Origin of the sequence: Citrobacter sp. CK206 (assembly GCF_030333125.1) — a bacterium.
Lineage (GTDB): Bacteria > Pseudomonadota > Gammaproteobacteria > Enterobacterales > Enterobacteriaceae > Citrobacter_B > Citrobacter_B koseri.
The window spans coordinates 53418-111088 of sequence record NZ_JAOWGM010000026.1 but is presented as its reverse complement, the minus strand read 5'-3'; the positions used below and the strand labels follow the sequence as shown (position 1 = coordinate 111088).

Below are 57671 nucleotides of genomic sequence, written 5' to 3'. Positions count from 1 at the left end.
GATGTCGCACGGGGTGGAATACCTGCTGATGCTGGGCTTCTTCATCGCGTTTGCGGTGAAAATGCCGGTGGTTCCGCTGCACGGCTGGCTGCCGGACGCGCACTCCCAGGCGCCGACCGCAGGTTCCGTTGACCTCGCCGGTATTTTGCTGAAAACGGCGGCTTACGGTCTGCTGCGCTTCTCGCTGCCGCTGTTCCCGAACGCCTCTGCCGAGTTTGCGCCGATTGCGATGTGGCTGGGTGTGATTGGCATCTTCTACGGCGCGTGGATGGCTTTCACCCAGTACGACATTAAACGTCTGATTGCGTACACTTCCGTTTCGCACATGGGCTTCGTACTGATTGCTATCTACACCGGCAGCCAGCTGGCGTACCAGGGCGCTGTAATCCAGATGATTGCGCACGGTCTGTCGGCAGCGGGTCTGTTCATCCTGTGTGGTCAGCTGTACGAACGTCTGCATACGCGTGATATGCGTATGATGGGCGGTCTGTGGAGCAAAATTAAATGGTTGCCTGCGCTGTCGATGTTCTTCGCGGTGGCGACGCTCGGTATGCCGGGCACCGGTAACTTCGTTGGCGAATTTATGATTCTGTTCGGTAGCTACCAGGTGGTTCCGGTCATTACCGTGATCTCAACCTTTGGTCTGGTGTTTGCTTCCGTTTACTCGCTGGCGATGCTGCATCGCGCTTACTTCGGTAAAGCGAAGAGCCAGATTGCCAGCCAGGACATGCCAGGGATGTCGCTGCGAGAGCTGTTTATCATCCTGTTGCTGGTCGTGCTTCTGGTACTGCTTGGCTTCTATCCGCAGCCGATTCTGGATACCTCGCATTCTGCGATGAGCAACATCCAGCAGTGGTTTGTTAATTCCGTTACTACTACAAGGCCGTAAATCGCCATGACAATAACTCCACAACACCTGATTGCGCTGCTACCGCTGCTGATCGTCGGCTTGACGGTGGTGGTTGTGATGCTCTCCATTGCGTGGCGACGCAATCACTTCCTCAATGCCACGCTGTCGGTCATTGGGCTTAACGCTGCGCTGGTTTCGCTCTGGTTTGTTGGCCAGGCGGGCGCGATGGACGTCACTCCGCTGATGCGCGTTGACGGTTTCGCCATGCTTTACACCGGGCTGGTTCTGCTGGCGAGTCTTGCCACCTGTACCTTTGCCTATCCGTGGCTTGAAGGCTATAACGACAACCAGGAAGAGTTCTACCTGCTGGTGCTGATTGCCGCATTGGGCGGTATTCTGCTGGCGAACGCCAACCACCTGGCGGCGCTGTTCCTCGGTATTGAGCTGATCTCTCTGCCGCTGTTTGGCCTGATTGGTTACGCCTTCCGTCAGAAACGCTCGCTGGAAGCCAGTATCAAATACACCATTCTGTCTGCCGCAGCGTCTTCCTTCCTGCTGTTCGGTATGGCGCTGGTGTACGCGCAGTCTGGCAACCTGTCGTTTGTCGCGCTCGGTAAGAGCCTCGGCGACGGCATGCTGCACGAACCGCTGCTGCTGGCGGGCTTCGGTCTGATGATTGTTGGTCTCGGCTTTAAACTCTCGCTGGTGCCGTTCCACCTGTGGACGCCAGACGTATACCAGGGCGCGCCTGCGCCGGTTTCCACTTTCCTGGCGACGGCGAGCAAAATCGCTATCTTCGGCGTGGTGATGCGTCTGTTCCTGTACGCGCCGGTAGGTGACAGTGAAGCGGTACGTATCGTGCTGGGCGTGATTGCCTTTGCCTCCATCATCTTCGGTAACCTGATGGCGCTGAGCCAGACCAACATTAAGCGTCTGCTCGGTTACTCCTCTATTTCTCACCTCGGCTATCTGCTGGTGGCGTTGATCGCCCTGCAAAGCGGCGAGATGTCGATGGAAGCCGTTGGCGTTTATCTGGCCGGTTATCTGTTCAGCAGCCTCGGCGCGTTCGGCGTGGTCAGCCTGATGTCCAGCCCGTTCCGTGGCCCGGATGCCGATTCACTGTTCTCCTACCGTGGTCTGTTCTGGCATCGCCCGATCCTCGCGGCGGTGATGACCGTGATGATGCTCTCTCTGGCGGGTATCCCGATGACGCTGGGCTTTATCGGCAAGTTCTACGTACTGGCGGTCGGTGTACAGGCCAGCCTGTGGTGGCTGGTTGCCGCGGTGGTGGTCGGTTCCGCGATTGGTCTCTACTACTACCTGCGTGTTGCGGTAAGCCTCTATCTGAGCGCGCCGCAGCAGCTTAACCGCGATGCGCCGTCTAACTGGCAGTACAGCGCGGGCGGTATTGTGGTTCTGATCTCCGCGCTGCTGGTTCTGGTGCTGGGTATCTACCCGCAACCACTGATTAGCATCGTGCAGTTAGCTACGCCGCTGATGTAAGCGAAAGCAGAAACGAAAAAACCCGCCGCGGCGGGTTTTTTTATGCTCTGAACGTCAGGACGTTAACTCAGCAACTGACGGCTGACCAGCGGCCCGCTGACGTTTTGCGCGGCGCGTTCCATTACTTCCTGAATCACCGACGACAGTTCGTTGACTTCAAACTTCGCGACATAACCATCCGCTTTAACTTTACGCACATGATCTTCGTTGGCGCTGCCGGAAAGGGAAGAGTGGATCACCACCGGAATCTTCTTCAGGCGCTCGTCGGTTTTGATCTTACGCGTCAGGGTGAAACCGTCCATCTCCGGCATTTCGAGGTCGGTTAGCACCAGGGCGATTTTCTCGCTAATTGGTTTGCCTTCCGCCTCCGCTTCTTTCGCCAGTTGCTGGATTTTCTCCCAGGCATCCTGACCGGTAACGTGCATCTGATGCGGGATCTCCATCGCATTCAGCCCTTTCTCCAGCATGGCGCGGGCAACTTTAGAATCTTCTGCCACAATCGCCACCGCACCCGGCGTGATGTTGAACTTGCTGGTTTTCAAATTGGTGGCGCGCAAGTCGTGATTTGACGGCACGATATCATAGAGAATTTGCTCTACGTCGAGCACCAGCGCCAGGTTGTTGGTCTCTTTGTCTTCATCCAGACAGGCAATGCTGGTGATATAGCGGCCGTTAACCGCTTTCTCGGCGGTATGCACCTGCTGCCAGTCCAGACGCATAATATTCTCGACGGACTCCACCGCAAATGCCTGTACGCTGCGCGCATATTCGGTGATCAGCAGGATGTTAAGCCCGTTCTCCGGTTTACACCCGGCCACGGCGGGCAGGTCGATGACCGGGATCACCTGATCGCGGATGTTGACCATACCTAAAAGTGGGGCTTTCATTCCGGCAGGGCGCGTAAATGTGGGCATTGGCACAATTTCGCGCAGTTTGAATACGTTGATGCCAAATAGCTCCGACTTCTGCTCATGCAGCGATGTGCCGAGACGGAATAACAGCAGTTCAAAGCGGTTAGACAGGGTTAAGTTAGCCCTGTCATCAATATCTTTCTGGAAATTATCCATCGCATCCTCAATATGAAAGCCAGCCTTTTCTCTGTTATCGGCACTGAGGAAGAAAAATGGAGCGTTAAACCGTGAAAACGGCGAAATCGTGAGCCAGCGCAGTTGCGGGGAAGATCGCCTGGCATTCTGCCAGCAGGCGTTGGCTGCCTCTGTCATCGTAACGCGAGCTGACGTGAGTAATGATGAGCTGGCCCACGTCAGCATCGTGCGCCAGCTGCGCGGCCTGCCTGGTGGAGCTGTGCCCACGGCTGTTGGCTTTTTCTTCCATTGAGGTATCCAGCGTTGCTTCGTGTACCATTACGTCCACGCCTTTTGCCAGTGTGATGGCCGACGCGCATGGCGCGGTGTCGCCAAATATCGCCACCGATTTCCCGGGCGTGGCTGGTGCGAGAAAATCGGCGCCGTTAATAACGCGACCATCGTTCAGGGTGACGGTTTTACCCGCTTTCAGATCCTGAAACAGCGGGCCGGGCTTCACGCCTGCCGCTTTTAGCGCACTGGCATCCAGCGCGCCGGGCTTGTCATGCTCTTCAATCCGATAGCCATAGCATTCAAGCGGATGCTCAAGCGCAAAGGCGGTCACTTTGCGCAGACCGTCGTCCAGAATTTCGCCGGCGGTAATTTCAACGATCTCCAGCGGATAATCAGTCCAGGAGCCGCTAAGGCGCAATGCGGTTTCGGTGAACTCGCGAGTGCCTTTGGGGCCGTAAATCGTCAGCGGCTGTGCGTTTCCCGCCATCGAACGGCTGCACAGCAGACCGGGCAAACCGAAAAGGTGATCGCCATGCAGATGGCTGATGAAAATGCGATCGAGCTTACCTGGGTTAAACGCGGTGTTGAGCATCTGGTGCTGGGTGCCTTCACCGCAGTCGAATAACCATAGCCCCGCCTGCGTCGGGTGCTGTAAATTCAGTAATATGGCCGTGACATTACGCGTGCGGGTAGGAACGCCGGCAGAAGTACCTAAAAAAATTAATTCCATTATTTCATTACACGTTTAAAAAATATTCTGGCTAGTATAAAGCGAATACGTAAAAGGAGCGCACCATGATTCACTGGCAAGACCTGCATCATTCTGAATTATCCGTCCCGCAACTCTATGCGTTACTGAAATTGCGCTGCGCGGTATTTGTGGTTGAACAACAGTGTCCGTATCTGGATGTGGACGGCGATGACCTGGTGGGGGAGAACCGTCATATCCTGGGCTGGCATAACGATGAGCTGGTAGCGTATGCGAGGATTCTGAAAAGCGACGACGAACTGGAGCCGGTGGTGATTGGGCGCGTGATCGTCAGCGAAGCGCTGCGCGGCGAAAAACTGGGGCAACAGCTTATGGCGCAGACCCTGGCATCCTGCGAGCAACACTGGCCGGAGAAGGCGCTTTATCTCGGCGCACAGGCGCATCTGCAATCCTTCTATGCGCGATTCGGCTTTGTTCCGGTGACGGACGTTTATGACGAAGACGGTATCCCGCACATGGGTATGGCGCGTGAGGTTAGCCAGGTGTGATGTTCCGGTTTTGTCTATAGTTAGTGGGAACGTTAATCGAAAGGGAGAATATAATGTCTTTTCATTCTTATGGTTCACGTATTGATGACGACCTGGAACTTCTGAGCGAAACGCTGGAAGAGGTGCTGCGTTCCTCCGGCGATCCTGCCGATCAAAAATATGTTGAGTTAAAAGCACGCGCAGAACGGGCGCTTGAAGAGGTAAAAAATCGCGTCAGCCATGCGTCTGACAGCTACTATTACCGCGCAAAACAGGCGGTTTATAAAGCGGATGATTACGTGCATGAAAAACCCTGGCAAGGGATTGGCGCAGGCGCGGCGGTCGGCCTGGTGCTGGGATTACTGCTGGCGCGGCGGTAATGTAACCGGGATCGCATTTCCTCCCTAAACGGGGGTACTGCTTTTTCTCCGCTGTACCCCGTATAATGTGAGGTTTTTAACAGGGAGAGGTCCGCGTGCATTCAATCACTACTGCGCTGGAAAATCTGCGGCGCCAGTTATCGCAGGAGATACCGGCGGCGCCAGGAATGCGTATTGTTGATGTGCCTTTCCCTCTGAATGATGCGTTTGACGCATTAAGCTGGCTGGCCAGTCAGGCCATCTGGCCGCAATTTTACTGGCAACAGCGTAACGGCGATGAAGAAGCCGCGGTGCTTGGCGCCGTTGAAACGTTCCCTTCTCTCGAACAGGCGCAACACTTTCTCCGCCAGCATGAATCACAATCCGATTTGCGTATCTGGGGACTGAATGCGTTTGAACCGCAGCAGGGGCATTTGCTGCTGCCGCGTCTTGAATGGCGACGCGCTGGCGCAGTGGCAACGCTGCGGCTGTATCTCTACAGCCCGGTTTCACTGCGTGAAGACGCCGGGCGGGCGATCGCGTTTCTCTCTTCATTAAGGGGCGTAAAGCCGATCCCGGCGCTGCGCCTGCACCTGACGGGCGAGCAGCACTGGCCGGATAAAGCGGGCTGGACCAGCCTGATTCAGCTTGCCACGCAGACTATCGCTGAAGACGATCTCGACAAAGTGGTGCTGGCGCGGGCGACGGATTTGCAGTTTTCCCATCCGGTGAATGCCGCCGCCGTGATGGCGTCCAGTCGCCGTTTAAACCTTAACTGCTACCATTTTTTTATGGCGTTCTCCGCCGGAAGCGCCTTTCTTGGCTCGTCGCCGGAACGCCTTTGGCGGCGACGTGAAACAGCATTGCGCACCGAGGCGCTGGCCGGCACGGTGGCGAATCATCCCGACGATCATCAGGCCTGGCAACTGGGCGAATGGTTGATGAAGGATGATAAAAACCAGCGTGAAAACATGCTGGTGGTGGAAGATATTTGTCAACGCCTGCAAAGCTGCACCCACTCGCTCGATGTTTTGCCGCCGCAGGTGCTCAGATTACGCAAAGTACAGCATCTGCGCCGCTGTATCTGGACGGCGCTCAATCAGGCTGACGACACGCTCTGTTTGCTACAGCTACAGCCCACGGCAGCCGTCGCGGGGATCCCGCGTGAACGGGCGCGCGCGTTTATTCAGCAACATGAACCGTTTGAACGTGAGTGGTATGCCGGGTCGGCGGGTTATCTGTCTTTACAGCAAAGCGAATTCTGCGTGACGCTGCGCTCGGCGAAAGTCGCGGCGAACGTTGTTCGTCTGTATGCCGGGGCAGGCATTGTGCGCGGGTCTGACCCGGAACAGGAATGGCAAGAGATCGACAACAAAGCAGCCGGGCTACGCACGTTATTACAGATGGAAAGCTAATGAGTCGCACATACACCTCATCCTTCAGGCGGTCTGCTGAATGATTTTGTGTATATTCCCGACTCATATCAATAATCCATTTTTTCTGATCCTTATACTGAGTCGCAATATTGATACCGGACAATCTCATGTCAGTAAGCGCATTTAACCGACGCTGGGCGGCGGTCATTCTGGAAGCACTCACTCGCCACGGCGTCAGGCATGTTTGCATTGCCCCTGGCTCCCGCTCCACGCCTTTAACCCTGGCGGCAGCGGAAAATTCAGCCTTTATTCATCACACGCACTTTGATGAGCGTGGTCTTGGTCATCTGGCGTTAGGGCTGGCGAAAGTCAGTAAGCAGCCCGTTGCCGTTATCGTTACTTCCGGTACGGCGGTGGCAAATCTCTATCCGGCGCTGATTGAAGCGGGGCTTACCGGTGAAAAACTGATTTTATTGACTGCGGACCGTCCGCCGGAACTGATTGACTGCGGCGCGAATCAGGCGATTCGTCAGGCCGGGATGTTCGCTTCTCATCCTTCTCAAACGCTCTCTTTGCCGCGCCCGACGCAGGATATTTCCGCGCGCTGGCTGGTCTCCACCCTTGATAACGTCCTGGCGACGTTGCATGCCGGCGCGGTACACATCAACTGCCCGTTTGCGGAACCGCTGTATGGTGATATGGACGACACGGGGCTTGCCTGGCAGCAGAGCCTTGGCGACTGGTGGCAGGATGACAAACCCTGGCTGCGCGAAGCGCGTCGGCTGGAAAGCGACAAACAGCGCGACTGGTTCTTCTGGCGGCAAAAACGCGGCGTAGTGGTGGCCGGGCGCATGAGCGCGGAAGAGGGCAAGAAAGTCGCGCTTTGGGCGCAGACGCTGGGCTGGCCGCTGATTGGCGACGTGCTGTCGCAAACCGGGCAGCCGCTGCCGTGCGCCGATCTCTGGCTGGGCAATGCGAAAGCCGTCACTGAGCTTCAGCAGGCGCAAATTGTGGTGCAACTCGGCAGCAGCCTGACCGGAAAGCGCCTGCTGCAATGGCAGGCCGCCTGCGAGCCGGAAGAGTACTGGATTATTGATAATATCGAAGGTCGCCTGGACCCGGCGCATCATCGCGGACGCAGGCTGGTGGCGAAAATCGCCGACTGGCTGGAGCTGCATCCGGCGGAGAAACGCCATCCCTGGTGCGTCGATATCCCGCGCCTGGCAGAGCAGGTGTGGCAGGCGGTTGTCGCGCGTCGCGATATGTTCGGCGAAGCGCAACTGGCGCACCGCATTCGCGACTATCTGCCGGAACAAGGGCAACTGTTTGTCGGCAACAGCCTGGTGGTACGCCTGATTGACGCGCTGTCGCAGCTACCGGCGGGCTATCCGGTGTACAGCAACCGGGGAGCCAGCGGTATTGATGGTTTGATCTCGACGGCGGCGGGCGTTCAGCGCGCCAGCGCGAAATCGACGCTGGCTATCGTCGGCGATCTGTCTGCGCTCTACGACCTCAACGCGCTGGCGCTATTGCGCCAGGTGTCCGCGCCGTTTGTGCTGATTGTGGTGAATAACAACGGCGGGCAAATTTTCTCTCTGCTGCCGACGCCGCAGAGCGAGCGCGAGCGGTTTTACCTGATGCCGCAAAACGTCCATTTTGAACACGCGGCGGCCATGTTTAACCTCAAATATCACCGCCCGCAAAGCTGGGATGAGCTGGATGCGGCGCTGGCTGGCGCCTGGCGAACGCCGACAACCACGGTGATTGAGCTGGTCGTGAACGATACGGACGGGGCGCAAACCCTGCAACAGCTGCTGGCACAGGTGAGCCATCTATGATCCTGCGCGCGCAGGCGAACGGTGGTCAGCCGGGGTCTCCCTGGCTGGTTTTCTTGCATGGATTTTCCGGTGATTGCCGGGAATGGCAGCAGATCGGTGAGCAGTTTCCCGACTTTTCGCGCCTGTATATCGACTTGCCTGGTCACGGCGATTCTGCCGATATTCGTGTCAGCGGCTTTGCTGATGTGTGCGACTTATTGCGTAACACATTATTTAGTTACAACATACTTAAATACTGGCTGGTCGGCTACTCGCTCGGCGGCAGAGTGGCGATGATGGCGGCGTGCCAGACTCTGCCGGGTCTTTGCGGGCTGGTGGTTGAAGGCGGCCACCCGGGACTGCAACGCGAGGCCGAGCGTGACGCGCGCCGACTGTCTGACGGTCGTTGGGCGGCGCGCTTTCGCCGTGAACCGCTGCGCGACGTGTTTACTGACTGGTATCAGCAGCCGGTTTTCGCTTCGCTGGATGCTTCGCAAAGAGAGGCGTTAGTCGCGCTGCGCAGCCAGAACAATGGCGAAACGCTGGCGGCGATGCTGGAGGCAACCTCGCTTGCCGTACAGCCTGATTTACGCGCGCGGCTAAATGCGCGCACATTTCCGTTTTATTATTTATGTGGTGAACGCGACAGCAAATTCCGCGCGCTGGCGGCGGAGTTGTCTGTACCTTGCCATATGATTCGTAACGCCGGACACAACGCGCATCGGGAAAATCCCGCAGGCGTGGTGGACAGTCTGGCTCAGATTCTGCGTCTCTGACTAAAGGACACACTATGATCTATCCTGATGAAACAATGCTTTACGCACCGGTTGAATGGCACGACTGCTCCGAAGGTTACACGGACATTCGTTATGAAAAATCCACCGATGGTATTGCAAAAATCACCATTAACCGTCCACAGGTGCGCAACGCATTCCGTCCTTTGACCGTCAAAGAGATGATCCAGGCGCTGGCGGATGCCCGGTATGACGACAACGTGGGCGTCATTATTCTGACCGGCGAAGGCGAGAAAGCTTTCTGTGCGGGCGGCGACCAGAAAGTGCGCGGCGACTACGGCGGATACCAGGATGATTCCGGCGTGCATCACCTGAACGTACTGGATTTCCAGCGCCAAATCCGTACCTGCCCGAAACCGGTTGTGGCGATGGTCGCAGGGTACTCTATCGGCGGCGGTCACGTACTGCACATGATGTGTGACCTGACCATCGCGGCGGAAAACGCCATCTTCGGCCAGACGGGCCCGAAAGTCGGCTCCTTCGACGGCGGCTGGGGCGCTTCCTATATGGCGCGTATCGTAGGGCAGAAAAAAGCGCGTGAAATCTGGTTCCTGTGCCGTCAGTACGACGCTAAACAGGCGCTGGATATGGGGCTGGTCAACACCGTCGTACCGCTGGGCTCCCTCGAAAAAGAGACCGTGCGCTGGTGCCGCGAAATGTTGCAGAACAGCCCGATGGCGCTGCGCTGCCTGAAAGCGGCGCTGAACGCCGACTGCGACGGTCAGGCGGGTCTACAGGAGCTGGCGGGCAACGCCACGATGCTGTTCTACATGACGGAAGAAGGTCAGGAGGGCCGCAACGCTTTCAACCAGAAACGTCAGCCTGATTTCAGCAAATTCAAACGGAATCCGTAATGCGTAGCGCGCAGGTGTACCGCTGGCAGATCCCCATGGACGCGGGGGTGGTTCTGCGCGACAGGCGGTTAAAAACTCGCGACGGGCTGTATGTCCGTCTGTGCGACGGCGAGCGCGAAGGGTGGGGGGAGATCTCCCCGCTTCCGGGTTTCAGCCAGGAAACCCTGGAGGAGGCGCAGGCCGCGCTACTGGACTGGGTTAACGGCTGGCTGCAAGGCCAGTCAACGTTGCCTGAAGTGCCCTCCGTGACGTTTGGCGTTAGCTGCGCGCTGGCGGAGGCGGCGGGGACGTTGCCAGAGGCGGCGGATTACCGCGCCGCGCCGCTGTGTACGGGCGATCCAGACGATCTGGTGCTGCAACTGGCTGATATGCCTGGTGAGAAAGTCGCCAAGATCAAAGTCGGTCTGTACGAAGCGGTACGCGACGGAATGGTGGTCAACCTGCTGCTGGAGGCGGTTCCCGATCTGCATCTGCGTCTGGATGCCAATCGCGCCTGGACGCCGCTGAAAGCGCAGCAGTTCGCGAAATACGTCAACCCGGACTACCGTGCCCGCATCGCCTTCCTCGAAGAACCGTGTAAAACCCGCGACGACTCCCGCGCTTTTGCGCGTGAAACCGGGATTGCTATTGCCTGGGATGAAAGTCTGCGTGAAGACGATTTTGTCTTTGCGGCGGAAGCGGGCGTCAGCGCGGTGGTCATCAAACCGACGCTCACCGGAAGCCTGGAAAAGGTTCGCGAGCAGGTACAGGCCGCGCATACGCTGGGACTGACGGCGGTGATCAGCTCTTCCATCGAGTCGAGCCTCGGCTTAACGCAGCTGGCGCGTATTGCTGCGTGGCTGACGCCGCAGACAATTCCGGGCCTGGATACGCTAAGCCTGATGCAAACCCAGCAGGTGCGCCGCTGGCCGGGCAGCGCTTTGCCGTGTGTTAGCGACGATGCGCTGGAACGGCTGCTATGAGCCTCCGGGAAATGCCCGATAGCGCAAGCGTATCGGGCCTCCAGCCGTCATCTCTTAATGACTGGCCGTGGCGTCACTGGCGGCAGGTGCGGGGAGATGCGCCCGCCTTACGCCTTAATGATGAAGTGCTAAGCTGGCGCACACTCTGTACCCGTATTGACGCGCTGGCGAGCGGTTTTGCCGCTCAGGGTGTCTCTGAAGGCTGCGGTGTGATGCTGCGCGCCTGGAATCATCCGCAAACGCTGCTGGCCTGGCTGGCTTTACTGCAATGCGGGGCAAGAGTCCTGCCGGTTAACCCGCAGCTTCCGCAACCGCTGCTCGACGCGCTGCTGCCGGACTTAACGCTCCGGTTTGTTTTGCTGCTGGAGGGGGAGAATACCTTCCCGGCGTTGCAACCGCTGCAAATGCAGCAAGAGTCAGGCGAACATGCCGCAGGCTGGCAGCCAACGCGGCTGAGTTCAATGACGCTGACCTCTGGCTCAACCGGATTACCCAAAGCCGCAGTGCATACCTGCCAGGCGCATCTGGCCAGCGCGGAAGGGGTGCTGTCCCTGATGCCGTTTGCCAATGGGGATGACTGGCTGTTATCGCTGCCGCTGTTTCATGTTTCCGGCCAGGGCATTATGTGGCGCTGGTTGTTTGCGGGCGCCCGAATGACCGTGCGTGAGAAGCAGCCGCTGGAAGCGATGCTGCAAGGGTGTACGCATGCGTCTCTGGTTCCCACTCAGCTGTGGCGGCTGCTGGAGAATCCGGCATCGGTAACGTTGAAAGCGGTACTGCTGGGCGGCGCGGCTATCCCGGTTGAACTGACGGAGCAGGCTCGCGCACAGGGTATTCGCTGCTGGTGCGGTTATGGCCTGACGGAATTTGCCTCGACGGTGTGCGCGAAAGAGGCCGACGGCCTGGGCGATGTCGGCGCGGCGTTACCGGGGCGGGAAGTCCGAATCGTGAATGGCGAAGTCTGGCTGCGCGCTGCCAGCATGGCGGAAGGCTACTGGCGCGACGGTAAGCTGATCCCGCTGGTGAACGGCGAAGGCTGGTTTGCTACCCGCGATCGCGGCGAACTGAACGACGGTAAGCTGACGATTGCCGGTCGGCTGGATAATCTGTTCTTCAGCGGCGGAGAAGGCATTCAGCCGGAAGAGGTGGAACGCGTTATCTCGGCGCATCCACATGTTCTACAGGCGTTCGTGGTGCCGGTAGAGGACAGGGAGTTCGGCCATCGTCCGGTGGCGGTGGTGGAATATGATGCGCAGGCCGGGAACGTCGATCTCGCGGAATGGGTGAAAGACAAGCTGGCGCGTTTTCAGCAGCCGGTACGCTGGTTGACGTTGCCATCAGCGCTGAAAAACGGCGGGATCAAAGTTTCGCGCCGGGCATTGCAGGAGTGGGTGCGCGCTAACCGTCCGTAATGTAAGCAACACGGGAGCCGCAGCTCCCGTGGAAACGGTTATTTCGCTTCTTTTAACGCCCGCAGGGCAGCGGCGACGCCCACGCCATAGTCAGGATGAACTTCGCTAAACAAGCCAATCTGACGCTGCTGAATAAATTCCGGCACATCTTTCATGTCGCCGGCGATGCGCGCGAACATACGCTGATGTTCTTCATCACTCAGCAACTCATACAGCTTACGCGGCTGGCTGAAGTAGTCCGTATCTTCCCGATGATCCCAGTGCGCGGCAGCGCCTTCGACAGAGAGCGGCGGTTCGCTGAAATCAGGCTGTTCCTGGAAGACGCCAAAGCTGTTTGGCTCATAGGTTGGGCCGTTGCCGCTGTTGCCGTCCACCCGCATCGCGCCGTCACGATGGTAGTTATGGAACGGGCAGCGGGGGGCGTTGACCGGGATCTGCTGATGGTTAACGCCCAGACGATAGCGGTGCGCATCGCCATAGGAGAAGAGACGCCCCTGCAACATACGGTCAGGGGAGAAGCTAATCCCCGGCACGACGTTCGCCGGGTTCATCGCCACCTGTTCCACTTCGGAGAAATAGTTTTCCGGGTTGCGGTTCAGTTCCAGCACGCCGACTTCAATCAGCGGGTAATCGCCGTGCGGCCATACTTTGGTCAGATCAAACGGGTTGTACGGCACCTGCGAGGCTTCGGCTTCCGGCATGATCTGCACGTAGAATTTCCAGCGGGGGAAGTTGCCCTGTTCAATGGCGTTGTACAGGTCGCGCTGAGAGCTTTCGCGATCGTCCGCCACCAGGCGTTTCGCTTCGTCATCCATCAGGTTGGCGATGCCCTGCTGCGATTTCAGGTGGAATTTCACCCAGAAACGTTCGTTGTCGCTGTTGATAAAGCTGAATGTGTGGCTACCGAAACCGTGCATCGTACGGTAAGAGAAAGGCAAACCCCGGTCGCTAAAGTCGATAGTTAACTGGTGCAGCGATTCCGGCAGATGGGAGAAAAAGTCCCATTTGTAGGTCGGATTGCGCAGGTTGGTGCGTGGGTCGCGCTTCACGACATGGTTCAGATCCGGGAATTTCAGCGGATCGCGCAGATAGAAAACGGGCGTGTTGTTACCCACCAGATCCCAGTTGCCCTCTTCAGTGTAAAACTTGATCGCAAACCCGCGAATATCGCGCTCGGCATCCGCCGCGCCGCGCTCTCCCGCCACGGTGGAAAAACGCAGGAACAGATCCGTTTTTTTACCGGGCTCCGAAAAGATTTTTGCGCGAGTGTAACGTGAAATATCGTGCGTGACGGTGAAGGTGCCGTACGCGCCTGAGCCTTTGGCATGCATACGGCGCTCAGGGATCACTTCACGATCGAAGTGGGCCAGTTTTTCCAGGAACCAGATGTCCTGTAGCAGCATGGGGCCGCGTGGGCCAGCGGTTGCAACGTTGTTATTATGGGCGACAGGCACGCCTGCTGCGGTGGTGAGTCCTTTTTTGCTCATCTTTATCTCCCGACGATCGTTAGAAAAAATGTTTAATTTCCGTTTAATTTCGGAAACTAATGTAGAAAATATTTGTGAATGAAATATTGATCTCGGGCAATGACTGCTGCGCTAAACGCCTCTTCTTGTAACGTTTAATAAACCTGAAAGGTAGTGTTTAGTTACAATATGTTATTAGATCGCTTTTTTAGCTCATTGATTCTGTTGCGCCTGGCAGTACAATCCTGCGGTTTTGGGGGTCTTTTGTTTATTTCTTTGCTGGAAAGGGTAAAAATGAAAAAAAGCATTTTATTAGGCGTTGCCGGACTGTTGTTCGCTTCTGCATCGGCGAATGCGATGAGCATTAGCGGCCAGGCGGGTAAAGATTACACCAACGTTGGCGTAGGTTTCGGTACTGAATCCACCGGGCTGGCGTTGAGCGGCAACTGGATGCATAACGACGACGACGGCGACGCTGCCGGCGTGGGGCTCGGCCTGAATATTCCGCTTGGGCCGCTGCTGGCAACGGTTGGTGGGAAAGGCGTTTATACCAATCCGAACGACGGCGATGAAGGCTATGCGGCGGCGGTAGGCGGCGGGTTACAGTGGAAAATCGGCGACAGCTTCCGTCTGTTTGGCGAGTATTACTACTCTCCAGATTCACTGTCCAGCGGCATCGACAGCTATGAAGAAGCCAATGCCGGAGCGCGCTTTACCATTATGCGTCCGCTGAGCATTGAGGCGGGCTATCGCTATCTGAACCTGGCGGGTAAAGACGGCAACCGTGACAACGCGATTGCCGATGGCCCGTACGTCGGCGTTAACGCCAGCTTCTGATTTTCGGGCGCGGCATCCGTCGCGCCGTTTCCTGTATGCTATAGCCTTCTTTCCCGGTTTGTTTCCTCTGAGTTTCTTACTCCGCCCCAGCGGGCTTTGCGTTATAGTGTTTTCATCATAGAAGCAGGAGAACACGATGTTAAACGTGGAGATGTTATCCACCGGGGATGAAGTGTTGCACGGGCAAATCGTCGACACGAATGCCGCCTGGCTGGCCGATTTTTTCTTTAATCAGGGGTTGCCGTTATCACGCCGAAATACGGTGGGAGATAATCTGGATGCGCTGGTCGCCATTTTACGCGAACGTAGCGAACATGCTGACGTGCTGATTGTGAATGGCGGCCTGGGGCCGACCAGCGATGATTTAAGCGCGCTGGCCGCCGCCACGGCGAAAGGTGAAGGTCTGGTGCTTCATGACGCGTGGCTGGCTGAGATGGAGCGTTTTTTCCATGAGCGCGGGCGGGTTATGGCACCGAGTAACCGCAAGCAGGCAGAACTGCCCGCCAGCGCCGAGTTTATTAATAACCCGGTTGGCACCGCCTGTGGGTTTGCGGTGAAGCTAAATCGCTGCCTGATGTTCTTTACCCCTGGCGTCCCGTCTGAATTTAAGGTGATGGTCGAGCATGAAATTATGCCGCGTCTGCGTGCGCGTTTTGCGCTTCCTGAACCGCCGGTTTGTCTGCGACTCACCACGTTTGGACGTTCGGAAAGCGATCTGGCGCAGAGCCTCGATTCGCTGCCGCTACCGGCGGGCGTGACGATGGGATATCGCTCTTCAATGCCGATTATTGAACTGAAACTCACTGGCCCGGATGCGCAGCGGGACGCGATGCTGGCGCTATGGCCGGAGGTGAAGCGGGTGGCAGGGCAGAACCTGATTTTTGAAGGGACGGAAGGACTGCCTGCGCAAATCGCCCGTTGTTTGCAGACGCGCCAGCTCAGCCTGACGCTCAGCGAACAGTTCACCAGCGGGCTGCTGGCTTTGCAGCTTTCCCGTGCGAATGCGCCGATTCTTGCCAGCGAAGTGGTGCCTTCCCAGGAAGAGACGCTGGCTCAGACCGCGCACTGGACGACAGAGCGACGGAGCAACCACTACGCCGGACTGGCGCTGGCGGTATCCGGGCTGGAAAACGATCACCTTAATTTCGCGCTGGCGACGCCGGATGGGACATTTGCCCTGCGCGTGCATTTCAGCGCCAGCCGCTACAGTCTGGCGGTGCGGCAGGAAGTTTGCGCCATGATGGCGCTGAATATGGTGCGTCGGTGGTTAAACGGTCAGGATATTGCCAGTGAACATGGCTGGATTGAGGTGGTGGAGTCGTTAACCCTGTAGCCTGATGGCGCTGTGCTTATCGGGCCTGCCGTGGTTTGCAGACCCGATAAGACGTTAACGCGCTTAACCTAATGCCTGGGCAAGCAGGGTAATCGGATGTTCGCAGCGTTTGCTTGTCGACATCTCAATTTGCCACTTACAGGTTTCACAGTCGGTCACCACAATATCCGCGCCGCTCTCTTCAATCTGGCGGAACAGCGGGGCGCCGATGGATTGCGAGGTGGGGTAGTTTTCCTTTTTAAAACCGTAGGTTCCGGCAATCCCACAGCACTGGGAGTCCAGCACGGTCAGTTCCAGACCTGGGATCTGGCGCAGCAACTCCAGCGTATAGAGCGTCCAGCCCATCTTTTCCATATGACACGGCGTATGGTAAACCACCTTCAACGGTAATTTTTTCAGCGGCAGCGTCTGGCCTGCATCGATCTTACGCCACAGCCAACGGGTCGCGAGTTCGATATGCTCACGCAGCCCGCTGTTATCCACGTCCAGCACTTCCGGGTATTCATCACGCAGGGCAAAGGTGCAGGTTGATGAGGTTGCGATAACCGGAATGCCTTTTACGCCAATCGCTTCTCTGAGCGACGCCACATTGCTCACCGCCTGCTTGCGCGCTTTATCGGTAAAACCGTTGGCGATCAGCGGCACGCCGCAACACTTCTCTTTACTTAACAACTGCACGCCGGTGCCCATTGCGTTCAGGACGTTAATTAAATCCTTACCGAGCTGCGGATGGTTGTAATTGACGAAGCAGCCGTGGAAGAAAGCGACCTGATCTTTGTATTGCGCCTGCTGTGCCGCAACGCTGCGATACCAGCGGCGGAAGGTGCCGAAGGAGTATTTCGGCAGCGTACGGCGATGGTCGATCTTCAACGCATAGTCGAGCAACTGACGAACCGGTTTCAGCGACGTCGCGGTATTGACGACCGGGGCGAACGGCGTAGAGACGCTGCCCATTAAATCGGTGTGGCTTAAGATAAAGTTGCGCAGCGACGGGCGCGAAGTGTCATATCTGGCGCGCGCGCGCTGGATGATATCGCCAATTTTAACGTCTGACGGGCAGGCCACTTCGCAGCGTTTGCAGTTAATGCAGTATTTCAGCGCATCGTCGTACAGCGCGCCGTCTTTCAGGCGCAGGCGCTCGCCGTCCGGCCCTGCCTGTTTGGGGCCTGGGTAGCCAGGATTCACCCGGCTGACCGGGCAGGCGGTGGTGCACACCGTGCATTTGATACAACTCTCGAAACTCGTATCGCTCATTGCTGACCTCCTGCACGTTCTGCAATGTGACGTGCGGCGTGTAAGGCGCTGACTGCGCATACGCCGCCTCCGCATCCCTGGGCTATCGGATCGAATCCGCCGAGCACCGAGCCGATGGCAAACAGATTTTCTACGGTCTGCCCCGCCAGTGAGGGGCGCAGCGCATCATCGGTCGTGACGCCAAACTGCTGCCAGGGTTGCGCATCAAAGAAATCACGCTGATACCATTCGGCGCGGGTGGCCGTTTGCTGAACGTCCAGTCCCATAATGGGTTCGCGAATGCCGTCGCGTTCGGCGACCAGGCCGCTGCTGAAGAAGCTGCCGCTGGCGAGTACCGCAAAGCGCGGGCGCAGAGGAATGTCGGCATGGTTGCGGGTCCAGACTTCGCTCACGACGCCGTTACGGCAGGTCACTTTTTTCACCTCGTCGCCCGGCATCCAGATCCCGCCCTGACGAACAAACTGGCGCTGCAAGCGATTGTGCAGGCGAATGCCCGGCACAGAAGGCGGCAGCGTCGGCAGCAAATTCAGCGAGCAGGGCAGGCGTTCATTGAGCCAGCGCCAGAGGCTGTCATCCGCCAGGCCGAAACAGGCGGGCATGATGATCATGTCGCAGGTTTTTGCTATCGGTAAGAGCGCGTCGTGGAGCAACGGCCATTTTTCTTCGTTATCGAGCAAACGCGCAATATTCACCGCACGAAACTCCGTCGGGTTATCGCGTAATACGTCCAGCTCAGGCAGGTCGATCTCTGCCGTCTCTACCGTGAGATGGTGCTGACGCAGCGACGCCGCCGCGAGGTGCGCCTGAAAGTCCAGTAAACCGCTGATGCCGACGACGCAAATGCGTTGCGCGGCTAGCGGCCAGACGGGCACTTCCGGCGAGCTTAGCCAGGTGGCGCGCAATGTTCCCAACGGCGTGACGCGCAGATGCGACTGTTGTACATCGCCCTGTAAATGCGCGCCAGACGCTTCCAGCAACGCTTGCGCCTGCTGCGCCAGTTCCAGAACGGTTGACGCGCCAATTGTGGTGTAAGGGTGCGTCGGCGCTTGTTCGCGTAACGCATTCAGACCTTCAGTGATATTTGTGACGGGCTGACCGTCCGGCAGGGTGCTGAGTAGATCCAGCGAGCCGGAGGAGAAGTGCAGCGCGCTTTGGCCGCGAGTGACGATCGCACAGCGCAAACCGTGTTTTTGCAATTCCAGGCCACACAGTAATCCGGCGAGACCGCCACCCATAATGACCGTATCAAATTTCATCCTGGTGCTCCTTCTCCAGACCGCACAATCCCTGATAAACCCAGCGCGTGAACTCGCTTTCGCGCAGCGCGTCTCCCCAGGCGACAGGCTGTACGCCTTTCCAGCGTTCATTGAGGAACGCAGAAAGCTGAGTGATGGACTGAGCGGCGGTAGTGACATTAAAACGTTGCAGCAGCCCGGCGGCGCGGCAGGCGCACAGTTCTCCCTGACATGTGCCCATGCCTACGCGGGTACGGCGGCGCAGATCCAGCAGGCTGTTGACGGTTAAATTTTCGACGGCGTACTGCACTTCGCCTGCGGTGACCGCTTCGCATTCACAGACCAGGCTGCGGTGCTGGCGACCTTCGCTGAGCCAGGCCGGAGTACGATCGCCGTGACGATAGACGGCGGAACCGCGTAGCGGGGCGGGCAGCGAGATCACGCGTTTAAGCGTGTTTTCCGTGGGTTCCTGCGAGCCGGGAAGGGCGGTTTGCGCGGTGACGCAGGGGCGAGTGTTGCCCAGTTTTCGGCATACCGCGTCGGTTGCCCATTCCGCCATCAGGCGGTAGGTCATCAGCTTACCGCCCGTAATGGTGATAAACCCGTCCAGCCCGTCGCGTGCAGCATGGTCAAACAGCACAATGCCGCGGCTGACATTACGACCGCTCGGATCGTCATCGCTGGCGACCAGCGGACGCACGCCCGAGTAGGCGCGCAAAATGCGCGTTTTCGCCATCACCGGCGCCAGTTTTTCCCCTTCACGCAGCAGAATATCAACCTCTTCCGCAGTGACGCGGTTGCTGTCGATCTCGTTGTAGTCAATGTGGGTCGATGTGGTGCCGATGAGCGAGATGGTATCGCCGGGCACCAGAATATCGGCGTCGGACGGCTTGCGGCAGCGGTTAATCACATGCTGGTTAATGCGATGATCCATAATCAGCAGCGACCCTTTTGCCGGGAACATGCGGATGCTCAGATCGGCGTATTCCGCAATGCGCTGACCCCAGATGCCTGCGGCATTCACCACGACCGGCGCATGCAGCGATTGGCTTTCCCCTGTGAGATGGTTATGCACGTTCACACCGCAAATGGTCGCGCCTTCGCGAATAAGTCCGGTGACTTCATGCGCCGTTAAAATGATTGCGCCATGTTCTCTGGCATCCAGCATATTCGCGGCGGTCAGCCGGAAGGGATCGACAGTGCCGTCAGGCACTTTCACCGCGCCAATCAGCTGCGGATTGACGGCCGGTTCGATCAGCCGCGCCTGTTGCGGATCAATTGCTTCGGCGCGAATACCCGCCTCTTCGCAGGCGCGAATAAAGGTGGCCTGGAAGGATAATTCGTCTTCCGGCAAGGTAATGAACAGACCGTCCGTTGGCTCAACGCAGTGGCGGGCGATCCGTTTCAGAATCTGGTTTTCGCTGATGCATTCGCGGGCAGATTCCGCGTCGGTAACGGCATAGCGTGCGCCGCTATGCAGCAGGCCGTGGTTACGGCCGGTTGCGCCGGTCGCGATATCGTGGCGCTCAACTAAGATAACGCGCAATCCGCGTAGCGCACAGTCTCGGGCGATCCCTGCGCCTGTGGCTCCCCCACCAATGATAATCACGTCACTTGTTTGCGAGTCGCGAGTTTTCATGGTTATCCCTCACAGTTCGTTTTTTATCATTTAGCCACATAAAAAGCATGGTTTGTTTGATTTCGCGCATAATCGCTCATGATTCGAAAATGAAACGTGATTTCGTGCGCTTTTCTGAACATTTGTCATAAATGTGTAACAATCTGTGCTGTAATTCACATTAACGACAGGTATCTTTACTTAACATCGCGCCCACACTGGGAGCAGCGAGGTTGGTTAGTTAAACGAACTGCGGTGTTTACCTCTAATAAGACACGGCCACGGAGGCTACATATGTTAAGTATTTTTAAACCTGCGCAACATAAAACGCGCTTGCCAGCAGCGGAGATTGATCCGACATATCGTCGGCTGCGCTGGCAGATTTTCCTGGGGATTTTCTTTGGTTATGCCGCTTACTATCTGGTGCGTAAGAACTTTGCGCTGGCGATGCCTTACCTGGTAGAGCAGGGATTCTCGCGCGGCGATCTGGGTTTTGCGCTGTCCGGGATCTCCATCGCCTATGGTTTTTCGAAATTTATCATGGGGTCGGTCTCCGACCGCTCGAATCCGCGCGTTTTCCTGCCCGCAGGGTTGATTCTGGCGGCGGCCGTGATGTTGTTTATGGGCTTTGTGCCGTGGGCCACGTCCAGCATTGCCGTGATGTTCGTGCTGCTGTTCCTCTGCGGCTGGTTCCAGGGAATGGGGTGGCCGCCGTGCGGTCGTACAATGGTGCACTGGTGGTCACAGAAAGAACGTGGCGGTATCGTCTCCGTCTGGAACTGCGCGCATAACGTTGGCGGCGGTATTCCTCCGCTGCTGTTCCTGCTGGGGATGGCCTGGTTTAATGACTGGAAAGCCGCGCTCTACATGCCGGCGTTTGGTGCGATCCTGGTGGCGATTTTCGCTTTCGCGCTGATGCGCGATACGCCGCAGTCCTGCGGTCTGCCGCCGATTGAAGAGTACAAAAACGACTACCCGGATGATTACAACGAAAAAGCGGAAGAAGAGCTGACTGCAAAACAGATCTTTATGCAGTACGTGCTGCCGAACAAACTGTTGTGGTACATCGCGATTGCTAACGTGTTCGTTTACCTGCTGCGTTACGGCATCCTCGACTGGTCGCCGACCTACCTGAGAGAAGTGAAACACTTTGCGCTGGATAAATCGTCCTGGGCGTATTTCTTGTACGAATATGCCGGTATCCCGGGTACGCTGCTGTGCGGCTGGATGTCGGATAAAGTGTTCCGTGGCAACCGTGGCGCAACGGGCGTGTTCTTTATGACGCTGGTGACCATTGCCACAGTTGTTTACTGGCTGAACCCTCCAGGAAATCCGACCGTGGATATGGCCTGTATGATCGTTATCGGCTTCCTGATTTATGGCCCGGTCATGCTGATTGGCCTGCACGCGCTGGAACTGGCGCCGAAAAAAGCGGCAGGTACGGCGGCGGGCTTCACCGGCCTGTTTGGTTATCTCGGCGGTTCCGTCGCGGCGAGCGCCATTGTTGGCTATACCGTTGACTTCTTCGGCTGGGACGGCGGCTTCATGGTGATGATCGGCGGCAGCGTTCTGGCGGTTATCCTGCTGATTATCGTGATGATTGGTGAAAAACGCCACCATGAAGAGCTGATGTTGAAACGCAACGGAGCTTAAGTGAATGAAGACGACACTGAAAAATCTCAGCGTGGCATTGATGCTGGCGGGTATGGTCGTGAGCAGCGCGGCAATCGCTGCGGATAAAATCGTGATTGCGCACCGTGGCGCCAGCGGCTATCTGCCGGAGCACACACTGCCAGCGAAAGCGATGGCGTATGCGCAGGGCGCCGATTATCTGGAGCAGGATTTAGTGATGACGAAGGACGACCATCTGGTCGTCCTGCATGACCACTACCTTGATCGGGTTACCGACGTTGCCGAACGTTTTCCGAATCGCGCCCGCAAGGACGGGCGTTACTACGCCATTGATTTCACACTGGATGAAATTAAATCCCTGAAGTTCACCGAAGGTTTTGATATTGAGAACGGCAAGAAAGTACAGACTTACCCTGGCCGTTTCCCGATGGGAAAATCAGATTTCCGCGTGCATACCTTTGAGGAAGAGATTGAGTTTGTTCAGGGGCTGAATCATTCGACCGGAAAAAATATCGGTATTTATCCAGAAATCAAAGCGCCGTGGTTCCATCATCAGGAAGGGAAGGATATTGCGGCTAAGACGCTGGATGTGCTGAAAAAGTATGGTTATACCGGTAAAAAAGATAACGTTTATTTGCAGTGTTTCGATGCCGCGGAGCTGAAGCGCATTAAGAATGAGCTGGAACCGAAGAGGGGGATGGATCTCAATCTGGTGCAGTTGATTGCGTATACCGACTGGAATGAAACTCAGCAAAAACAGCCGGACGGCAGTTGGGTTAACTATAACTACGACTGGATGTTCAAGCCTGGCGCGATGAAAGAAATCGCCAGCTATGCTGACGGGATCGGCCCGGACTACCATATGCTGATTGATGAAAAATCGAAGGTCGGGCATATCACGCTGACCGGCATGGTGAAAGAGGCGCAGCAGAACAAGATGGTGGTACACCCTTACACCGTACGCGCCGATCAGCTTCCTGACTACGCCACGGATGTTAATCAGCTTTATGACATCCTGTACAACAAGGCGGGTGTGGATGGATTGTTCACCGATTTCCCGGATAAAGCGGTGGTGTTTTTGAAGGATAAGCACTAAAAAGCCGGGTGGCGGCTTCGCCTTACCCGGCCTGTGAACTGCGGTTTTGTAGGTCGGGTAAGCGTAGCGCCATCCGACAAGGCTACATCTCTATCTCAATATCGCCTTTTGCCCTGCAACAGCAGGGCAAAATTTCCCCTTCGCTGATAAAAGCCAGCGGTTCGGTCAGCCAGTCAACCTGGCCTGCGACCAGACGGCAGCGGCAGGAGCCGCAATAGCCCGCACGACACTGATACTCCACTTCAACCTGATGCGCCTCAAGCGCCACCAGCAGAGAAGGGTGTTCTTCCCGACACAGCACTTCGGTGCCGGAAAGACGTAGCGTCACGCGTCCCATCAGAGCTGGAAGTTACTCAGATCGTCGGTATCAACTTCCGAGTCAATCTGGCCGACCAGGTAAGAACTGACTTCCACTTCCTGCGGCGCCACCTGGACGTTATCGGAAACCAGCCAGGTGTTGATCCACGGGATCGGGTTGGAGCGCGTCTGGAACGGCAGCTCCAGGCCGACCGCCTGCATACGGATATTGGTGATGTACTCGACGTACTGGCACAGAATATCTTTGTTCAGGCCGATCATAGAACCGTCGCGGAACAGGTAATCCGCCCACTCTTTTTCTTGCTGCGCGGCCTGTACAAACAGGTCATAGCACGCCTGCTTGCTCTCTTCGGCGATTTCCGCCATTTCTGGATCGTCTATGCCGCTACGCAGCAGGTTCAGCATATGCTGCGTGCCGGTCAGGTGCAGCGCTTCGTCGCGGGCAATCAGACGGATGATTTTGGCGTTACCTTCCATCAGCTTACGTTCCGCGAAAGCGAAGGAGCAGGCGAAGCTGACGTAGAAACGAATCGCTTCCAGCGCGTTAACGCTCATCAGGCACAGGTAGAGCTGTTTTTTCAGCGCACGCAGGTTCACGGTGACGGTTTTGCCGTTCACGCTGTGCGTACCTTCCCCCAGCAGATGCCAGTAGCTGGTCATTTCAATCAGCTCATCGTAGTAGTGAGAAATGCCTTCCGCGCGCTTCTGAATTTGTTCGTTGGTGACGATGTCGTCAAATACCACCGCCGGATCGTTAACGATGTTGCGGATGATATGGGTATACGAGCGCGAGTGGATCGTCTCAGAAAACGCCCAGGTTTCTACCCAGGTTTCCAGCTCCGGGATGGAAATCAGCGGCAGTAATGCCACGTTCGGGCTACGCCCCTGAATGGAGTCCAGCAGCGTCTGGTACTTCAGGTTGCTGATGAAAATATGTTTTTCGTGTTCCGGCAATGACTGGAAATCGATACGATCGCGTGAAACGTCAACTTCTTCCGGGCGCCAGAAGAAGGAGAGCTGTTTTTCGATCAGTTTTTCGAAGATGTCATATTTTTGCTGGTCGTAGCGTGCCACGTTGACCGGCTGGCCAAAGAACATCGGCTCTTTGAGTTGGTCGTTTTTCGTCTGTGAAAAAGTGGTGTATGCCATTGAAGTGAGTCCTGTTGAGATTGTATCGCCCGGCGGCACTTCGTTTGCCGGGCCTACAAAACCGTAGGCCGGGTAAGCGTAGCGCTACCCGGCAAAAATAACTTAGATCTTACATGCGCCGCTTTCGCAGCCATCGTCCTGAATAGACGGCACCAGATCGTCCTGCGCATCTTCCGCACCGTCACGGGTGTTGTGATAGTACAGGGTTTTCACGCCAAATTTATAGGCGGTGAGCAGATCTTTCAGCAATTGCTGCATCGGTACTTTACCCGACGGGAAGCGCGTCGGATCGTAGTTGGTGTTGGCTGAAATCGCCTGGTCGATGAATTTCTGCATGATACCGACCAGTTGCAGGTAGCCGTCGTTGCTCGGCATTTCCCACAGCAGCTCATAGCGGTCTTTCAGCCCTTCGTAATCCGGCACCACTTGGCGCAGTACGCCATCTTTCGACGCTTTGATGCTGACATGGCCGCGCGGCGGTTCAATACCGTTAGTGGCGTTGGAGATCTGCGAAGAGGTCTCAGACGGCATCAGGGCGGAAAGCGTGGAGTTACGCAGACCGTGCGTTTTGATGGACTCACGAAGCGCTTCCCAGTTGTAGTGCAGCGGTTCGTTGGCGATCGCATCCAGATCTTTTTTGTAGGTGTCGATCGGCAGAATGCCCTGAGCGTAAGTGGTTTCATTAAACCACGGGCATGCGCCTTGCTCTTTCGCCAGCTCGTTAGAGGCCTTCAGCAGATAGAACTGAATGGCTTCAAACGTTTTGTGCGTCAGGTTGTTCGCGCTGCCGTCAGAGTAACGCACGCCGTGTTTCGCCAGATAGTAAGCGTAGTTAATCACGCCGATACCCAGCGTACGGCGACCCATTGCGCCGCGTTTAGCCGCCGGAATAGGGTAATCCTGGTAATCCAGCAGCGCATCCAGCGCGCGTACCGCCAGCACCGCCAGCTCTTCCAGCTCATCCAGGCTGTTAATTGCGCCCAGGTTGAAGGCGGAAAGCGTACACAGCGCGATTTCACCGTTTTCGTCGTTAACGTCCATCAGCGGCTTGGTCGGCAGGGCGATTTCCAGGCACAGGTTGGACTGGCGCACCGGCGCAACCTGCGCATCAAACGGGCTGTGGGTGTTGCAGTGATCCACGTTCTGAATGTAGATACGGCCAGTTGATGCGCGTTCCTGCATCATCAGCGAGAACAGATCCACGGCTTTCACGCGCTGCTTACGAATGCTGTCGTCTTTTTCGTATTTGGTGTACAGACGCTCGAACTCGTCCTGATCGGCGAAGAAAGCGTCGTACAGACCCGGAACGTCGGACGGGCTGAACAGGGTGATGTCTTCACCTTTCAGCAGGCGGGTGTACATCAGCTTGTTGATCTGTACGCCGTAGTCCATGTGACGCACGCGGTTGCCTTCCACGCCTCGGTTGTTCTTCAGTACCAGCAGGCTTTCCACTTCCAGATGCCACATCGGGTAGAACAGCGTCGCCGCACCGCCGCGCACGCCGCCCTGAGAGCAGGATTTCACCGCCGTCTGGAAGTGTTTGTAGAACGGAATACAGCCGGTGTGGAATGCTTCGCCGCCGCGAATCGGGCTGCCCAGCGCGCGAATACGACCGGCGTTGATGCCGATACCGGCACGCTGAGAAACATATTTCACGATCGCGCTGGAGGTGGCGTTAATGGAGTCCAGGCTGTCGCCGCACTCGATCAGCACGCAGGAGCTGAACTGACGAGTCGGGGTGCGCACGCCGGACATGATTGGCGTCGGCAGAGAAATTTTGAATGTAGAAACCGCATCGTAGAAACGTTTCACGTAGTCGAGACGGGTTTCACGCGGATAGTTAGAGAACAGGCAAGCGGCAACCAGAATATAAAGGAACTGCGCGCTTTCATAAATCTCGCCGGTTACACGGTTCTGTACCAGGTATTTACCTTCCAGCTGCTTAACGGCAGCGTAGGAGAAGGTCATATCACGGTCGTGTACGATGAACGAATCCATCTGCTTGAACTCTTCTTCCGTGTAGTCTTCCAGCAGATGATTGTCGTATTTACCCAGCTCAACCATTTTCACCACATGATCGTAAAGCGCTGGCGGTTCGAACTCGCCGTAAGCCTTTTTACGCAGGTGGAAAATCGCCAGGCGCGCGGCCAGGTACTGATAATCCGGCGCATCGCGGGAGATCAGGTCGGCAGCGGCCTTAATGATGGTCTCATGGATATCGGACGTCTTGATACCGTCGTAGAACTGGATATGAGAACGCAGTTCAACCTGGGAGATGGATACGTTATTCAGTCCTTCTGCCGCCCAATCCAGAACTCGATGGATTTTGTCGAGATTGATGCGTTCAGTACGACCATCACGCTTTGTCACCAGCAGACTCTGATTCATGTGGGTTTTACCTGTCCGTGAAAGAAAAAATATCCCCCGTTTATCCACAATGCCACGTTGTGACTAAGTCTGTGGATAAATACTATATATAGGGGGTAACTGATAAATGAAACGCTATATGGTGAGTATTCTAGTAGGGATTCTTTTCAGTACAAGAGTTGATTTTGAGGTTAAATTGAGGTTGCAAAAGGGTGATAATCGCTAAGTGCGCGTCTTATAAGGCCTGGAGGGCATGTCAATAATTCATAAAAAAAAATGAAAATTTGATCGAGTGCTGATTTCTTCATCTAAGGCAGGAAAAGTTCCTATGATCTGGCGCAAAAATTGCCCTGACGATCCTACTCAGGATTGGTAGGCGATGCGTAGGCCCGGCAAGCGTAGCGCCCCGGGCAAAATTGCCGGATGGCGGCGTAAACGCCTTATCCGGCCTACGATGGTTTGTAGGCCCGGCAAGCGCAGCGCCCCGGGCAAAAATTGCCGGATGGCGGCGTAAACATCTTACCCGGCCTGTGATGGTTTGTAGGCCCGGCAAGCGCAGCGCCCCGGGCAAATTGCCGGATAGCGGCATAAACGCCTTACCCGGCCTGTGATGGTTTGTAGGCCCGGCAAGCGCAGCGCCCCGGGCAAATTGCCGGATGGCGGCATAAACGCCTTATCCGGCCTACAGACGCAGTTAGTCAACTTGTGCGGTAGTGTGAACCATATAGTTAACATCAACGCCCGGCCCGAGCTTGAAGGTGTTGGTAATCGGGTTGTAGTGCAGCCCGGTCATGTGACGCTCTTTCAACACGGTCTGATCGACCCAGTTCAGCAACTCCGCAGGTTTAATAAATTTTTTCACATCGTGCGTGCCTTTCGGCACCATGCGTAAAATATACTCCGCTCCTACCACCGCCATCAGCCACGACTTGCCGTTGCGATTAAGAGTCGAGAAAAAGACTTCACCGCCCGGTTTAACTAATTGCGCACAGGCCCTGACGACCGATTGCGGGTCCGGTACGTGCTCCAGCATCTCCATACAGGTCACGACGTCGTACTGGTGCGCATGTTTCGCCGCGTGCTCTTCAACCGTCTCCTGCACGTAATCAACCTGAATACCGCTTTCCAGCGCGTGCAGTTTCGCGACCTGCAAAGGCTCAAAGCCCATATCCAGCCCCGTTACCGTCGCACCTTCACGCGCCATGCTCTCAGCCAGAATGCCGCCGCCGCAGCCAACGTCGAGCACCTTTTTGCCGAACAGACCGCCGGAACGCTCGGCAATGTAGCCCAGGCGTAGCGGGTTAATGCGGTGCAGAGGCTTAAATTCACCCTCAAGATCCCACCAGCGTGACGCGACAGCTTCAAATTTGGCGATTTCTTCGTGATCAACGTTATGCGTCACCGGGGGTTTTTCGGCATTCATTGGCGCTTTTACTCCTTATTTGGCAAGTCGCCTGAGTATATCAGCACGACGGGATGAATAAAGCCTCCGTAGAAGACCATTCCATTTACCTGTCTCATTGCGATTGTGTTATAATTTGCGACCTTTGAATCCGGGATACAGTAGAGGGATAGCGGTTAGATGAGCGACCTTGCGAGAGAAATTACACCGGTCAACATTGAGGAAGAGCTGAAGAGCTCTTATCTGGATTATGCGATGTCGGTCATTGTTGGCCGTGCGCTGCCGGATGTCCGAGATGGCCTGAAGCCGGTACACCGTCGCGTACTATACGCCATGAACGTATTGGGCAATGACTGGAATAAAGCCTATAAAAAATCTGCCCGTGTTGTTGGTGACGTAATCGGTAAATACCATCCTCATGGTGATTCCGCGGTGTACGACACTATCGTCCGTATGGCGCAGCCTTTCTCGCTGCGTTACATGCTGGTGGATGGTCAGGGCAACTTTGGTTCTATCGACGGCGACTCTGCCGCGGCAATGCGTTATACGGAAATCCGTCTGGCGAAGATTGCCCATGAACTGATGGCCGATCTCGAAAAAGAGACGGTGGATTTCGTTGACAACTATGACGGCACGGAAAAAATTCCTGACGTCATGCCGACCAAAATTCCTAACCTGCTGGTAAACGGCTCGTCCGGTATCGCGGTAGGTATGGCCACCAACATCCCGCCGCACAACCTGAAGGAAGTGATCAACGGTTGCCTGGCGTATATCGATGATGAAGACATCAGCATTGAAGGGCTGATGGAATACATTCCTGGCCCGGACTTCCCGACCGCCGCGATCATCAACGGTCGTCGCGGTATTGAAGAAGCCTATCGTACCGGTCGCGGGAAAGTGTACATTCGCGCTCGCGCGGAAGTGGAAGCTGACGCGAAAACTGGCCGCGAAACCATCATCGTTCATGAAATTCCGTACCAGGTGAACAAAGCGCGCCTGATCGAGAAAATCGCTGAACTGGTGAAAGACAAACGCGTTGAAGGCATCAGCGCGCTGCGCGACGAGTCTGATAAAGACGGAATGCGCATCGTGATTGAAGTGAAACGCGATGCCGTCGGGGAAGTGGTGCTTAACAACCTTTATTCCCAGACCCAGTTGCAGGTTTCTTTCGGTATCAACATGGTTGCGCTGCACCACGGCCAGCCGAAGATCATGAACCTGAAAGAGATCATTTCCGCGTTCGTGCGTCACCGCCGCGAAGTGGTGACGCGCCGTACTATTTTCGAACTGCGTAAAGCCCGCGATCGCGCGCATATCCTTGAAGCGCTGGCGATTGCGCTGGCGAACATCGATCCGATCATCGAGATGATCCGCCGTGCGCCAACGCCGGCAGAGGCAAAAGCGGCGTTAATCTCCCGTTCATGGGATCTGGGCAACGTGGCGTCTATGCTGGAACGCGCCGGTGATGATGCTGCCCGTCCTGAGTGGCTGGAGCCGGAGTTTGGCGTGCGTGATGGTCAGTATTACCTGACTGAACAACAGGCACAGGCGATTCTGGATCTGCGCTTGCAGAAACTGACCGGCCTGGAGCATGAAAAACTGCTCGACGAGTACAAAGAGCTGCTGGAACAGATCGCAGAACTGCTGCACATTCTGGGCAGCGCCGATCGTCTGATGGAAGTGATTCGCGAAGAGATGGAACTGATCCGCGATCAGTTTGGCGATGAGCGTCGCACTGAAATTACCGCTAACAGCGCCGATATTAATATCGAAGATCTGATCAGCCAGGAAGATGTGGTTGTAACGCTGTCTCACCAGGGTTACGTCAAATATCAGCCGCTGACCGATTACGAAGCGCAACGTCGTGGCGGGAAAGGTAAATCTGCCGCGCGTATAAAAGAAGAAGACTTTATCGACCGTCTGCTGGTGGCTAACACCCACGACACGATCCTCTGCTTCTCCAGCCGTGGCCGTCTGTACTGGATGAAGGTCTATCAGCTGCCGGAAGCGAGCCGTGGCGCGCGTGGCCGTCCGATTGTCAACCTGCTGCCGCTGGAAGCCGACGAACGTATCACCGCCATTCTGCCTGTACGCGAGTACGAAGAGGGCGTTAACGTCTTTATGGCAACCGCCAGCGGTACGGTGAAGAAAACGGCGCTGACCGAGTTCAGCCGTCCGCGTTCCGCCGGTATCATCGCGGTGAACCTGAACGAAGGCGACGAGCTGATCGGCGTGGATCTGACCTCCGGTTCCGACGAAGTCATGCTGTTCTCCGCTGCCGGTAAAGTGGTGCGCTTTAAAGAAGATGCCGTTCGTGCGATGGGTCGTACCGCGACCGGCGTACGTGGCATCAAGCTGGCGGGCGAAGACAGCGTCGTTTCCCTGATTATTCCGCGTGGTGAAGGCGCTATCCTGACCGTGACGCAGAATGGTTACGGTAAACGTACGGCGGAAGGCGAATACCCAACCAAGTCTCGTGGCACGCAGGGCGTTATCTCCATTAAAGTCACCGAGCGTAACGGTTCCGTTGTTGGCGCGGTACAGGTGGATGATGCCGACCAGATCATGATGATCACCGATGCCGGTACGCTGGTTCGTACCCGCGTATCGGAAATCAGCGTCGTTGGCCGTAACACCCAGGGCGTAATCCTCATCCGCACGGCGGAAGATGAAAACGTGGTGGGTCTGCAACGTGTTGCTGAGCCGGTGGATGATGAGGAACTTGACTCCATCGACGGCAGCGTAGCGGAAGGGGACGAGGATATCGCCCCGGAAGCGGAAACCGATGACGACGCAGCGGATGACGCTGACGAGTAATTCGGCGTTGTGAATCGTGTGTGAAAGGAGGCCATTGCGCCTCCTTTTTTTTGCCGGATGGCGGCGTAAACACCTTATCAGGCCGCCACCCGGCAAAGGCGTAAGTCCTTAATTCATCCTTTCCACTATCATCGCAATACCCTGACCGCCGCCGATGCAGAGCGTGGCCAGCCCGAGCGTTTTATCGTGCGCAGAGAGGGCGTGCAGCAGCGTCACCAGAATACGCGCGCCGCTGGCGCCGATGGGGTGTCCCAGGGCGATAGCCCCACCGTTGACGTTCACCTTCTGCGGATCAAAACCGAGCGTCTTACCTACGGCAAGGAACTGTGCGGCAAACGCCTCGTTGGCTTCGATCAGATCGATATCCGAAAGCGTTAAACCGCTCAGTTGCAGCGCCTTCTGCGTGGCAGGAACCGGCCCCATCCCCATTAACGCCGGGGCGACGCCGCCGCTGGCATAGGCTTTGATACGAGCCAGTGGGGTCAGGCCCGCCGCCAGCGCTGCGGATTCTTCCATCACTACCAGCGCTGCCGCGCCGTCATTGATCCCAGAGGCGTTTCCTGCCGTTACCGTACCCGCCTTGTCGAAGGCCGGGCGTAATGCAGCAAGACCTTCCGCCGTTGAATCGGCTTTCGGAAACTCGTCGCGCTCAAACACCACGGTTTTCTTACGGGATGTGACGCTAACCGGCACAATTTCGGCCTGGAATGCGCCGGAATCAATAGCGGCAACGGCTTTGCGCTGTGAGAGTAGCGCCAGCTCATCCTGCATCTCCCGGCTGATGCCGTATTCCCGGGCGACGTTTTCTGCCGTGATCCCCATATGGTAGCCGTGAGTGGCGCAGATCAGACCGTCGCGCAGGATCACATCGGAGAGCTGTCCGTCGCCAAGACGATAGCCCCAGCGGGCTTTGGCATCCAGCAGATACGGTGCCTGGCTCATATTTTCCATACCGCCTGCGACAATCGCCTGTGCCTGTCCGGCCTGAATCGCCTGCGCGGCAAGCGCCACGCTTTTGAGGCCGGAGCCGCATACTTTGTTAACGGTAAAGCCGCAGACCGTCTCTGCGAGGCCGCTTTTGAGCAGTGCCTGACGCGCCGGGTTTTGCCCAAGACCAGCCTGTAGCACATTGCCCATAATCACTTCATCCACCCGTTGCGGGTCGAGCTGCGCGCGTTCAAGCGCCGCTTTAATCACGGTGGCGCCAAGGTCGATGGCGCTGGTAGTTGCCAGTGCGCCGTTAAAACTGCCGATTGCGGTACGCGCCGCGCTGACGATGACACAGTTTTTCATCTTCTGTTCCTTAAAAGTGCGTGGTTGCCGTCAGAAAAAGGTCAAACCGATGACAAAAATGATCCCGGAGAAGAGCAGGGCGGTGATGCAGTAGCCCATAATGTCGCGTACCCCGAGTCCGGCGATTGCCAGGGCGGGCAGCGCCCAGAATGGCTGCGCCATATTCATCCACTGCTCACCGTAGGCGATTGCCATGACTGACTTGCCGAGGTCCGCCCCCAGCGCCTGAGCCGCAGGCATGACGAATGGTCCCTGGATAACCCAGTGGCCGCCGCCTGATGGCACGGCAAAGTTAATCAGCGCAGAGCTGAAAAAGGTCATCACCGGGAAGGTGTCTTTGTTGGCGACGTTGATGAAGAATTCAGTGATAAGGCCACCGAGGCCGGAGTGTTCCATCATCAGTTGGATCCCGGCGTAGAAGGGGAACTGCACCAGAATACCGGCGGTACTGCGCGCTGCGGCGCTGATGGCGCGCATGTAGGCCATTGGCGTTTTGTGCAGCAGCAGACCGGCGATCATAAACATCAGATTGACGGTATTGATGGTGATGTTGAATCCCTTCTCGGCGAAGTAGAGCCCCAGATAAGCAATCCCTAATGCGCCAATGATCAGTGCGAGAATGCGGCTCTCTTCCAGTTTTTCCGACGGTGGCGCGTCAGCCGGCAATTTCTTCTGAAAATCGGCTTCTTCCAGCAGCAGCTTCGGATCGATGCTGACCACGTCGGAGGGTTTTGGCGTCATCATTCGGGTAATAAACGGCATTACCACGATGAGGCCGAGCGTGATGAAAATATTGAACCCGGTGAACAGGGTATCGCTAACCGGAATCAACCCCGCGACGTGTTCTACCGGGTTGCCTGGCGTTGCGGCCAGCAGGGGCATAGAACCAGAGAAGCCGCCGCCCCAGGTGAGAAAACCGATATAGGCGCAGGCGATAAGCAGCGGATAATCGGAACCCGGCACGCGACGGGCCACTTCACGGGCAAACATTGCGCCGACCACCAGACCAAAGCCCCAGTTGATCACGCAGGCGACCGAGCCAAAGAAGGTCACCAGCATGACGCCCTGGGCGGGCGTCTTAGCGGCTGAAGCGGCGGTACGCAGCAGGCTTTTAACCGGACCGGAACTGGCCAGGGCGTGGCCCGTCACGATAATCAGCGCCATTTGCATACCGAAAGCCAGCAGGTTCCAGAAGCCGTCGCCCCAGAACCTCACCATACTGACCGGCGTTTGCGGCGTCAGCCAGAGAGCGATCCCGAACGTCAGCAGGGTTAACAGCATTGCGAAGATCAGCGGATCAGGAAGCCAGCGGCTGACGACCCGCGTCATAAAGCGTGAAATACGCCCAATCATGCGTCACCTCTCTGAATGACCAGATCGGCCGCAACCTCAAAGTGCGCTTCAGTTTTTGCCCGCAGGGTTTCCAAATCACACCCTTCGGCGATTTCTGTCAGCCACATCTTGCCGTCGATAAAGCGGAATACAGCCAGTTCGGTAACCAGCATATGCACCGCGTGCTGGGCGGTGAGCGGCATGGTGCACTGGCGCAGAATTTTCGCCGAGCCGTCTTTCGCGCAATGTTCCATTGCAATGATCACTTTACGCGCGCCGGTGACCAGATCCATTGCGCCTCCCATGCCGGGGACCATTTTGCCGGGAACCACCCAGTTGGCGAGGTTTGCCTGCTCATCCACCTGTAGCCCGCCGAGTACGCAGGCGTCAACATGGCCCCCGCGAATCAATGCGAACGACATGGCGCTGTCGAACATCGCCGCGCCGGGCAAAATGCCGCAGGGTTGACCGCCAGCGTTCACCAGATCCGGGTGGGCCGTCGTGACCGGCCCCAGTCCCAGAAAGCCGTTCTCAGATTGCAGGGTGATGTGAATGTCATCCGGCAGGTAGTTTGCGACCATCGTCGGCAAACCAATTCCCAGGTTAACCACGTCGCCATCATGCAGCTCTTGCGCCACGCGGCGCGCAATACGTTGTTTAGCATCCATTATTTGCTCTCCTGTGGAATAACGATGTGGTCGATAACGGCGCCAGGGGTGACAATCTGGTCAGGCAGTAGATCGCCTGTTTCAACCAGTTCGTCAGGCTCAACCAGGGTGATGTCTGCGGCGAGAGCAATGAGGGGGTTAAAATTACGGGCACTGAGCTGGTAGGTCAGGTTGCCGAGCGGGTCGGCGCAGTGGGCGCGAATAAGCGCCAGATCTGCACGCAGTGGACGCTCCAGCAGCCAGGTTTTGCCATCGAGCTGAAGCGTTTGCTTTCCCTCTTCAACCACGGTGCCGACGCCAGTCGGGGTCAGAAAACCGCCCAGCCCGGCGCCGCCGCAGCGGATTTGTTCAATCAGGGTGCCTTGCGGAACCAGTTGAACCTCCATCTCTTTGGCAATCATCCGCCGACCCGTTTCCGGGTTGGTGCCGATATGGGAGGCGATGACCTTGCGCACCCGGCCATTCACGATGAGCGGGCCGATGCCGGTATCGACAAATGCGGTATCGTTGGCGATCAACGTCAGGTCCCTGACACCGGATTCAAGTAAGGCTTCAACAAGGCGGGGCGGGGTGCCTACCCCCATAAAACCGCCAACCATGATGGTCATGCCGTCACGAAAGAAGCCTGAGGCGTTCTGTAAGGTAATCAGTTTTGTTTTCATTATGTTTCCCTTTTGCATACTCCATTTTGGGTACGCAAAGGGAATAGCAAGCGGGATGCCAGGATTAATAAACCGAAAAGAGAAGGGTTAACCTGATGAATATAAAAATTAATTTTCACGGAAGGGAGATGAGAGGGTGTGAGGCGCTATGCAGAATTTTGCACAGTGCGCAAAATTCTGCATAGCAACTTCTGGTGTCAGAGGCCTGCCGGATCGATGCCGTACTCCTGCAATTTGTACATCAACGCGCGTCGGCTGATGCCCAGCATTAACGCGGTGCGCGTGCGGTTTCCCTCCTGCTGCTCCAGAACCTCCATAATGATTCGGCGTTCTTCGCGTTTAATCTCTTCTTTCAGGTTCCGTTCACCGGGTTGGGCTGGCTTTATTCCGCTGGCGTGACTCACCGACTGGCGGAACTGGGTAGGGAGGTCTTCGGCAAAAATCACCGCCCCGGTGTTCATCACTACCGCGCGCTCAATCACATTGGATAATTCGCGGATATTACCAGGCCACGGCCAGGCGGTGAGAAGTGACATAGCGGAAGGGTCGATTTCAATAATATCCCGCTGGTTTTCTGAGCTGAATTTCTGCAAAAAGTGGTTGGCCAACAGGGGGATATCTTCCCGCCGCTCACGCAAAGGAGGAAGCGTCAGATGAATCACATTCAGCCGATAAAACAGATCTTCACGGAAGGTGCCTTCTTTCACCATTTCCTGCAAATTCCGGTTGGTGGCGGCGACAATGCGGATATCAACCTGAATGGTTTGATGCCCGCCAATGCGTTCAAACTCCCTCTCCTGGAGGATTCGCAGCAGCTTAGCCTGTAACACCAGTGGCATTTCGCCTATTTCGTCCAGCAGCAGCGTTCCCTGATGAGCGCGCTCAAACAGCCCCTGACGTCGCGTTTGTGCGCCGGTAAACGCCCCTTTTTCGTGGCCGAACAGTTCGCTTTCCAGCAGTGATTCCGGCAGCGCCGCACAGTTAATCTTGATGAAGGGGCCGTTTGCCCGGCGTGAGTTATAGTGAATGGCGCGGGCGATCAACTCTTTTCCAGTGCCGCTTTCGCCGCTAATGAGCACGTTGGCCTGGGAAAGCGCGATTTTCGCGGTATCTTTGCAGATATCCATCATCCCCGGACTGTTGGTCAGAATATGTCCCCATTGCCAGCTGGTACTCAGCGCCTGATGCAGGCTGCGGATCTCCTGCTTCATGGCCTGGAGCTGCAAGGCCCGCTGAATCAATAAGTTCAGTTCATCGAGGTCGAACGGTTTAATCACATAATCAAATGCGCCGCTGCGCAGTGCTTCTACGGCGGTTTCCACTTCAGCGTAGGCTGTCATCAGAATAATGGGAACCCGTGGATGCTGTGCGCGCATCACTTTCAGCGCTTCAATGCCGTTCATCTCCGGCATGCGGATGTCCATCAGCACCACGTCGGGCGGCGCGTCGGCAAAATGTTGCAGCGCTGTCTGACCGTTACTGGCGCACTGGGTTTCATGCCCTTGCAGCGAAAACGCGGTGGCGAGCATACGGCGAACATTATCTTCGTCATCAACGATGAGAATACGGTAGCGAGTTTTCATTCTGACGAGGTTTCCTGCGGGTTAATCGGTAAAATAAGGGTAAAGGTCGCGCCGCATCCGGGCATACTGGTAACGTATATGTCGCCCTGATGCGCATTGATGATGCGCTGACTTAACGCCAGCCCGAGGCCGGTTCCTGACGCTTTGGTGGTGAAGAACGGATCAAAGATTTTTTTCTGCAAAGCGACGTCAATACCGCAGCCATTATCTTCAATGGCGATCGCCAGATGCGTGGTCGTGTAGCGCCAGGTTCGGATACGAATTTCGCCGCGCGCGCCTATCGCCTGCACCGCGTTGATAAGCATGTTCAGGAGCACCTGTTTGAGCAGTTCGCGATCGGCGACGATCGTGGGCAATGCGGCGTTGAATTCCGTGTTGAAGTTGATTCGCGCCTGCACCCCGGAAGTCTGCACCAGGATCAACGCCTCCTCGATCAGCGTATTAATGGATACCTGCTGCCACTGACTTTGTCGCGGTCGGGAGAAGTCCAATAGTTGCTGGATGACTTTATTAATAGAATCAATTTCTTTCAGTACGACGGACAGGTACTCCTGATGGACAGGCAGATTGATTTGCTGGCGAATAATCTGCACATAACCCCGGATGGCGGTGAGCGGGTTGCGCACTTCATGCGCCACGCCTGCCATCAGTTCACCCAGCGTGGCGAGTCTCTCCGTTTGCGCCAGACGGCGCTGCGCCTCTTTACGGGCGGTTAAATCGGAAAACATCACCAGCGCGCCAATCAACTCACCGTCAGCGTTATGAATACGACTGGTGGTGACGCTGAGTTCAATTGTCCGGTCACGCGCGGGGAAGCTGACTTCCTGAGCCAGATGTTCAGTGCCGTTCTCCAGAGTGTCAAGCACAGGGCTGGAGAAATGAGGATCGGCGAACAGCGTTGAGTATGGGCGCCCGGCCAGCTCATGCAGCGTATAACCCGTGATGGTCTCTGCGGCAGGATTCATCGTGGTGACATTACCTTGTCTGTCGATTGCGATAACCCCATCGGCGGCGTTCTCAATAATCAGATCGTTCAGCGTCTTAGTTTCCCGCAGTGTCTGCGCCAGAGCGTTGACGCTGCGGCTGATTTGCCCCAGTTCACCTGGGAGATCGGGTAACTGGGCCGGCGTTTTCTGCGCAAGAGTAGGCAAGCCTTCAGTAATGATATCGATATTGGCGCTCAGGCGGCGTGAGAAGAGAATGATCAGTAACAGGCTGCTGATAAGCCCCGCCGCCAGAACGGCAATAATACGAACATCCATTTTCCAGGCCTGTCGGCGAATATCTTCGGTCAACTCATTCGCCCAGATATAACCAATGACCTCGCCATGCCGCGCTATCGGAATCATTGAGTTGAGGATATCGCCGCGCACCTGCCGGCCTGAAAATACCACCGGGGCGTTGGTACTCATGACCTCCCGGCCAGGATGGTCGGGAGCGATAGTGACCCCGACGTTGTTTTGATACAGTGCCGAAGGAGCGTAGGTGATAATGGCGTCCAGCGCCTTATTGTAATAGCCCGCGCCAATTCCCGGGAACGCGCGGGTGATACGCTCAGTGACCGGTGATAACTGCGCATTCAGCGCGCGGATACGCTCATCGCGCGGCAGATTTTCCTGCTGGTTGAAACTGTCGCCCAGCGCTTCATCGAGCAGATGCACGACAGCCGATAATTTTTTCTCTTTTTCAGATAAGACCGCTGATCGGCCTTCGGTTTCTACGATATAACCAATAGAGAGCGTCGGCACGATGACCATCAGGATAGCCATCAGTATCATTTGATTGCGTAAGCGTCGCGGGTAAAGCCGTCTCAGGTAGCGCATGCTGACATCCGTGTGGTCTTTATCAGGCAAACGCCAATTATCGGGGGTTGAGGCGCAGGTTTCTCAGCGGTATATCATATTCCCGCAAAGAGAGGGCATTGCGACGCCGGGCATTTACCGCTACCTTAACCACACTCTATTTATCGCCTGAGGCGGAGCTTCGCCCCTTTGAAATACCTTGCTTCCTTTCGTACAACCCTGAAAGTTTCGCGCTACCTGTTCAGAGCGTTGGCGTTACTGATCTGGCTGCTGATCGCTTTTGCTTCGGTGTTTTACATCGTCAATGCGCTGCATCAGAGAGAGTCTGAAATCCGTCAGGAATTCAATCTCAGTTCCGACCAGGCGCAGCGCTATATTCAGCGCACGTCTGACGTAATGAAAGAACTTAAATACATTGCCGAGAATCGCTTAACGGCGGAAAACGGCGTGATGTCCAGCCGGGCGCGCGACGATAAAACCGTGGTGCCCAATTTTGAGCCGCTGTTTGCCGACTCCGACTGTGCGGCGATGGGGAATGCCTGGCGCGGGTCGCTGGAGTCGCTGGCCTGGTTTATGCGCTACTGGCGCGACAATTTTTCTGCGGCCTACGATCTGAATCGTGTTTTCCTGATTGGCAGCGACAATCTCTGTATGGCGAATTTCGGCCTGCGCGATATGCCGGTCGAACGTGATAATGCGCTGAAAACGCTGCATGAGCGCATTGTTAAGTACCGCAATGCCCCGCAGGAAGAGAGCGGGAATAACCTTTTCTGGATTAGCCAGGGGCCGCGCCCCGGCATCGGCTATTTTTATGCCCTGACGCCGGTTTATCTGGCCAACCGCTTGCAGGCGCTGCTGGGCGTCGAGCAGTCCATTCGGATGGAGAACTTTTTCACGCCGGGAAGTTTGCCTATGGGGGTGACGATCCTCGATGAAAATGGTCATCCGCTGATTTCGCTGACCGGGCCGGAAAGCAACATCAGGCCGGAACCCCGCTGGATGCAGGAGCGCTCCTGGTTTGGCTACACGCCAGGGTTCCGTGAGCTGGTTCTGAAGAAAAGTCTGCCGCCATCGTCGCTCAGCATTGTCTACTCCGTACCGGTCGACCTGGTGCTGGAGCATATTCGAATGCTGATTCTGAATGCCATTCTGCTGAATGTGCTGGTGGGCGCCGCCTTGTTCACGCTGGCGCGCATGTATGAACGGCGTATCTTTATTCCGGCGGAAAGCGATGCTCAGCGGCTGGAAGAGCATGAGCAGTTTAACCGGAAAATCGTCGCTTCCGCGCCGGTGGGGATCTGCATCCTGCGCACCATTGACGGGGTCAATATTCTCAGTAATGAACTGGCGCATACCTACCTCAATATGCTCACCCATGAGGACCGGCAAAGGCTGACGCAAATTATCTGTGGTCAGCAGGTTAACTTCGTCGATGTGTTGACCAGCAACAATACCAATCTGCAAATCAGCTTTGTCCATTCGCGCTATCGTAATGAAAACGTGGCGATTTGCGTGCTGGTGGATGTGAGCGCGCGCGTCAAAATGGAAGAGTCGTTGCAGGAGATGGCGCAGGCGGCGGAGCAGGCGAGCCAGTCCAAATCAATGTTCCTCGCGACCGTGAGCCACGAGCTGCGCACGCCGCTGTACGGGATTATCGGTAACCTCGATCTGCTGCAAACCAAAGCGCTGCCGAAGGGGGTCGACAGGCTGGTTACGGCGATGAACAACTCCTCCAGCCTGCTGCTGAAAATCATCAGCGATATTCTCGACTTCTCAAAAATCGAATCCGAGCAGTTGAAGATTGAACCGCGTGAGTTCTCGCCGCGTGAGGTGATGAACCATATTACGGCCAACTATTTACCGCTGGTGGTGAGAAAACAGCTTGGCCTGTACTGCTTTATTGAACCGGATGTACCGGTTGCGCTGAACGGCGACCCGATGCGTCTGCAACAGGTGATTTCTAACCTGCTGAGTAACGCCATCAAATTTACCGATACCGGTTGTATTGTGCTGCATGTGCAGTGTGATGGCGATTATCTCAGTATTCAGGTACGCGATACCGGCGTGGGGATTCCGGCGAAAGAGGTTGTGCGTTTGTTCGATCCTTTCTTCCAGGTGGGAACCGGCGTGCAGCGTAATTTCCAGGGAACCGGCCTGGGGCTGGCGATTTGTGAAAAACTGATCAGCATGATGGATGGGGATATCTCCGTCGATTCAGAGCCCGGGATGGGCAGCCAGTTTACGTTACGCATTCCACTTTATGGCGCGCAGTACCCGCAGAAAAAAGGCGTCGAAGGGCTGGCTCAAACGCGTTGCTGGCTGGCGGTACGCAACGCGTCGCTGTGTCATTTTATTGAGTCCAGCCTGGCGCGAAGCGGTGTCGATGTGCTTCGTTACGAAGGGCAAAAACCGGCGCCGGAAGATATTCTGATTACGGACGATGTGCTGGAGCTGGCATGGCAGGGGCGTGCGGCGGTTGTTTTCAGTCGCCGCCATATTGGTATTCCGCAGGAAAGAGCGCCGGGCGAGTGGGTACACAGCGTGGCGTCGCCGCATGAATTGCCTGCGCTGCTGGCGCGGATTTACAGTATTGAGCTTGATAACGACGCGCTTGCAACGGCACTGCCTGCGCTGGATAAAACCGACGCGACGAATGACGACATGATGATCCTCGTGGTGGACGATCATCCGATCAACCGTCGTTTGCTGGCCGATCAGTTGGGATCGCTGGGGTATCAATGCAAGACCGCGAATGACGGCGTCGATGCGTTGAACGTGCTGAGTAAAAACCATATTGATATCGTGCTGAGCGACGTCAACATGCCGAATATGGACGGCTACCGCCTGACGCAGCGCATTCGCCAGCTAGGGTTGACGCTGCCGGTGGTCGGCGTCACGGCTAACGCGCTGGCGGAAGAGAAACAGCGTTGTCTGGAGTCCGGTATGGATAGCTGCCTGTCCAAGCCGGTGACGTTAGATGTGCTTAAGCAGACGCTGGCGGTGTATGCGGAGCGGGTGAGAAAGACGCGGGCATAAAAAAGGCCGGATGGCGGTTTCGCCTTCTCCGGCCTACTGCGGTCATCAACGTCGGCCTGATAAGCGCAACGCCATCAGGCACCTGACGTTTGATCAGTCTTTGTCCGCCGGGCTCAGCGTGACGGAAGAGAGGTAATTCAGCAGCGCGATATCGTTTTCGACGCCCAGCTTCATCATCGCCGATTTTTTCTGGCTACTGATGGTCTTAATGCTGCGGTTCAGTTTCTTGGCGATTTCCGTCACCAGGAAACCTTCTGCGAACAGACGCAGGACTTCACTCTCTTTCGGGGACAGACGTTTGTCGCCATAACCGCCCGCGCTGATTTTCTCCAGCAGGCGGGAGACGCTTTCCGGGGTAAACTTCTTGCCCTTTTGCAGCGCGGCCAGCGCTTTAGGCAAGTCAGTCGGCGCGCCTTGTTTCAGCACAATCCCCTCAATGTCGAGATCCAGCACCGCGCTCAGAATTGCCGGGTTGTTGTTCATCGTCAGAACGATGATCGACAGGCTCGGGAAATGACGTTTAATGTATTTGATGAGGGTAATCCCGTCACCGTATTTATCTCCCGGCATGGAGAGGTCGGTAATCAACACATGCGCATCTAATTTAGGCAGGTTGTTGATCAGTGCTGTGGAATCTTCAAACTCGCCGACAACATTCACCCACTCGATTTGTTCAAGTGATTTGCGAATACCGAACAGTACAATCGGATGGTCATCGGCAATAATTACGTTCATATTGTTCATGTATTGGGCTACCTTGCTACAGCAAGCTCTTGACGTAGCTGTCAATGTCGCTGATGTATTTTTCTATACCTGGAGCATCTTTCTCACGAATAAGATGTTCCAGCGTTTCACATAACTGCTTGCCGGGTACCAGATTAAGCATAGCAAACACGCCTTTCAGGCGGTGGGCTGTCTGCGCCAGCGCAGCGAAGTCACTGGTCGCTGCCTCAGTATACAACCTCTTAACATCATCCGGTACTGTGTCTACAAAGAGCGCGTAATAACCGCTGGCATGAAGTTCGGCGTTTTCATCTCCGCCGAGGGGCGACTCTGGAATCTCTTCCTGCGCCAGTTGCTCTTCTATCAGTTGTAGTACAGCTTCCTGCATAGCGTTGCTCATATTAAAGTTGACGCGCAGTTGGCCAGGACCCATTTTCCGCACGCCTGACTCATCATCGCTTAAAAGCAAGCCGGAGGCAGTAAGATTAGACGGATTATCAGTTAAAAAGAGATCATATTCTTGACTTATTTGCCGATCATCCGGCGTGATGCAGGTGGCTCCCCAGTTTTCCAGTTGACGCAACACAATATTGCGCACGTCATTAGAGGTGACGTCAACCATTACGCAAACGTCATCCAGCAAGCGCTCTTCATCATTTACATGTTGGTCATGCGGGGTCATTTTAACATGTACGGTATAGCGCGTCCCCAGCGCATCGCGTGCTTTAATATTCAGATGCCCGCCGAGCTTACGCGCCAGCTGATCGCACAACCAGAAGGTTAACGGATTCGCTTTCCCGTAGCGGTCGCTTTGCGTTTCATTGATATACGGGAAATGGAGATTGTCGATCTCATTGAGCGTCACGCCTTCGCCAGTATCCAGAATGCGGAAGGTCAGGCGTTCTTCAGCCGACTCATCCTGATCGACTTCCAGCGTGATTTTCCCAATCTGCGTGGTTGTGACCGCGTACTGGATCAGCAACAGCAGAATGCGGCGCAGGGCGTCACGGTCGCCACGGCGTTCATCGTTGGCGCTAAGGTGGTTTTTGATCAGCAGTTGCAGACCCTTGCGCTTAATCGCAGGCAGAACGTCCGGCACCACTTCGTCAATCAGATCCTGAATGGAGAACAGCGTCGGCTCACTTTTCCAGGTATCATTCTCCAGAATATTCGCCAGCTGAATTTCATCTATCATACGCACCAGAACATCCGCCTGGTTCGCCAGCTTCTGGCTTTCCGGCGTGTCTGCGGCAGCGGCGTTGATCGCCAGTATCCGCACGGGTTCTTTCAGGGCATTGCCAATATTTTGCATAAACGCGGCGCGGCCCTGCTGGTTTTTCTCATACAGACGCTGCGCCTGCCTGAGCTTCTTGTTCACCAGCACTTCCCGGTCCTGATCGCGAATAATAAAGATCTGCGTGCGAGGGGCGACCTGGCTGCGGAACAGGCGAATTTCATACAGCTCGTTATTGATCGTCGCCTGAATGATGCCCTGATGCTGCTCCGCCATGCTGGTGATGTTTTGCAGATTTAAATGCGGCAGCAAATGGTCGGCGATTTTATTGCTGATGACGGTGCGATTGGCCTCCTGGTCATGCACCAGCAGCCCCAGCGGCAGCAGGGAGACGATCTCTTCATTAATCGCGCGCAGAATACGCAGTTCATTATTTGCGGTATTGCTTGTCGCCACTTCCGTTGAACGGCCAGGCTGGTGGCGGAAGGTGGTGTAGCCAAACAGCGCCAGCGCAAGCAGGCCGATATTCAACAGTAACGGCAGCAGGATATTTTGCAGCGTATCAAGCAATAGCGTGCCGAAAGGAACCTGCCAGACCAGCCGCATATCGGTTGAGTTCAGCGCGGAAGAAATCTCAATTTTGGCGCTGTTGAAGCTGATGCTGACGCTGTCTGGAGACTCTTTCTCCGTATTACGTACCGTCGTGGTTGAGGAGTCGGGTTCCAGGCGGAAGCTGTCCAGCGGCATTCCCGGCGGGATCAGGTCGTTGATCGGCAAATCGAACGCCACAACCGTTGCCAGATGCCCCGGCTGATTAAAAGTGGTGCGCAGCGTAAAGTAATGGCCGTTTTGCCACGCCAGACGACGTAACGAAGAGAAGCTTTCGCGTTCATCCAGCGCATTCGCCTGTTGCAGCATCTCCGCCCGACGGGAATCGACAATATTGCCAATCGCAGACTCTTTAAAGCCGGAGGAGAGATCCTTGAGCGGCAGGGTGGAGATGAGAATCAGGCTGTTGTCCTGCCCGTTCAGATAATACATCGACCAGGGCACGTTCTCCGCGCCCCACAGCGTATCAAGATAGGTGGAAATCCGCTGGGTCATTTCCAGCGTTGAGCTGTCATGCGAGCCAAAAATAAGCGCTTCGGTCTTACGGCGCGGTTTTTCAAGGTAGTAGACGTCTTGTTTCAGACGCGTTTCCTGCAAGCCCTCGCTCGTGGATGGGCTAGCCGTTGCGGCAATGTTGTCATAGATTTGCCAGGTCACGTAGCGCCAGGTGTCTACGCGCTTATGAATAGCATGGGTGATATCGACAATCTGATAGCTCTTGTCTTTCAGCCAGGCGTTGACCGCGCTTTGCACCATCACGCCCATCGTTACAAGTAACACAATGATCAGTAATAAGAAGAAACGGGTAATGCTTCCCGGCAGAAGGGAGAATCGGGTAGAAACCGTTGTATCAGACTGACTCATTCGTGTTTATGACCTGTTAAAACAACTCTAAAGAGGAAAGGGCAGTATAAAGGGTACTGTGTGAATTTCCATACTCTCGCTCATCAGACACGCTGCATTTTTCCTCCCGCGCCGCGAAGGCGTTTCCCTAAGCAAAACGTGTACAGCGTTGGCGCAGATGTATAAATATAAACACAATGAAATAAAATTTAGCACTAAATAACAAGAAATTATTTGTTGGCATGACTGGTGATTATCACGATGGGGGTAGTAAACCGTTGTGATTATTTAAATTCGGTAGCACAAGAAGATAAAAGTTGTGTAAAGAAGGGTAAAAAAAAACCGAATGCGAGGCATCCGGTTGAAATAGGGGTAAACAGACATTCAGAAATGAATGACGGTAATAAATAAAGTTAATGATGATAGCGCTGACTATTTTAGTTGCGAGTGAAGATTTTGTTTTATCATTCAGTGCTATGATTTTCATGAATATAATGCATTGAATTATAATGAAAAATAAATATGTTTTGATGATTCGTGCTTATTTGCCCCATTTTTTGCTTTTAAAAAAGTTCCATGCCATTAATAATTTGAAACACCTATGGCGATAAATGAAACATTTTAAAGATTTTAGTATCATATCCGTGTTGGATTATTCTGCATTTTTGCGGAGAATGAAATTGCCGACTGGTTAAGAGGGTTAATCAGTATGCAGTGGCAATAAAAAAGCAAATAAAGGCATATAACAGAGGGTTAATAACATGAAAGTTAAAGTACTGTCCCTCCTGGTACCGGCTCTGCTGGTAGCAGGCGCAGCAAATGCGGCTGAAGTTTATAACAAAGACGGCAACAAATTGGACCTGTTCGGTAAAGTCGACGGTCTGCACTATTTCTCTGATGACGATGGCAACGACGGCGATCAGACCTATATGCGTCTCGGCTTCAAAGGCGAAACCCAGGTTAACGATCAGATCACCGGCTACGGTCAGTGGGAATATCAGATTCAGGGTAACGACGCTGAAACCACTAACAACTCCTGGACCCGTGTGGCGTTTGCTGGTGTGAAATTTGGCGATGCAGGTTCCTTCGACTACGGTCGTAACTACGGCGTAATCTACGATGTAACGGCCTGGACCGACGTTCTGCCGGAATTCGGCGGCGACACCTACGGCGCGGATAACTTCATGCAGCAGCGTGCTAACGGCCTGGCAACCTACCGTAATACTGACTTCTTCGGTCTGGTTGAAGGTCTGAATTTTGCGTTGCAGTATCAGGGTAAAAACGGCAGCGCCAGCGGTGAAAACGACGTTGCGGATGGTCGTAGCCTGCTGAAACAGAACGGCGACGGCTTCGGCGGATCTCTGACCTATGATATCGGCGAAGGCTTCAGCGTTGGTGGTGCAATCACCTCTTCCAAACGTACTGCTGACCAGAATTCGGCTGGCGTATACGGCAGCGGCGATCGTGCGACCGTTTATACCGGTGGTCTGAAATACGACGCTAACAACGTTTACCTGGCAGCGCAGTACTCTCAGACTTACAACGCAACCCGCTTTGGTTCTTCCCAGAACAGCCGTAGCGACTCTTATGGCTTCGCTGATAAAGCGCAAAACTTCGAAGTGGTTGCACAGTACCAGTTCGACTTCGGTCTGCGTCCGTCCGTGGCTTACCTGCAATCTAAAGGTAAGGATATCTCCAACGGCACCACCAACTACGGCGATCAGGATATCCTGAAATACGTTGATGTTGGCGCGACCTACTACTTCAACAAAAACATGTCTACCTACGTTGATTACAAAATCAACCTGCTGGATGACAACACCTTTACCCGTAATGCGGGTATCAGCACTGACGACATCGTTGCTCTGGGCCTGGTTTACCAGTTCTGATTGCGGACAATGTCAACTAAAGGGCCTGCGGGCCCTTTTTTAATGCGTTTTTTACGGCGTACAAATAGCGATTTTTGGTGTACTCTTGCGCGCGTTCGCATGAGGATAATCACGTATGGAAATGACCTTTTGTCGGGCAGCGCTGCTGGCCACGACGATCTTTTTTGTGGGGTGCGATGATGCCCCAAAACCGGCTGATACAGCGTCACCTGCTGCAACCGTACTGGAAGGGAAAACGATGGGCACCTTCTGGCGGGTCAGCGTGGTGGATGTGGACGCCAGCCGTGCTGAGGAATTACGTAACAGAATTCAGACGCAGCTTGATGCCGACGATCAGCTGTTGTCCACGTACAAAAATGACTCGGCGCTGATGCGCTTCAACCATTCGCAAAGTCTTTCTCCCTGGCCAGTTAGCGAAGCAATGGCCGATATCATTACCTCGGCGCTGCGCATTGGCGCGAAAACCGATGGCGCGATGGATATTACCGTGGGGCCGCTGGTGAATCTGTGGGGGTTCGGCCCGGAGCAACAGCCGCTACATGTTCCCACACAGCCGCAGATTGACAGCGCAAAAGCAAAGACCGGGCTGCAACATCTGCGGGTCATCAATCAGGCGCGACAGCAATATCTGCAAAAAGATCTGCCGGATCTGTTCGTCGATCTCTCAACCGTGGGGGAAGGGTATGCGGCCGATCATCTGGCGCGCTTGATGGAACAGGAAGGCATTGCCCGCTATCTGGTCTCCGTCGGCGGCGCCCTGAACAGTCGCGGCATGAGTGCGCAGGGGCAACCCTGGCGTGTGGCGATCCAAAAACCGACCGATCAAGAAAACGCGGTGCAGGCAATTGTCGATATTAACGGGCATGGCATCAGCACCTCCGGCAGCTACCGTAACTATTACGAACTGGACGGGAAGCGCCTGTCTCACGTCATTGATCCGCAGACCGGGCGTCCCATAGAACACAATCTGGTCTCCGTGACGGTTATCGCCCCGACGGCGCTGGAAGCGGACGGCTGGGATACCGGGTTGATGGTGCTCGGCACGGAAAAGGCCAAAGAGGTGGTGCGCCGGGAAGGGCTGGCGGTGTACATGATCATGAAAGAGGGCGAGGGGTTTAAAACCTGGATGTCGCCGCAGTTCAAAAGCTTCCTCGTGAGTGATAAAAATTAAAAAGCAAGATTTCGGGTTTTCGTGCGCTGACTTACGGACACACTGAGACTAAGCACTATGCTTAATGAAGGAGTCCATGATGAAAAATCTCTCACGCATAAATGACGATGCCCGCTGGCAATCGGTGCTGGATCGCGATCCTGACGCCGATGGTCAGTTTGTTTTTGCGGTACAGACCACCGGCATCTTTTGCCGACCGTCCTGTCGGGCAAAACACGCGTTGCGGCAAAACGTTCGTTTCTTTGCCAGTGCGGAGCAGGCGCTGGCCGCAGGATTCCGCCCCTGCAAACGCTGCCAGCCAGACAAAGACAACGCCCGACAGCATCAGCTGGATAAAATCACGCACGCCTGTCGTTTACTGGAACAGGATGCCCCCATCACACTGGACGCCCTGGCGCAGCAGGTGGCAATGAGCCCATTTCATCTGCACCGGTTGTTCAAAGCCACGACGGGAATGACGCCAAAAGCCTGGCAGCAATCCTGGCGCGCCCGCCGTCTGCGCGATGCGCTGGCGAAAGGAGAGACGGTAACGCAGGCGATCCTGAACGCCGGTTTTCCCGACAGCGGCAGTTACTATCGCAAAGCGGATGAGACGCTCGGCATGACGGCGAAGCAGTTTCGTAAGGGCGGCGATAATCTCCCCGTTCGCTATGCCCTCGCGGATTGTGCGCTGGGACGCTGCCTGGTTGCGGAGAGCGAGCGGGGAATCTGCGCGATTTTGCTGGGCGATGATGATGCCTGGCTTATCGCCAGCCTGCATGAACTGTTTCCCGCCGCGCAGGATGAACCCGCTGATCGCCCTTTCCAGCAGCGCGTGCGCCAGGTTATTGCCAGTATTAATGCACGCGATATACCGCTGTCACTGCCGTTAGATATTCAGGGCACCGCGTTCCAGCAGCAGGTCTGGCAGGCGCTGCGCGCGATTCCCTGTGGGGAAACCGTCAGCTATCAGCAGATCGCCAGCGCAATCGGCAAGCCGAAGGCGGTTCGTGCCGTTGCCAGCGCCTGCGGGGCAAATAAACTGGCGATTGTGATCCCGTGCCATCGAGTGGTGCGCGGCGACGGCGCGCTATCGGGTTATCGTTGGGGCGTGGCGCGCAAGGCGCAGCTTCTGCAACGAGAGGCGCGACATGAGGATAAATGATGCTGGACTTATTTGCGGATGCTGAACCCTGGCAAGAGCCGCTGGCGTCCGGCGCGGTTATCTTGCGCCGTTTCGCCTTTCGCGAGGCGCCATCGCTGATTGAGGCCATCGCGGCGGTCGCCGCGCAGTCGCCATTTCGCCAGATGGTGACGCCCGGCGGCTATACCATGTCGGTGGCGATGACAAATTGCGGTCAGCTCGGCTGGACGACGGATCAACACGGATATCTCTATTCTCCCGTCGATCCGTTAACCGGGCGGCGTTGGCAGCCGCTGCCTGAGGTCTTTACCAGCCTGTGCCATCGCGCGGCGATCGCGGCGGGCTATGCTGATTTTCAGCCGGATGCCTGTCTTATCAATCGCTATGCGCCCGGCTCAAAGTTGTCGTTGCATCAGGATAAAGACGAACCGGATCTGCGCGCGCCGATTGTGTCGGTTTCTTTGGGCCTTCCGGCCATTTTTCAGTTTGGCGGCCTGCGTCGTAACGATCCGTTAAAACGCCTTTTGCTGGAGCACGGCGATGTGGTGGTCTGGGGCGGTGAATCGCGGCTGTTTTACCACAGCATACAACCGCTTAAAGCGGGCTTTCATCCGCTGACGGCGGACTGTCGTTACAACCTGACGTTTCGCCAGGCGGGTAAAAAAGAATAAAAATAAGAATTATTATTGCTGTCGGCGTTGAGATGTTTAAACTGCGGGCTGTTATTCCTTGCCCGGGTTGTATGAATGGAACTACTTCTTCTTGTCTGGCGGCAGTATCGCTGGCCATTTATCAGCGTGATGGCGCTCAGCCTCGCCAGCGCTGCGCTGGGGATTGGTCTGATTGCCTTTATCAATCAGCGCCTCATCGAAACGGTAGATACCACGCTGATGGTGCTGCCGGAATTTCTCGCGCTGCTGCTTTTACTGATGGCGGTGACGCTGGGCTCCCAACTGGCCTTAACCGCGTTAGGGCACCATTTTGTCTATCGCCTGCGCAGCGAATTTATCAAACGTATTCTGGACACGCAGGTTGAGCGCATCGAACAACTGGGCAGCGCCTCGCTGCTGGCAGGGTTAACCAGTGATATCCGCAATATCACGATCGCGTTCGTGCGCCTGCCGGAGCTGGTTCAGGGGATCATCCTGACGGTGGGTTCCGCCGCGTATCTGGCGATGTTATCCACCAAAATGCTGCTGGTGACGGCAATCTGGATGGCAATCACCATCTGGGGCGGGTTTGTGCTGGTGGCGCGCGTGTATAAGCACATGGCGACGCTGCGCGAAACGGAAGATAAGCTGTATCAGGATTTTCAGACGGTGCTGGAAGGGCGCAAAGAGCTGACCCTGAATCGTGAGCGCGCGGAACATATCTTTAACCATTCGTATATCCCGGATGCGAAAGAGTATCGCCACCATATTATTCGCGCCGATACGTTCCACCTGAGCGCCGTTAACTGGTCAAACATTATGATGCTGGGCGCGATTGGTCTGGTGTTCTGGATGGCGAACAGCCTGGGCTGGGCGGATACCAACGTGGCGGCGACCTATTCGCTGACGCTGCTGTTCCTGCGCACGCCGCTGCTCTCTGCGGTTGGCGCGTTGCCGACGCTGCTCACCGCGCAGGTGGCTTTCAACAAGCTGAATAAATTTTCACTGGCGCCGTTTAAAGCGGAATTTCCTCGTCCTGACGCCTTTCCTGACTGGAAAACGCTGGAGTTACGCAATGTCGTTTTCCATTATCAGGATAATGCGTTTTCAGTAGGGCCGATCAACCTGACCATCCAGCGCGGGGAACTGCTGTTTCTGATTGGCGGCAATGGCAGCGGGAAATCGACGCTGGCGATGCTGCTGACGGGGCTGTACCAGCCTCAGTCAGGCGAAATTTTACTGGATGGCAAAACGCTTTCCGCAGAGCGTCCTGAGGACTACCGGAAACTCTTTTCCGCTGTGTTTACCGATGTCTGGCTGTTTGATCAACTGCTGGGGCCGGAAGGCAAACCGGCCAAAGCGGAACTGGTGGAAAAGTGGCTTGAGCAACTGAAAATGGCGCACAAGCTGGAGCTGCGCGATGGCCGGATTCTGAACCTGAAGCTGTCGAAAGGGCAGAAAAAGCGCGTGGCGTTGCTGCTGGCGCTGGCGGAGGAGCGTGACATCATTCTGCTGGATGAATGGGCCGCCGATCAGGACCCGCATTTCCGCCGTGAATTTTATCAGGTGCTGCTGCCGCTGATGCAGGAGATGGGCAAAACCATCTTTGCGATCAGTCATGACGATCATTACTTTATTCACGCCGATCGCCTGCTGGAGATGCGTAACGGGCAGTTGAGTGAGCTGGTCGGCGATGAACGCGACGCTGCCTCCCGCGATGCGGTTGCGCGTACCGCCTGATCCTGTAGGCCGGATAAGGCGTAGCCGCATCCGGCCTGGTTGCCCGATGGCGCGACGCTTATCGGGCCTGCCATTCCCTGCATGATGCTGATTTTTTGTCCATTCGCGGCGCCGTTTATTGTTATTTATATAACCTCACGCCATGCTTAATGGCATCTCATTTCATGGATTTATGATTAATGTCCGCAATGACCAAAAACAGCGCCAGACTGCGCGATGAAGAGCGTGCGCGTCTTATCTGGCTGCTCACCACCGATAAAGCGATTATTTCCGCCCTGTCTGGCAAGCTCACCTTGGCTGAGCAATATGATGTCGGTACGCTGGCCGACGATATTGCTGAGGTAGGGGCGCTGGTGGCTCACCTGCCGCCGCCGGACCTGGCGGATACCCTTGAAGCGCTGCCTTCCGAAGAACGTCATGCCTTATGGCGGCTGGTCGAGAATGAAAAACGCGGCAAAGTGCTGCTGGAAGCGTCCGAAAACGTCTGGGATGACCTGATTGATGAAATGACCGACCGCGCGCTGTTGGACGCGCTGCAATATCTCGACATTGACGAACAGATTTATCTCGTTCAGCACCTGCCGCGTAACCTCACCGGGCGACTGCTGGCGACGCTGCCGCCGGAGGAGCGCGCCCGCGTCCGTCAGGTTATGCACTACGAGAAGAATCGCGTCGGGGCGATCATGGAGTTCGAGGTCATCACCGTGCGCCCGGACGTGACGCTGGAGGTGGTGCAGCGCTATTTACGCCGTCTGGGAAAAATGCCGGAAAACACCGACAAACTCTTTGTAACGAACCGGAATAAAATACTGGTCGGCGAGCTGTCTCTGACGCGTATTCTGCTCAGTGACGCGCAGCGTAAAGTCAGCGACGTGATGGATGATGATCCGCTGACCTTTGCCCCGGAAGATATCTCTGAGAATGCGGCGCGCACCTTTGAACGTGACAACCTGGTTAGCGCCGCCGTGATCGATCCTTCCGGCAAACTGATGGGACGCCTGACCATCGATGAGATCGTTGATGTGGTCTACGAAGAAACCGACACCGATCTGCGTCGCATGGGGGGCCTGAGCGCCGAAGAAGATGTCTTTGCGCCCGTCGCCAAAGCGGTAAAAACCCGTTGGGCATGGCTGGCGATAAACCTGTGCACGGCGTTTATCGCCTCCCGGGTGATCGACGGCTTTGAACACACGATCTCGCAACTGGTGGCGCTGGCTTCTCTCATGCCGATTGTCGCCGGGATTGGCGGCAATACCGGGAATCAAACCATTACTATGATTGTTCGCGCGCTGGCGCTGCAAAATATTCAGCCCGGCAACCTGACCTTTCTCATTTTGCGTGAAATGGGCGTGGCGCTGGTCAACGGCCTTGTCTGGGGCGGCATCATGGGCGGCGTGACCTGGTGGCTCTACGACGATATCGCCCTTGGCGGCGTTATGACGCTGGCGATGGTGCTGAATTTACTGGTGGCGGCGCTGATGGGCGTGATCATCCCGATGACGATGGTAACGCTCGGGCGTGACCCGGCGGTCGGCTCAAGCGTGATGATTACCGCCATTACCGATACCGGCGGTTTCTTTATTTTTCTGGGGCTGGCGACGGTATTTCTGCTTTAACCGCCTGATTACGCCTGATCATCCGTAGCAGCAAAAGCATGGCGATGAGCGATGCGGGAATGCTGTTGTCCCGTTAATTGTCAATAACCTTATAAATATTCAACGTATTGCTAACGTTTTTAAAATCTTAATATAATTTATAAACAATATTTAAATCTTTTACCTGAAGTGTTAACGTTGATGCCGCTCGATTTTCACCTGCAAAAAGCAAAAAAAACGATACTAAAAGTAAGGCATTAACATTATGAAAAAAGTGACTGCCATGCTCTTCACCATGGCTGTGGGGCTGAATGCTGTCTCGATGGCGGCAAAAGCGAAAGCGACTGAAGAGCAGGAAACGGATGTACTGTTGATTGGCGGCGGCATCATGAGCGCCACGTTGGGAACCTATTTGCAGGAGCTGGAACCGGAGTGGTCAATGACCATGGTTGAGCGACTGGATGGGGTTGCACAGGAGAGTTCTAACGGCTGGAACAACGCCGGAACAGGCCACTCCGCGCTGATGGAACTGAACTACACGCCGAAAAAAGCCGACGGTTCCGTCAGCATCGAAAAGGCAGTCGACATTAACGAAGCCTTCCAGGTTTCCCGCCAGTTCTGGGCGCATCAGGTACAGAGCGGCGTTCTGCACGAACCACACTCGTTTATCAATACCGTTCCGCACATGAGCTTTGTCTGGGGCGATGATAACGTCAATTTCCTGCGCGCCCGCTATACCGCGTTGCAGCAGAGCACGCTGTTCCGCGGTATGCGTTACTCCGAAGATCATGCGCAAATTAAAGAGTGGGCGCCGCTGGTCATGGAAGGTCGCGACCCGAAACAGAAGGTTGCCGCGACCCGCACTGAAATCGGTACTGACGTGAACTACGGGGAAATCACGCGTCAGCTGGTGGCATCGTTGCAGAAAAAACCGAACTTTGCGCTGCAACTGAATACCGAAGTCCGTGGATTTAAACGTAACGCGGATAACTCCTGGACTGTGACCGTCGCCGATCTGAAAAACGGTGAAGCAGAACATGCGATTAAGGCGAAATTTGTCTTTATCGGCGCGGGCGGCGCGGCGCTGAAGCTGTTGCAGGAGACGGGCATTCCTGAAGCGAAAGATTACGCGGGATTCCCGGTTGGCGGCCAGTTCCTGGTTTCAGAGAACCCGGACGTGGTTAACAACCACCTGGCGAAGGTATACGGCCAGGCGTCGGTCGGCGCGCCGCCGATGTCCGTACCGCACATCGATACCCGTATTCTGGATGGCAAACGCGTCGTGCTGTTTGGGCCGTTCGCGACGTTCTCCACGAAGTTCCTGAAAAACGGTTCGCTGTGGGATCTGCTGAGTTCGACCACGACCTCTAACTTTATGCCGATGGTTAACGTAGGGATGGATAACTTCGATCTGGTGAAATACCTGATTAGCCAGGTGATGCTGAGCGATGATGAACGCTTTGAAGCGCTGAAAGAGTACTATCCGCAGGCGAAGAAAGAAGACTGGCGTTTGTGGCAGGCGGGCCAGCGCGTGCAGATCATCAAGCGTGATGAAGACAAGGGCGGCGTACTGCGTCTGGGCACTGAAGTGGTCAGCGACAAAGACGGTACGATTGCCGCGCTGCTGGGCGCGTCTCCGGGGGCATCCACTGCTGCGCCGATCATGCTGCATCTGATGGAAAAAGTGTTTAAAGAGAAAGTGGCCAGCCCGGAATGGCAGGCGAAGCTGAAAACGATTGTTCCGTCTTACGGGACTAAGCTGAACGGCAATATTGAGGCCACGGAACAAGAGCTGCAATACACCAGCGACGTTCTGGGGCTGAAATATGACAAGCCGCAGGTGGTGGACGAAGCGCCAAAACCGCAGCTTAAGCCGCAGGTTCAACCGCAGCCGGCGCATAAAGCTGTCGCGGATATCGCGCTGTAAAAACGTATTGCGGCATGCCGGATGGCGCTGCACTTATCCGGCCTACAACGAGCAATATGTAGGCCAGATAGGCGGTACGCCGCCATCCGGCAAAACGTTCTTTAACGCGTCACTGCGTCCTGTACTTTATCTTCCGCTTTCCAGATACGGTATTTCACCTCCACGTTAGCCGGGGTGTACACCACGATCGGCAGCTTGCTGTTATAACGCACCATTCCGGCATCGCCCAGATAGGCCGTCACAAACTTCTGCTCTTTCTTGCCATCCGGGCAGGCCATCATGGTAGAAACCGGGGAAGTCACTTTATCAAAAACGTAGTAGTCGTAACCCCAGCCTTCCAGCGTTTTGCTCGCCAGTTCGCCGCCAAGACGGTGATGGTTGCAATCCACTTCCAGCGTCTGGCCGATCAGCAGTTCCACTTTCAGGGTAGACTCATCTTCCTGGGGAGTAAGCTGGATAACCTGGCGCTTCATCCCTTTTTCCGCTTTCGGATACGGCGCGATTTTTTCCAGAGGTTGCGTACTGGCATCGCTGGTCGCCGCCCATGCGGAGGTACTGGCGAAAGCCGCTAACAGTACGGCAGGTACAATTGTCTTCATTTTCGAGTTCACAGCGTTTCCTTTCTTCTGTCTTCTGAACGATTCCCGGCAGGTTAACACATTCATATTGGCTATTAATCTAAATTTACTTATATTTTAAGATGGTTAATTGAATGTTTACTTGTTTGATAGCGATATATTCCATTTATTACGCGTTAAATAGGATTATTCTCCAATTAAGCCTTTCGTTATATACTTATTGATATAACCCTTTGAAATGTGAACAAAAGCACATTCAGATACGCTAACCCCACACTCTTTTGATCCGGCGACAGCATTTACCCCAATCGGGGTATGCACCTCTAACACATCCTGAAATATCTTACCGATCATAATAATGACTTAGTGGTAGTGCGGTTTATTTAGTCGTTCACCTTCCGGTGTGAGCGTCGTGATGGAAGGGCGATGTCATGGTTGATCTATCCCGTCGAGGAATACTGACAGGCAGTTGGCGCAAAGCCAACAGCGGGCTCCGTCCGCCCTGGTCTGGGGACGAATCACACTTCCTGACGCACTGCATCCGTTGTGACGCCTGCATTCAGGCATGTGAAACCGACATTTTACAGCGGGGGCAGGGCGGCTATCCGGGCGTTAATTTTAAGCAGGGTGAATGCAGCTTTTGTTATGCCTGCGCGCAAGCCTGTCCTGAATCACTCTTCCTTCCGCGCCACACCAGGGCCTGGGATCTGAACTTTACGATTGGGCAGAATTGTCTGGCGTATCAGTCCGTTGAGTGTCATCGCTGCCAGGATAGCTGCGAACCACTGGCGATAACGTTTCGCCCCACGCTGTCAGGCATTTATCAGCCGCAACTCGACAATCAGGCATGCAGCGGATGCGGGGCGTGTGTCGCTATTTGCCCGACATCAGCGATCAATGCGGAGTACAACCATGCAGCACAGTAACTGGCAGGTCTGTAGCCTGGTCGTCCAGGCCAAAAGTCAGCACATCACCGACATCAGCACGCAATTGCACCAGTTTCCGGGCTGTGAAGTCGCGCTGAGTGATGTCGACAGCGGTCAGTTGATCGTGGTGGTGGAAGCAGAACACAGCGGAACGCTGATGCAAACAATTGAGTCGGTACGCAACGTTGCGGGCGTGCTGGCGGTGTCGCTGGTTTATCACCAGCAGGATGAGCAAGGTGAGGAAACACCATGAAACTCAGTCGTCGTAGCTTTATGAAAGCTAACGCCGTTGCGGCCGCTGCGGCGGCTGCCGGGCTAAGCGTGCCGGGCGTCGCCCGCGCAGTGGTTGGTCAGCAGGAAGCCATCAAATGGGACAAAGCCCCGTGCCGTTTTTGCGGAACGGGTTGCGGCGTGCTGGTCGGTACTCAGCAGGGCCGTATTGTGGCCTGTCAGGGCGATCCTGATGCGCCGGTCAACCGTGGCCTTAACTGCATTAAGGGCTATTTCCTGCCCAAGATCATGTATGGCAAAGACCGCTTAACGCAGCCGATGCTGCGCATGAAAGACGGCCAGTACAACAAAGAAGGTGAATTTACCCCAATCAGTTGGGATCAGGCCTTCGATGTGATGGAAGAGAAATTTAAGGCCTCCCTGAAAGAAAAAGGGCCGGAAGCGATTGGTATGTTTGGTTCCGGGCAGTGGACGGTCTGGGAAGGTTATGCCGCCGCGAAGCTGTTCAAAGCCGGTTTCCGTTCCAACAATATCGACCCGAACGCGCGCCACTGCATGGCGTCGGCGGTGGTGGGCTTCATGCGTACCTTTGGTATGGATGAGCCGATGGGGTGCTACGACGATATCGAACAAGCCGACGCCTTTGTGCTATGGGGCTCTAACATGGCGGAGATGCACCCGATCCTGTGGTCGCGCATCACCAACCGTCGCCTGTCCGATCCGAACGTTAATGTCGCGGTTCTCTCAACCTTCCAGCATCGTAGCTTTGAGCTGGCGGATAACGGCATTGTCTTTACGCCGCAAAGCGATCTGGTGATCCTCAACTATATCGCCAATTACATCATTCAAAATAATGCGATAAATCAGGATTTCTTCAGCAAATACGTCAACCTGCGTAAAGGGACGACCGACATCGGTTATGGCCTGCGTCCAACGCATCCGCTGGAAAAAGCGGCGAAGAATCCGGGCTCTGACGCCTCTGAGCCGATGAGCTTCGACGAGTACAAAGCGTTTGTCGCGGAGTACACGCTGGAGAAAACCGCAGAAATG

The 57671-nt window shown here is 55.6% G+C and carries 46 protein-coding genes (2 of these 46 cut by a window edge); 26 read left to right on the top strand and 20 right to left on the bottom strand.

All coding sequences use genetic code 11. The features are described from left to right. Together nuoM and nuoN are read left to right on the top strand one after the other, a co-directional pair. Positions 1-889, top strand: the 3' portion of a protein-coding gene (gene nuoM, locus OGX81_RS10660) for an NADH-quinone oxidoreductase subunit M (protein WP_012131500.1). Its footprint begins 641 nt before the window's first position; the window shows 889 of its 1530 coding nt (coding positions 642-1530); its start codon lies beyond the left edge, outside the window; the stop codon is at positions 887-889. Positions 890-895: 6 nt separating this feature from the next. Beyond that, complete coding sequence (gene nuoN / locus OGX81_RS10655; protein WP_012131501.1) at positions 896-2353, top strand: NADH-quinone oxidoreductase subunit NuoN; 1458 nt, start codon at positions 896-898, stop codon at positions 2351-2353. Positions 2354-2415: 62 nt separating this feature from the next. Here nuoN and OGX81_RS10650 read toward each other — a convergent pair whose 3' ends face one another. Both OGX81_RS10650 and rbn read right to left on the bottom strand, forming a co-directional pair. Continuing rightward, positions 2416-3420, bottom strand: a complete 1005-nt coding sequence (locus OGX81_RS10650) for a chemotaxis protein (RefSeq protein ID WP_012131502.1) — start codon at positions 3418-3420, stop codon at positions 2416-2418. 64 nt (positions 3421-3484) lie between these two features. Next, complete coding sequence (rbn, locus tag OGX81_RS10645; protein WP_104868409.1) at positions 3485-4402, bottom strand: ribonuclease BN; 918 nt, start codon at positions 4400-4402, stop codon at positions 3485-3487. Between the two features lie 65 nt (positions 4403-4467). On the opposite strand from rbn, the gene OGX81_RS10640 reads away from it, so the two are divergent. The 8 genes from OGX81_RS10640 to menE all read left to right on the top strand — a co-directional run bounded on the left by OGX81_RS10640 (position 4468) and on the right by menE (position 12482). Next, a complete protein-coding gene (locus OGX81_RS10640) occupies positions 4468-4929 on the top strand; it encodes a GNAT family N-acetyltransferase (RefSeq protein ID WP_047462350.1) in 462 nt (153 codons plus the stop codon). 53 nt (positions 4930-4982) lie between these two features. After that, entirely contained in the window at positions 4983-5288 is a 306-nt protein-coding gene (gene elaB / locus OGX81_RS10635) for a stress response protein ElaB (protein WP_012131505.1), read from the top strand. 95 nt (positions 5289-5383) lie between these two features. Beyond that, positions 5384-6682, top strand: coding sequence for an isochorismate synthase MenF (gene menF / locus OGX81_RS10630; protein ID WP_104868410.1), 1299 nt, complete (start codon positions 5384-5386; stop codon positions 6680-6682). A gap of 128 nt (positions 6683-6810) precedes the next feature. Then, positions 6811-8481: a 2-succinyl-5-enolpyruvyl-6-hydroxy-3-cyclohexene-1-carboxylic-acid synthase gene (gene menD, locus OGX81_RS10625; RefSeq protein ID WP_060815843.1), complete on the top strand. Its 1671-nt coding sequence runs from the start codon at positions 6811-6813 to the stop codon at positions 8479-8481. Continuing rightward, complete coding sequence (gene menH / locus OGX81_RS10620; protein WP_104868411.1) at positions 8478-9236, top strand: 2-succinyl-6-hydroxy-2,4-cyclohexadiene-1-carboxylate synthase; 759 nt, start codon at positions 8478-8480, stop codon at positions 9234-9236. Before menD ends, menH begins: the two co-directional genes overlap by 4 nt. A 14-nt stretch (positions 9237-9250) precedes the next feature. Beyond that, entirely contained in the window at positions 9251-10108 is an 858-nt protein-coding gene (menB, locus tag OGX81_RS10615) for a 1,4-dihydroxy-2-naphthoyl-CoA synthase (protein ID WP_104868412.1), read from the top strand. Beyond that, entirely contained in the window at positions 10108-11070 is a 963-nt protein-coding gene (gene menC / locus OGX81_RS10610) for an o-succinylbenzoate synthase (protein ID WP_286487567.1), read from the top strand. Before menB ends, menC begins: the two co-directional genes overlap by 1 nt. After that, positions 11067-12482 carry an o-succinylbenzoate--CoA ligase gene (gene menE / locus OGX81_RS10605; protein ID WP_110123743.1) on the top strand — a complete coding sequence of 472 codons (1416 nt, stop codon included), beginning with the start codon at positions 11067-11069 and terminating at the stop codon, positions 12480-12482. The genes menC and menE overlap by 4 nt, the downstream gene beginning before the upstream one ends. Positions 12483-12520: 38 nt before the next feature. On the opposite strand, the gene OGX81_RS10600 is transcribed toward menE, so the two are convergent. After that, the gene (locus OGX81_RS10600; RefSeq protein WP_104868413.1) at positions 12521-13969 is read right to left on the bottom strand and encodes a catalase; all 1449 of its coding nucleotides are present in this window, start codon (positions 13967-13969) and stop codon (positions 12521-12523) included. Between the two features lie 273 nt (positions 13970-14242). On the opposite strand from OGX81_RS10600, the gene OGX81_RS10595 reads away from it, so the two are divergent. After that, complete coding sequence (locus tag OGX81_RS10595; protein ID WP_012131513.1) at positions 14243-14785, top strand: YfaZ family protein; 543 nt, start codon at positions 14243-14245, stop codon at positions 14783-14785. A 136-nt stretch (positions 14786-14921) separates the two neighbouring features. Beyond that, entirely contained in the window at positions 14922-16118 is a 1197-nt protein-coding gene (locus OGX81_RS10590; RefSeq protein WP_012131514.1) for a nicotinamide mononucleotide deamidase-related protein YfaY, read from the top strand. Positions 16119-16181: 63 nt separating this feature from the next. Here the strand turns inward: OGX81_RS10590 and glpC are convergent, their stop codons facing one another. The 3 genes from glpC to glpA are packed head-to-tail and all read right to left on the bottom strand — an operon-like array spanning position 16182 to position 20246. Then, positions 16182-17372 (bottom strand): anaerobic glycerol-3-phosphate dehydrogenase subunit GlpC, encoded by a 1191-nt coding sequence (gene glpC / locus OGX81_RS10585; RefSeq protein WP_058667751.1) that lies wholly within the window; start codon positions 17370-17372, stop codon positions 16182-16184. Continuing rightward, positions 17369-18628 (bottom strand): glycerol-3-phosphate dehydrogenase subunit GlpB, encoded by a 1260-nt coding sequence (gene glpB / locus OGX81_RS10580; RefSeq protein ID WP_047462373.1) that lies wholly within the window; start codon positions 18626-18628, stop codon positions 17369-17371. The genes glpC and glpB overlap by 4 nt, the downstream gene beginning before the upstream one ends. Further along, entirely contained in the window at positions 18618-20246 is a 1629-nt protein-coding gene (gene glpA, locus OGX81_RS10575; protein ID WP_012131517.1) for an anaerobic glycerol-3-phosphate dehydrogenase subunit A, read from the bottom strand. The genes glpB and glpA overlap by 11 nt, the downstream gene beginning before the upstream one ends. A gap of 273 nt (positions 20247-20519) precedes the next feature. Between glpA and glpT the strand changes: the two genes are divergently transcribed. Then, a complete protein-coding gene (glpT, locus tag OGX81_RS10570; protein ID WP_047462375.1) occupies positions 20520-21878 on the top strand; it encodes a glycerol-3-phosphate transporter in 1359 nt (452 codons plus the stop codon). Positions 21879-21882: 4 nt separating this feature from the next. Beyond that, positions 21883-22953, top strand: a complete 1071-nt coding sequence (gene glpQ / locus OGX81_RS10565) for a glycerophosphodiester phosphodiesterase (RefSeq protein WP_012131519.1) — start codon at positions 21883-21885, stop codon at positions 22951-22953. An 82-nt stretch (positions 22954-23035) separates the two neighbouring features. Here the strand turns inward: glpQ and yfaE are convergent, their stop codons facing one another. The 4 genes from yfaE to ubiG form a co-directional block, all read right to left on the bottom strand. Beyond that, positions 23036-23290 (bottom strand): class I ribonucleotide reductase maintenance protein YfaE, encoded by a 255-nt coding sequence (yfaE, locus tag OGX81_RS10560; RefSeq protein ID WP_012131520.1) that lies wholly within the window; start codon positions 23288-23290, stop codon positions 23036-23038. Further along, entirely contained in the window at positions 23290-24420 is a 1131-nt protein-coding gene (nrdB, locus tag OGX81_RS10555; RefSeq protein ID WP_104868416.1) for a class Ia ribonucleoside-diphosphate reductase subunit beta, read from the bottom strand. The genes yfaE and nrdB overlap by 1 nt, the downstream gene beginning before the upstream one ends. 102 nt (positions 24421-24522) lie before the next feature. Next, positions 24523-26808, bottom strand: a complete 2286-nt coding sequence (nrdA, locus tag OGX81_RS10550) for a class 1a ribonucleoside-diphosphate reductase subunit alpha (protein ID WP_104868417.1) — start codon at positions 26806-26808, stop codon at positions 24523-24525. A 673-nt stretch (positions 26809-27481) separates the two neighbouring features. After that, on the bottom strand, positions 27482-28210 hold the full coding sequence (gene ubiG, locus OGX81_RS10545; protein WP_012131523.1) for a bifunctional 2-polyprenyl-6-hydroxyphenol methylase/3-demethylubiquinol 3-O-methyltransferase UbiG: 729 nt from the start codon (positions 28208-28210) through the stop codon (positions 27482-27484). A gap of 159 nt (positions 28211-28369) precedes the next feature. Between ubiG and gyrA the strand changes: the two genes are divergently transcribed. Then, on the top strand, positions 28370-31006 hold the full coding sequence (gene gyrA / locus OGX81_RS10540) for a DNA topoisomerase (ATP-hydrolyzing) subunit A (protein WP_012131524.1): 2637 nt from the start codon (positions 28370-28372) through the stop codon (positions 31004-31006). Between the two features lie 108 nt (positions 31007-31114). Here gyrA and OGX81_RS10535 read toward each other — a convergent pair whose 3' ends face one another. The 6 genes from OGX81_RS10535 to atoS form a co-directional block, all read right to left on the bottom strand. Next, entirely contained in the window at positions 31115-32299 is a 1185-nt protein-coding gene (locus tag OGX81_RS10535) for an acetyl-CoA C-acetyltransferase (RefSeq protein ID WP_012131525.1), read from the bottom strand. A 30-nt stretch (positions 32300-32329) separates the two neighbouring features. Beyond that, on the bottom strand, positions 32330-33652 hold the full coding sequence (locus tag OGX81_RS10530) for a TIGR00366 family protein (RefSeq protein ID WP_012131527.1): 1323 nt from the start codon (positions 33650-33652) through the stop codon (positions 32330-32332). Continuing rightward, complete coding sequence (locus OGX81_RS10525; protein WP_012131528.1) at positions 33649-34299, bottom strand: 3-oxoacid CoA-transferase subunit B; 651 nt, start codon at positions 34297-34299, stop codon at positions 33649-33651. The genes OGX81_RS10530 and OGX81_RS10525 overlap by 4 nt, the downstream gene beginning before the upstream one ends. Beyond that, positions 34299-34961: an acetate CoA-transferase subunit alpha gene (gene atoD / locus OGX81_RS10520; protein ID WP_104868419.1), complete on the bottom strand. Its 663-nt coding sequence runs from the start codon at positions 34959-34961 to the stop codon at positions 34299-34301. Before atoD ends, OGX81_RS10525 begins: the two co-directional genes overlap by 1 nt. 197 nt (positions 34962-35158) lie before the next feature. Continuing rightward, positions 35159-36544 carry an acetoacetate metabolism transcriptional regulator AtoC gene (gene atoC, locus OGX81_RS10515; RefSeq protein ID WP_012131530.1) on the bottom strand — a complete coding sequence of 462 codons (1386 nt, stop codon included), beginning with the start codon at positions 36542-36544 and terminating at the stop codon, positions 35159-35161. Beyond that, the gene (gene atoS, locus OGX81_RS10510; RefSeq protein ID WP_104868420.1) at positions 36541-38367 is read right to left on the bottom strand and encodes a two-component system sensor histidine kinase AtoS; all 1827 of its coding nucleotides are present in this window, start codon (positions 38365-38367) and stop codon (positions 36541-36543) included. The genes atoC and atoS overlap by 4 nt, the downstream gene beginning before the upstream one ends. Positions 38368-38535: 168 nt before the next feature. On the opposite strand from atoS, the gene rcsC reads away from it, so the two are divergent. Further along, entirely contained in the window at positions 38536-41382 is a 2847-nt protein-coding gene (gene rcsC, locus OGX81_RS10505; protein WP_104868421.1) for a two-component system sensor histidine kinase RcsC, read from the top strand. A 93-nt stretch (positions 41383-41475) separates the two neighbouring features. Here rcsC and rcsB read toward each other — a convergent pair whose 3' ends face one another. Further along, on the bottom strand, positions 41476-42126 hold the full coding sequence (gene rcsB, locus OGX81_RS10500; protein WP_001061917.1) for a response regulator transcription factor RcsB: 651 nt from the start codon (positions 42124-42126) through the stop codon (positions 41476-41478). A gap of 16 nt (positions 42127-42142) precedes the next feature. Continuing rightward, positions 42143-44812 carry a phosphotransferase RcsD gene (rcsD, locus tag OGX81_RS10495; protein ID WP_071260253.1) on the bottom strand — a complete coding sequence of 890 codons (2670 nt, stop codon included), beginning with the start codon at positions 44810-44812 and terminating at the stop codon, positions 42143-42145. 740 nt (positions 44813-45552) lie between these two features. Between rcsD and OGX81_RS10490 the strand changes: the two genes are divergently transcribed. The 7 genes from OGX81_RS10490 (at position 45553) to mqo (ending at position 54886) form a co-directional block, all read left to right on the top strand. Further along, positions 45553-46680 (top strand): porin OmpC, encoded by a 1128-nt coding sequence (locus OGX81_RS10490; protein WP_012131537.1) that lies wholly within the window; start codon positions 45553-45555, stop codon positions 46678-46680. Positions 46681-46795: 115 nt separating this feature from the next. Continuing rightward, entirely contained in the window at positions 46796-47851 is a 1056-nt protein-coding gene (gene apbE, locus OGX81_RS10485; RefSeq protein ID WP_104868422.1) for an FAD:protein FMN transferase ApbE, read from the top strand. A gap of 79 nt (positions 47852-47930) precedes the next feature. After that, positions 47931-48995: a bifunctional DNA-binding transcriptional regulator/O6-methylguanine-DNA methyltransferase Ada gene (ada, locus tag OGX81_RS10480; RefSeq protein WP_104868423.1), complete on the top strand. Its 1065-nt coding sequence runs from the start codon at positions 47931-47933 to the stop codon at positions 48993-48995. Continuing rightward, complete coding sequence (gene alkB, locus OGX81_RS10475; protein WP_104868424.1) at positions 48995-49645, top strand: DNA oxidative demethylase AlkB; 651 nt, start codon at positions 48995-48997, stop codon at positions 49643-49645. The genes ada and alkB overlap by 1 nt, the downstream gene beginning before the upstream one ends. 75 nt (positions 49646-49720) lie before the next feature. Continuing rightward, a complete protein-coding gene (locus OGX81_RS10470; RefSeq protein WP_104868425.1) occupies positions 49721-51364 on the top strand; it encodes a multidrug ABC transporter permease/ATP-binding protein in 1644 nt (547 codons plus the stop codon). Positions 51365-51543: 179 nt separating this feature from the next. Further along, entirely contained in the window at positions 51544-52980 is a 1437-nt protein-coding gene (gene mgtE, locus OGX81_RS10465) for a magnesium transporter (protein WP_104868426.1), read from the top strand. Positions 52981-53224: 244 nt separating this feature from the next. Then, entirely contained in the window at positions 53225-54886 is a 1662-nt protein-coding gene (mqo, locus tag OGX81_RS10460; RefSeq protein WP_012131544.1) for a malate dehydrogenase (quinone), read from the top strand. Positions 54887-54987: 101 nt separating this feature from the next. On the opposite strand, the gene eco is transcribed toward mqo, so the two are convergent. Both eco and yojO read right to left on the bottom strand, forming a co-directional pair. Beyond that, positions 54988-55485, bottom strand: a complete 498-nt coding sequence (gene eco, locus OGX81_RS10455) for a serine protease inhibitor ecotin (protein WP_047463974.1) — start codon at positions 55483-55485, stop codon at positions 54988-54990. Positions 55486-55650: 165 nt separating this feature from the next. Continuing rightward, on the bottom strand, positions 55651-55818 hold the full coding sequence (gene yojO / locus OGX81_RS22115; protein ID WP_487490358.1) for a protein YojO: 168 nt from the start codon (positions 55816-55818) through the stop codon (positions 55651-55653). A 77-nt stretch (positions 55819-55895) separates the two neighbouring features. Between yojO and napF the strand changes: the two genes are divergently transcribed. The 3 genes in view from napF to napA are tightly spaced (each overlapping or abutting the next) and all read left to right on the top strand, a layout consistent with a single transcriptional unit that may run on beyond the window. Next, on the top strand, positions 55896-56390 hold the full coding sequence (gene napF / locus OGX81_RS10450; protein WP_024130164.1) for a ferredoxin-type protein NapF: 495 nt from the start codon (positions 55896-55898) through the stop codon (positions 56388-56390). Then, a complete protein-coding gene (gene napD, locus OGX81_RS10445; RefSeq protein ID WP_012131547.1) occupies positions 56377-56643 on the top strand; it encodes a chaperone NapD in 267 nt (88 codons plus the stop codon). Before napF ends, napD begins: the two co-directional genes overlap by 14 nt. Beyond that, on the top strand, positions 56640-57671 hold the start of the coding sequence (gene napA / locus OGX81_RS10440; RefSeq protein WP_012131548.1) for a nitrate reductase catalytic subunit NapA. Its footprint extends 1455 nt past the window's final position; the window shows 1032 of its 2487 coding nt (coding positions 1-1032); its start codon is at positions 56640-56642; its stop codon lies off the right edge, out of view. Before napD ends, napA begins: the two co-directional genes overlap by 4 nt.

What these genes read in the sequence shown, in the direction of transcription:
- nuoN (WP_012131501.1), top strand. Translation starts at nt 896, where the DNA reads ATGACAATAACTCCACAACACCTGATTGCGCTGCTACCGCTGCTGATC.
- OGX81_RS10650 (WP_012131502.1), bottom strand. Translation starts at nt 3,420, where the DNA reads ATGGATAATTTCCAGAAAGATATTGATGACAGGGCTAACTTAACCCTG.
- rbn (WP_104868409.1), bottom strand. Translation starts at nt 4,402, where the DNA reads ATGGAATTAATTTTTTTAGGTACTTCTGCCGGCGTTCCTACCCGCACG.
- OGX81_RS10640 (WP_047462350.1), top strand. Translation starts at nt 4,468, where the DNA reads ATGATTCACTGGCAAGACCTGCATCATTCTGAATTATCCGTCCCGCAA.
- elaB (WP_012131505.1), top strand. Translation starts at nt 4,983, where the DNA reads ATGTCTTTTCATTCTTATGGTTCACGTATTGATGACGACCTGGAACTT.
- menD (WP_060815843.1), top strand. Translation starts at nt 6,811, where the DNA reads ATGTCAGTAAGCGCATTTAACCGACGCTGGGCGGCGGTCATTCTGGAA.
- menH (WP_104868411.1), top strand. Translation starts at nt 8,478, where the DNA reads ATGATCCTGCGCGCGCAGGCGAACGGTGGTCAGCCGGGGTCTCCCTGG.
- menB (WP_104868412.1), top strand. Translation starts at nt 9,251, where the DNA reads ATGATCTATCCTGATGAAACAATGCTTTACGCACCGGTTGAATGGCAC.
- menC (WP_286487567.1), top strand. Translation starts at nt 10,108, where the DNA reads ATGCGTAGCGCGCAGGTGTACCGCTGGCAGATCCCCATGGACGCGGGG.
- menE (WP_110123743.1), top strand. Translation starts at nt 11,067, where the DNA reads ATGAGCCTCCGGGAAATGCCCGATAGCGCAAGCGTATCGGGCCTCCAG.
- OGX81_RS10600 (WP_104868413.1), bottom strand. Translation starts at nt 13,969, where the DNA reads ATGAGCAAAAAAGGACTCACCACCGCAGCAGGCGTGCCTGTCGCCCAT.
- OGX81_RS10595 (WP_012131513.1), top strand. Translation starts at nt 14,243, where the DNA reads ATGAAAAAAAGCATTTTATTAGGCGTTGCCGGACTGTTGTTCGCTTCT.
- OGX81_RS10590 (WP_012131514.1), top strand. Translation starts at nt 14,922, where the DNA reads ATGTTAAACGTGGAGATGTTATCCACCGGGGATGAAGTGTTGCACGGG.
- glpC (WP_058667751.1), bottom strand. Translation starts at nt 17,372, where the DNA reads ATGAGCGATACGAGTTTCGAGAGTTGTATCAAATGCACGGTGTGCACC.
- glpB (WP_047462373.1), bottom strand. Translation starts at nt 18,628, where the DNA reads ATGAAATTTGATACGGTCATTATGGGTGGCGGTCTCGCCGGATTACTG.
- glpA (WP_012131517.1), bottom strand. Translation starts at nt 20,246, where the DNA reads ATGAAAACTCGCGACTCGCAAACAAGTGACGTGATTATCATTGGTGGG.
- glpT (WP_047462375.1), top strand. Translation starts at nt 20,520, where the DNA reads ATGTTAAGTATTTTTAAACCTGCGCAACATAAAACGCGCTTGCCAGCA.
- glpQ (WP_012131519.1), top strand. Translation starts at nt 21,883, where the DNA reads ATGAAGACGACACTGAAAAATCTCAGCGTGGCATTGATGCTGGCGGGT.
- yfaE (WP_012131520.1), bottom strand. Translation starts at nt 23,290, where the DNA reads ATGGGACGCGTGACGCTACGTCTTTCCGGCACCGAAGTGCTGTGTCGG.
- nrdB (WP_104868416.1), bottom strand. Translation starts at nt 24,420, where the DNA reads ATGGCATACACCACTTTTTCACAGACGAAAAACGACCAACTCAAAGAG.
- nrdA (WP_104868417.1), bottom strand. Translation starts at nt 26,808, where the DNA reads ATGAATCAGAGTCTGCTGGTGACAAAGCGTGATGGTCGTACTGAACGC.
- ubiG (WP_012131523.1), bottom strand. Translation starts at nt 28,210, where the DNA reads ATGAATGCCGAAAAACCCCCGGTGACGCATAACGTTGATCACGAAGAA.
- gyrA (WP_012131524.1), top strand. Translation starts at nt 28,370, where the DNA reads ATGAGCGACCTTGCGAGAGAAATTACACCGGTCAACATTGAGGAAGAG.
- OGX81_RS10535 (WP_012131525.1), bottom strand. Translation starts at nt 32,299, where the DNA reads ATGAAAAACTGTGTCATCGTCAGCGCGGCGCGTACCGCAATCGGCAGT.
- OGX81_RS10530 (WP_012131527.1), bottom strand. Translation starts at nt 33,652, where the DNA reads ATGATTGGGCGTATTTCACGCTTTATGACGCGGGTCGTCAGCCGCTGG.
- OGX81_RS10525 (WP_012131528.1), bottom strand. Translation starts at nt 34,299, where the DNA reads ATGGATGCTAAACAACGTATTGCGCGCCGCGTGGCGCAAGAGCTGCAT.
- atoD (WP_104868419.1), bottom strand. Translation starts at nt 34,961, where the DNA reads ATGAAAACAAAACTGATTACCTTACAGAACGCCTCAGGCTTCTTTCGT.
- atoC (WP_012131530.1), bottom strand. Translation starts at nt 36,544, where the DNA reads ATGAAAACTCGCTACCGTATTCTCATCGTTGATGACGAAGATAATGTT.
- atoS (WP_104868420.1), bottom strand. Translation starts at nt 38,367, where the DNA reads ATGCGCTACCTGAGACGGCTTTACCCGCGACGCTTACGCAATCAAATG.
- rcsB (WP_001061917.1), bottom strand. Translation starts at nt 42,126, where the DNA reads ATGAACAATATGAACGTAATTATTGCCGATGACCATCCGATTGTACTG.
- rcsD (WP_071260253.1), bottom strand. Translation starts at nt 44,812, where the DNA reads ATGAGTCAGTCTGATACAACGGTTTCTACCCGATTCTCCCTTCTGCCG.
- OGX81_RS10490 (WP_012131537.1), top strand. Translation starts at nt 45,553, where the DNA reads ATGAAAGTTAAAGTACTGTCCCTCCTGGTACCGGCTCTGCTGGTAGCA.
- apbE (WP_104868422.1), top strand. Translation starts at nt 46,796, where the DNA reads ATGGAAATGACCTTTTGTCGGGCAGCGCTGCTGGCCACGACGATCTTT.
- ada (WP_104868423.1), top strand. Translation starts at nt 47,931, where the DNA reads ATGAAAAATCTCTCACGCATAAATGACGATGCCCGCTGGCAATCGGTG.
- alkB (WP_104868424.1), top strand. Translation starts at nt 48,995, where the DNA reads ATGCTGGACTTATTTGCGGATGCTGAACCCTGGCAAGAGCCGCTGGCG.
- OGX81_RS10470 (WP_104868425.1), top strand. Translation starts at nt 49,721, where the DNA reads ATGGAACTACTTCTTCTTGTCTGGCGGCAGTATCGCTGGCCATTTATC.
- mgtE (WP_104868426.1), top strand. Translation starts at nt 51,544, where the DNA reads ATGTCCGCAATGACCAAAAACAGCGCCAGACTGCGCGATGAAGAGCGT.
- mqo (WP_012131544.1), top strand. Translation starts at nt 53,225, where the DNA reads ATGAAAAAAGTGACTGCCATGCTCTTCACCATGGCTGTGGGGCTGAAT.
- eco (WP_047463974.1), bottom strand. Translation starts at nt 55,485, where the DNA reads ATGAAGACAATTGTACCTGCCGTACTGTTAGCGGCTTTCGCCAGTACC.
- yojO (WP_487490358.1), bottom strand. Translation starts at nt 55,818, where the DNA reads ATGATCGGTAAGATATTTCAGGATGTGTTAGAGGTGCATACCCCGATT.
- napF (WP_024130164.1), top strand. Translation starts at nt 55,896, where the DNA reads ATGGTTGATCTATCCCGTCGAGGAATACTGACAGGCAGTTGGCGCAAA.
- napD (WP_012131547.1), top strand. Translation starts at nt 56,377, where the DNA reads ATGCAGCACAGTAACTGGCAGGTCTGTAGCCTGGTCGTCCAGGCCAAA.